52 protein-coding genes and 2 pseudogenes are annotated in these 57,671 nt (G+C 59.8%); 19 read left to right on the top strand and 35 right to left on the bottom strand.

All coding sequences use genetic code 11. The features are described 5' to 3' along the window. Nucleotides 1–5: 5 nt before the first annotated feature. The 4 genes from IE093_RS13795 to IE093_RS13780 form a co-directional block, all read right to left on the bottom strand. Nucleotides 6–974 (bottom strand): magnesium transporter CorA family protein, encoded by a 969-nt coding sequence (locus IE093_RS13795; RefSeq protein ID WP_189470153.1) that lies wholly within the window; start codon nt 972–974, stop codon nt 6–8. 186 nt (nt 975–1,160) lie between these two features. Further along, nucleotides 1,161–2,393: a DUF3422 domain-containing protein gene (locus IE093_RS13790; RefSeq protein WP_189470151.1), complete on the bottom strand. Its 1,233-nt coding sequence runs from the start codon at nt 2,391–2,393 to the stop codon at nt 1,161–1,163. 107 nt (nt 2,394–2,500) lie between these two features. Then, nucleotides 2,501–2,662, bottom strand: a complete 162-nt coding sequence (locus IE093_RS13785; protein WP_189470149.1) for a hypothetical protein — start codon at nt 2,660–2,662, stop codon at nt 2,501–2,503. Between the two features lie 75 nt (nt 2,663–2,737). Beyond that, on the bottom strand, nt 2,738–3,232 hold the full coding sequence (locus IE093_RS13780) for a 2-thiouracil desulfurase family protein (protein ID WP_189470147.1): 495 nt from the start codon (nt 3,230–3,232) through the stop codon (nt 2,738–2,740). Nucleotides 3,233–3,663: 431 nt separating this feature from the next. On the opposite strand from IE093_RS13780, the gene IE093_RS13775 reads away from it, so the two are divergent. Beyond that, nucleotides 3,664–4,872: an EAL domain-containing response regulator gene (locus tag IE093_RS13775; protein ID WP_189470145.1), complete on the top strand. Its 1,209-nt coding sequence runs from the start codon at nt 3,664–3,666 to the stop codon at nt 4,870–4,872. Here IE093_RS13775 and IE093_RS13770 read toward each other — a convergent pair. The 3 genes from IE093_RS13770 to dkgB form a co-directional block, all read right to left on the bottom strand. Continuing rightward, the gene (locus IE093_RS13770) at nt 4,858–7,143 is read right to left on the bottom strand and encodes an ATP-binding protein (RefSeq protein ID WP_189470144.1); all 2,286 of its coding nucleotides are present in this window, start codon (nt 7,141–7,143) and stop codon (nt 4,858–4,860) included. The two genes, IE093_RS13775 and IE093_RS13770, sit on opposite strands and share 15 nt — an antisense overlap. A 26-nt stretch (nt 7,144–7,169) precedes the next feature. Beyond that, nucleotides 7,170–7,673, bottom strand: a complete 504-nt coding sequence (locus IE093_RS13765) for a putative pterin-binding protein (protein WP_189470142.1) — start codon at nt 7,671–7,673, stop codon at nt 7,170–7,172. Nucleotides 7,674–8,035: 362 nt separating this feature from the next. Continuing rightward, nucleotides 8,036–8,851, bottom strand: a complete 816-nt coding sequence (gene dkgB / locus IE093_RS13760) for a 2,5-didehydrogluconate reductase DkgB (protein WP_189470139.1) — start codon at nt 8,849–8,851, stop codon at nt 8,036–8,038. 186 nt (nt 8,852–9,037) lie between these two features. Between dkgB and IE093_RS13755 the strand changes: the two genes are divergently transcribed. Both IE093_RS13755 and IE093_RS13750 read left to right on the top strand, forming a co-directional pair. After that, entirely contained in the window at nt 9,038–9,484 is a 447-nt protein-coding gene (locus IE093_RS13755) for a YybH family protein (RefSeq protein ID WP_229803578.1), read from the top strand. Nucleotides 9,485–9,496: 12 nt separating this feature from the next. After that, nucleotides 9,497–9,877, top strand: coding sequence for a YciI family protein (locus tag IE093_RS13750; protein WP_189470137.1), 381 nt, complete (start codon nt 9,497–9,499; stop codon nt 9,875–9,877). A 35-nt stretch (nt 9,878–9,912) separates the two neighbouring features. Here the strand turns inward: IE093_RS13750 and IE093_RS13745 are convergent, their stop codons facing one another. After that, nucleotides 9,913–10,386, bottom strand: coding sequence for a hypothetical protein (locus tag IE093_RS13745; protein WP_229803576.1), 474 nt, complete (start codon nt 10,384–10,386; stop codon nt 9,913–9,915). A 214-nt stretch (nt 10,387–10,600) separates the two neighbouring features. Here IE093_RS13745 and IE093_RS13740 point away from each other — a divergent pair, with 214 nt between their 5' ends. Both IE093_RS13740 and IE093_RS13735 read left to right on the top strand, forming a co-directional pair. Then, on the top strand, nt 10,601–11,845 hold the full coding sequence (locus tag IE093_RS13740; protein ID WP_189470135.1) for an RNA polymerase sigma factor: 1,245 nt from the start codon (nt 10,601–10,603) through the stop codon (nt 11,843–11,845). Nucleotides 11,846–11,920: 75 nt separating this feature from the next. Further along, a complete protein-coding gene (locus IE093_RS13735; RefSeq protein WP_189470133.1) occupies nt 11,921–12,826 on the top strand; it encodes a universal stress protein in 906 nt (301 codons plus the stop codon). Nucleotides 12,827–12,834: 8 nt separating this feature from the next. On the opposite strand, the gene IE093_RS13730 is transcribed toward IE093_RS13735, so the two are convergent. Both IE093_RS13730 and IE093_RS13725 read right to left on the bottom strand, forming a co-directional pair. Continuing rightward, on the bottom strand, nt 12,835–14,553 hold the full coding sequence (locus tag IE093_RS13730; protein ID WP_189470132.1) for a formate--tetrahydrofolate ligase: 1,719 nt from the start codon (nt 14,551–14,553) through the stop codon (nt 12,835–12,837). Nucleotides 14,554–14,691: 138 nt separating this feature from the next. Next, nucleotides 14,692–15,411 (bottom strand): DUF3581 domain-containing protein, encoded by a 720-nt coding sequence (locus IE093_RS13725; protein ID WP_189470130.1) that lies wholly within the window; start codon nt 15,409–15,411, stop codon nt 14,692–14,694. Between the two features lie 241 nt (nt 15,412–15,652). On the opposite strand from IE093_RS13725, the gene nhaD reads away from it, so the two are divergent. Then, on the top strand, nt 15,653–17,113 hold the full coding sequence (gene nhaD / locus IE093_RS13720) for a sodium:proton antiporter NhaD (protein WP_189470128.1): 1,461 nt from the start codon (nt 15,653–15,655) through the stop codon (nt 17,111–17,113). A 45-nt stretch (nt 17,114–17,158) separates the two neighbouring features. Here nhaD and IE093_RS13715 read toward each other — a convergent pair. Continuing rightward, a pseudogene (locus tag IE093_RS13715) lies at nt 17,159–18,208 on the bottom strand (DUF3541 domain-containing protein); the annotation flags it as partial. 340 nt (nt 18,209–18,548) lie between these two features. Between IE093_RS13715 and IE093_RS13710 the strand changes: the two are divergent. The 4 genes from IE093_RS13710 to IE093_RS13695 are packed head-to-tail and all read left to right on the top strand — an operon-like array spanning nt 18,549 to nt 23,892. Beyond that, the gene (locus IE093_RS13710) at nt 18,549–18,998 is read left to right on the top strand and encodes a type 2 periplasmic-binding domain-containing protein (protein WP_229803574.1); all 450 of its coding nucleotides are present in this window, start codon (nt 18,549–18,551) and stop codon (nt 18,996–18,998) included. Beyond that, nucleotides 18,967–20,187, top strand: coding sequence for a hypothetical protein (locus tag IE093_RS13705; RefSeq protein WP_308427205.1), 1,221 nt, complete (start codon nt 18,967–18,969; stop codon nt 20,185–20,187). Before IE093_RS13710 ends, IE093_RS13705 begins: the two co-directional genes overlap by 32 nt. Before the next feature lie 26 nt (nt 20,188–20,213). Continuing rightward, the gene (locus IE093_RS13700) at nt 20,214–23,033 is read left to right on the top strand and encodes a bifunctional diguanylate cyclase/phosphodiesterase (RefSeq protein WP_189470126.1); all 2,820 of its coding nucleotides are present in this window, start codon (nt 20,214–20,216) and stop codon (nt 23,031–23,033) included. A 22-nt stretch (nt 23,034–23,055) separates the two neighbouring features. Continuing rightward, nucleotides 23,056–23,892: a PEP-CTERM/exosortase system-associated acyltransferase gene (locus IE093_RS13695; RefSeq protein ID WP_189470124.1), complete on the top strand. Its 837-nt coding sequence runs from the start codon at nt 23,056–23,058 to the stop codon at nt 23,890–23,892. Nucleotides 23,893–23,910: 18 nt separating this feature from the next. Here the strand turns inward: IE093_RS13695 and nanR are convergent, their stop codons facing one another. Further along, the gene (gene nanR / locus IE093_RS13690) at nt 23,911–24,618 is read right to left on the bottom strand and encodes a transcriptional regulator NanR (RefSeq protein WP_189470122.1); all 708 of its coding nucleotides are present in this window, start codon (nt 24,616–24,618) and stop codon (nt 23,911–23,913) included. A 172-nt stretch (nt 24,619–24,790) separates the two neighbouring features. Here nanR and IE093_RS13685 point away from each other — a divergent pair, with 172 nt between their 5' ends. Together IE093_RS13685 and IE093_RS13680 are read left to right on the top strand one after the other, a co-directional pair. Then, nucleotides 24,791–25,618: a phosphogluconate dehydrogenase C-terminal domain-containing protein gene (locus IE093_RS13685; protein ID WP_189470120.1), complete on the top strand. Its 828-nt coding sequence runs from the start codon at nt 24,791–24,793 to the stop codon at nt 25,616–25,618. Between the two features lie 9 nt (nt 25,619–25,627). After that, nucleotides 25,628–26,893 (top strand): ribulose-bisphosphate carboxylase large subunit family protein, encoded by a 1,266-nt coding sequence (locus tag IE093_RS13680; RefSeq protein WP_189470118.1) that lies wholly within the window; start codon nt 25,628–25,630, stop codon nt 26,891–26,893. A 122-nt stretch (nt 26,894–27,015) separates the two neighbouring features. Here IE093_RS13680 and IE093_RS13675 read toward each other — a convergent pair whose 3' ends face one another. The 11 genes from IE093_RS13675 to ltnD form a co-directional block, all read right to left on the bottom strand. Next, the gene (locus tag IE093_RS13675; RefSeq protein ID WP_189470116.1) at nt 27,016–27,897 is read right to left on the bottom strand and encodes an NAD(P)-dependent oxidoreductase; all 882 of its coding nucleotides are present in this window, start codon (nt 27,895–27,897) and stop codon (nt 27,016–27,018) included. 29 nt (nt 27,898–27,926) lie between these two features. Further along, nucleotides 27,927–29,003, bottom strand: coding sequence for a tartrate dehydrogenase (locus tag IE093_RS13670; protein WP_189470114.1), 1,077 nt, complete (start codon nt 29,001–29,003; stop codon nt 27,927–27,929). 116 nt (nt 29,004–29,119) lie between these two features. Next, on the bottom strand, nt 29,120–30,580 hold the full coding sequence (locus IE093_RS13665) for an aldehyde dehydrogenase family protein (RefSeq protein ID WP_189470113.1): 1,461 nt from the start codon (nt 30,578–30,580) through the stop codon (nt 29,120–29,122). A gap of 10 nt (nt 30,581–30,590) precedes the next feature. Then, on the bottom strand, nt 30,591–31,865 hold the full coding sequence (locus tag IE093_RS13660) for a TRAP transporter large permease (protein ID WP_189470111.1): 1,275 nt from the start codon (nt 31,863–31,865) through the stop codon (nt 30,591–30,593). Next, a complete protein-coding gene (locus tag IE093_RS13655; protein WP_422730983.1) occupies nt 31,862–32,407 on the bottom strand; it encodes a TRAP transporter small permease in 546 nt (181 codons plus the stop codon). The genes IE093_RS13660 and IE093_RS13655 overlap by 4 nt, the downstream gene beginning before the upstream one ends. 147 nt (nt 32,408–32,554) lie before the next feature. Then, a complete protein-coding gene (locus IE093_RS13650; RefSeq protein ID WP_189470108.1) occupies nt 32,555–33,556 on the bottom strand; it encodes a TRAP transporter substrate-binding protein in 1,002 nt (333 codons plus the stop codon). A gap of 97 nt (nt 33,557–33,653) precedes the next feature. Further along, entirely contained in the window at nt 33,654–34,625 is a 972-nt protein-coding gene (gene denD / locus IE093_RS13645) for a D-erythronate dehydrogenase (RefSeq protein WP_189470106.1), read from the bottom strand. A 28-nt stretch (nt 34,626–34,653) separates the two neighbouring features. After that, complete coding sequence (gene otnI, locus IE093_RS13640; RefSeq protein WP_189470104.1) at nt 34,654–35,448, bottom strand: 2-oxo-tetronate isomerase; 795 nt, start codon at nt 35,446–35,448, stop codon at nt 34,654–34,656. A gap of 39 nt (nt 35,449–35,487) precedes the next feature. Then, nucleotides 35,488–36,135 (bottom strand): 3-oxo-tetronate 4-phosphate decarboxylase, encoded by a 648-nt coding sequence (otnC, locus tag IE093_RS13635; protein ID WP_189470102.1) that lies wholly within the window; start codon nt 36,133–36,135, stop codon nt 35,488–35,490. Continuing rightward, on the bottom strand, nt 36,132–37,439 hold the full coding sequence (otnK, locus tag IE093_RS13630; protein WP_189470100.1) for a 3-oxo-tetronate kinase: 1,308 nt from the start codon (nt 37,437–37,439) through the stop codon (nt 36,132–36,134). The genes otnC and otnK overlap by 4 nt, the downstream gene beginning before the upstream one ends. Then, complete coding sequence (ltnD, locus tag IE093_RS13625) at nt 37,436–38,407, bottom strand: L-threonate dehydrogenase (protein ID WP_340163150.1); 972 nt, start codon at nt 38,405–38,407, stop codon at nt 37,436–37,438. Before ltnD ends, otnK begins: the two co-directional genes overlap by 4 nt. A gap of 81 nt (nt 38,408–38,488) precedes the next feature. On the opposite strand from ltnD, the gene IE093_RS13620 reads away from it, so the two are divergent. Further along, a complete protein-coding gene (locus IE093_RS13620; protein WP_189470096.1) occupies nt 38,489–39,523 on the top strand; it encodes a LacI family DNA-binding transcriptional regulator in 1,035 nt (344 codons plus the stop codon). A 54-nt stretch (nt 39,524–39,577) separates the two neighbouring features. On the opposite strand, the gene IE093_RS13615 is transcribed toward IE093_RS13620, so the two are convergent. Beyond that, on the bottom strand, nt 39,578–40,555 hold the full coding sequence (locus tag IE093_RS13615; protein WP_189470095.1) for a sugar-binding transcriptional regulator: 978 nt from the start codon (nt 40,553–40,555) through the stop codon (nt 39,578–39,580). A gap of 631 nt (nt 40,556–41,186) precedes the next feature. Between IE093_RS13615 and IE093_RS13610 the strand changes: the two genes are divergently transcribed. Genes IE093_RS13610 through IE093_RS13595 form a run of 4 tightly spaced genes read left to right on the top strand, consistent with a single transcriptional unit; the run spans nt 41,187 to nt 45,558 of the window. Further along, the gene (locus IE093_RS13610) at nt 41,187–42,671 is read left to right on the top strand and encodes a sugar ABC transporter ATP-binding protein (protein ID WP_189470093.1); all 1,485 of its coding nucleotides are present in this window, start codon (nt 41,187–41,189) and stop codon (nt 42,669–42,671) included. A gap of 55 nt (nt 42,672–42,726) precedes the next feature. Continuing rightward, nucleotides 42,727–43,722 (top strand): ABC transporter permease, encoded by a 996-nt coding sequence (locus IE093_RS13605; protein WP_189470091.1) that lies wholly within the window; start codon nt 42,727–42,729, stop codon nt 43,720–43,722. 38 nt (nt 43,723–43,760) lie between these two features. Next, nucleotides 43,761–44,756, top strand: a complete 996-nt coding sequence (locus tag IE093_RS13600) for a substrate-binding domain-containing protein (RefSeq protein WP_189470089.1) — start codon at nt 43,761–43,763, stop codon at nt 44,754–44,756. A gap of 31 nt (nt 44,757–44,787) precedes the next feature. Then, the gene (locus tag IE093_RS13595) at nt 44,788–45,558 is read left to right on the top strand and encodes a GolD/DthD family dehydrogenase (protein ID WP_189470087.1); all 771 of its coding nucleotides are present in this window, start codon (nt 44,788–44,790) and stop codon (nt 45,556–45,558) included. A 69-nt stretch (nt 45,559–45,627) separates the two neighbouring features. On the opposite strand, the gene IE093_RS13590 is transcribed toward IE093_RS13595, so the two are convergent. The 11 genes from IE093_RS13590 to rpiB form a co-directional block, all read right to left on the bottom strand. After that, entirely contained in the window at nt 45,628–46,344 is a 717-nt protein-coding gene (locus tag IE093_RS13590; RefSeq protein WP_268247403.1) for a FadR/GntR family transcriptional regulator, read from the bottom strand. A 76-nt stretch (nt 46,345–46,420) separates the two neighbouring features. After that, nucleotides 46,421–47,179: an SDR family NAD(P)-dependent oxidoreductase gene (locus IE093_RS13585; RefSeq protein WP_189470085.1), complete on the bottom strand. Its 759-nt coding sequence runs from the start codon at nt 47,177–47,179 to the stop codon at nt 46,421–46,423. Nucleotides 47,180–47,184: 5 nt separating this feature from the next. Next, nucleotides 47,185–48,039 carry a sugar phosphate isomerase/epimerase family protein gene (locus tag IE093_RS13580; protein ID WP_189470083.1) on the bottom strand — a complete coding sequence of 285 codons (855 nt, stop codon included), beginning with the start codon at nt 48,037–48,039 and terminating at the stop codon, nt 47,185–47,187. 12 nt (nt 48,040–48,051) lie between these two features. Next, a complete protein-coding gene (locus IE093_RS13575; RefSeq protein WP_229803572.1) occupies nt 48,052–48,201 on the bottom strand; it encodes a hypothetical protein in 150 nt (49 codons plus the stop codon). 10 nt (nt 48,202–48,211) lie between these two features. Further along, on the bottom strand, nt 48,212–49,471 hold the full coding sequence (locus IE093_RS13570) for a TRAP transporter large permease (protein WP_189470081.1): 1,260 nt from the start codon (nt 49,469–49,471) through the stop codon (nt 48,212–48,214). Then, nucleotides 49,468–50,031 carry a TRAP transporter small permease gene (locus IE093_RS13565; protein ID WP_229803590.1) on the bottom strand — a complete coding sequence of 188 codons (564 nt, stop codon included), beginning with the start codon at nt 50,029–50,031 and terminating at the stop codon, nt 49,468–49,470. Before IE093_RS13565 ends, IE093_RS13570 begins: the two co-directional genes overlap by 4 nt. 16 nt (nt 50,032–50,047) lie before the next feature. After that, nucleotides 50,048–51,028: a TRAP transporter substrate-binding protein gene (locus IE093_RS13560; protein WP_189470078.1), complete on the bottom strand. Its 981-nt coding sequence runs from the start codon at nt 51,026–51,028 to the stop codon at nt 50,048–50,050. 49 nt (nt 51,029–51,077) lie between these two features. Then, nucleotides 51,078–52,073: a transketolase family protein gene (locus IE093_RS13555; protein ID WP_189470076.1), complete on the bottom strand. Its 996-nt coding sequence runs from the start codon at nt 52,071–52,073 to the stop codon at nt 51,078–51,080. An 11-nt stretch (nt 52,074–52,084) separates the two neighbouring features. Continuing rightward, nucleotides 52,085–52,945: a transketolase gene (locus IE093_RS13550; protein WP_189470074.1), complete on the bottom strand. Its 861-nt coding sequence runs from the start codon at nt 52,943–52,945 to the stop codon at nt 52,085–52,087. Nucleotides 52,946–53,432: 487 nt separating this feature from the next. Beyond that, a complete protein-coding gene (locus IE093_RS13545) occupies nt 53,433–55,157 on the bottom strand; it encodes a dihydroxyacetone kinase family protein (protein WP_189470072.1) in 1,725 nt (574 codons plus the stop codon). An 86-nt stretch (nt 55,158–55,243) separates the two neighbouring features. Beyond that, a complete protein-coding gene (gene rpiB / locus IE093_RS13540; protein WP_189470070.1) occupies nt 55,244–55,723 on the bottom strand; it encodes a ribose 5-phosphate isomerase B in 480 nt (159 codons plus the stop codon). A gap of 353 nt (nt 55,724–56,076) precedes the next feature. Between rpiB and tal the strand changes: the two genes are divergently transcribed. Next, nucleotides 56,077–57,036 carry a transaldolase gene (gene tal / locus IE093_RS13535; RefSeq protein ID WP_189470069.1) on the top strand — a complete coding sequence of 320 codons (960 nt, stop codon included), beginning with the start codon at nt 56,077–56,079 and terminating at the stop codon, nt 57,034–57,036. 193 nt (nt 57,037–57,229) lie between these two features. Continuing rightward, a pseudogene (locus IE093_RS13530) lies at nt 57,230–57,671 on the top strand (transketolase); the annotation flags it as partial.

Below are 57,671 nucleotides of genomic sequence, written 5' to 3'. Positions count from 1 at the left end.
TCTTCTCAGATCCATCCCTTGCGGCGGAATATCCACGTGAGGCCAATACCGATGCCTAACATGAAAGCCAGCACCACGAAATAGGCGTATTTGAAACCGAGCTCCGGCATATTCTCGAAGTTCATACCATAGATACCGACTATAAAGGTCAGCGGCACGAAGATGGCAGTAATGACCGTCAGGATACGCATGGTGTTATTGAGCTGGTGCGATGAGATCGAGAGGTAACCGTCGACCAGATCGCCGCAAATGTCATAGTACATCTGCGTCAGGCTATAAAGTCGCTCGAAGCGTTCGAAGACGTCATTGATGGCGTGCAGGGTTTCGGCATTCTCACGCGAAAGATGCCGGTAGTCGTAGGCGATCAGCTCGCGCGTGATGCCCTGGTGATAATTGAAGACACGGCGCATCTTCACCAGTCGTGACCGGAAACTGATGATCCGTCTCATCAGCTTGTCGGTACCGGCTGCCTGCAACTCGTCTTCCAGATCGCTGAGCTGGGTCTCGAATTCCAGCAGGCTGTCCAGATAAAAGCCGGCAGAGATATACATGATCTTCAAGGCGACATGCTCGGGCGATATCCGCAACAACGCCTTGCCCTCATTCTCGTACAAGCGATCGATGCTCAAGGCCAGGCCAGGGTGAAGGCTGATCAGGTAACGATCGCTGACAAAGAAGGAAATCTGCTGGGGCTGATAATTCAGCTCGGCATCGAAAGAAGAGATACCTCGGTAGATGATCAGGGTATGGGTCTCGAACTCCTCGATCTTGGGCGGGTGGCGCTCGCGATGCGCATCGTTGATCGCCATGGGATGGCAACCAAACTCCTCGAGCAGCGTTCGCTCGCGTGCCATCGCCTCGCCTTGCAGGTCGATCCAGATGTAGCTTTCTGGGTCCTGTTCCCAACGCGCGATGAGTTCCTCTCCACCGGTTTGTGATAGGCCATCGGCGCTGACCAGCAGGGTGCGTAGCATGGTGTCTCCAGCAGTCCGTTAGGGAAGCACTGAATAAATGCCTACGCGAGCAAATCGCTGCGTTGCGCGGTACGCGGAATCCTTACCTATACCCCATAGGCTCCGGTTCCTGTGTTCCGTGCGCCTTGCGCTTTACTCCGCTCGTCGATTTATTCAGTACTTCCTTTATATAAGGCACAACATGCCTCAATGCCGCCTGACCTTCCAGATCCGCCATGCGAGAAGGCCGATGATCAGGATTCCCAAGGGCCCGAAAATGGCGGCAGCAAGACGCGGCTCGATACCCATGCCCAAGGCGTCGAGCCCCTCAAGTGAAAGCTTGAACAGGCTGAAGATATAGTAGCTGATGACGATAATCGAGAGCCCTTCTACTGCTTTCTGGATCTTGAGCTGGCTGCTGGTGCGCTCGTTCAGGCTCTGCAGCATTTCCGAGTTCTGCTCTTCGATCTCGACCTGGGCACGCGTCCGCAGCAGATCGTTGAGTCGGGCAACGCTCTGGGCCAAGCTCACTTGGCGCTTGTCAATCGCCGCACAATAACGCACCGTCGGCTGGAAGCGCCGCAGGATGAAGGTCCCCAGCCGTTGGCAGTCCGCCACCCGAGTCTCACGCAGTTCCTCGATGCGGGTAAAGACGATCCTGGCGTAGGCCTCGGTGGCGCTGAAACGCTGCCGCGAGCGGGCACTACTGTGCTCCAGCCGCGCCGAAAGCGAGGAAATGGCATAGAGCAGCGGACGCGAACTCTCATGATGGTTCGCAGCGTTGCGGTCCGACAGTTCGCCGAGTTCGCGCTCGTATTGCCTGAGCTCCACGCTGAGCTCCTTGGCCAGCGGAAGCGACAGCGAGGCCATCATGCGATAAGTCTCGATCTCCAACAGCCGACGCGTCATCCTTCCCAGTCGATAGTCGTTGAGCTTGCGGTTGACGATCAGAATCCGATTGACGCCCTCCGGGGATAAGCGGAAATCGCTCCATACGGTCGCATCTCCACCGCCGACATTCGAGCCCGCCGGATCCTTGAATCCGTAATCATCGGTCTTTCCCGCCCAGCTCGCTTCCGATTCGACCAGTACCAGGCTGGCATTGATCAGCGCCTCGCGTTGGCCCTCGACGATTTGTGCCAGCACGGCGGGGGGTGCGGGCCAATACTCGCCGCCCTCACCTTTGGGCACCAGCATGGTGAGTGTGAAGAACTCGGTATGCCGCTCCCACTTCATGGTCAGGCCATCGACCTTGATGATCCCCTGGGCGGCATTCGTATCCAGCGGCGTTTCGGCAGCCTCGCAAAGACGGCGCACGATAGTGTCACAGACGCCGTCGGCATCGAGAAAGGCGAAATGATGCAGGTATGCCGGATCCGAGAAATAGATCGAAGGCCGGGCATGAAGCTCGTTGTGCAGGATTTCTCTCTGGGGATGCATGGTCGGGTCTGCAAGGTGACGGAAACAGTGAGCGTAACGTCTGAGGCCGGCTAGTCAAGTCGACTTCCCGGCAGGTCCAAAAGTCGTATGCGACTTGCGCACCGGTATCACGAGTTCTCGTCGATATGCCTGATCCTGCGCCGAGCCTTGCGCCACTGTCGGCGTTCACGTTCCCGCTTGCGCTGCCTGGCCAGCGCATTGCCGTTGGCAAGCTGCGATAGATATTCGACTTCCACCTCGGACAACGGCGTCCCTTGTTCGCGCCCCATGACGATAGCCTCCGCTTGACGTCTCTTGGGACGCTAACCGGGGACTATTGCCAGTCGATGACAAGGGGCGCGGGTTTAATGCTCTTCAGCAATACGTGCGGCCAGAGCATCGAGCTCGGAATGAGCAAAGACCTCGATGCCATGACGGCGCAACAGTGCCGCCGTGGCTCCCTCGCCTGAATGGCGGAAACCGCTGAAACTACCGTCGTGAATCTCCCGGCTGCCGCAGGAGGGGCTGCCATCGGTAAGCAAGGCGAAGCGACAACCATGCTCCTGGGCAAGCCGCAGCGCCAGACCAGCCCCAGTGATAAAGGGAGCGGAAACATCGTTACCCGATGCATCGAGGATGCGCAAACGTCCTTCGAGCACATCATCGCCATTACCGCCACCTTCGATCTCGGCAGGAGGCCGTGGCGTGGGTAGACCACCGGCGACTTCCGGGCAGATAGGCACCAAAAGGCCTTCCCTTTGCCACTCGGCGAGCAGTGGGTGATCAATTCGCTTGTCCGATCCGTTGTAGCGTACCGGATCCCCCAGCAAACACGCGCTGACTAGAATCTTGGCTGGCATGGCGGAAGCCTCCCCTGCTACTAGGATAAATCATCATAGAGACATGTATGTTTCCAGAAATCTCACAATGTCAGTGCAAAGCCTTTCCTTTCTTATCTGCTAATTCGTCTCGTTTCGAGGCAGTGTCGGGGAGGGTGACACATCCGTTGATATTTTGAACCTGCGATGCACGCTGATCCCCTAACATAGCATGCACATACTCACACAATCAGGGAATTGGACAATATCATCTGGCGCGCTATTGTGTTCAAAAAGGTGCGATGGTCGAACAAGGAAATTAATGACTGGAGATGCTGGTAGCTTGCCTGCAGATCGCGGTCATTGTTGATATCGACTCCCCAAGAGAGACTCACCGATAATTCCTGTCATTCCAAGGCCAATCTTGAGCGTCACGTCACTCTTTCCCGAACAGAAAAAAGCCTGGAGCCAGCATGAAAGCACTGATCATCGACGACGATATGGAAATCCAGTCTCTGCTCGGCTCCTTACTGGTCCGGCGTGGTTTCGAGGTCGACACCGCCGATGGCCTCCAGGACCTGGCCTACCAGCCCGAGCGGTTGGATGTCGAACTTATCCTGCTGGATTTCGACTTGGGTACCTTCACGGGCCTGGATGTGATGCACTTTCTCCAGGACCTGGGCCTTCGTTCTAACGTCGCACTGTTGAGCGGCTGCGGCAAAGGTATGGTCACACATATCCTTCATACCGGCAGATCCCAAGGGCTTCGCATGCTGGGCCACCTGCCGAAACCAATCCGCATCAAGGCTCTCGATGCACTACTGGCTCGAGGCATTACTCAGCAGACTGCCTTGCCCCGAGCCGAACTGGAACGGGCTATTACCGAGCATGAGCTGGTGCTGGCCTACCAGCCCAAGCTGGAGCTGGCCACGGGACACGTAATAGGCGTCGAAGCACTGGTGCGATGGCAACATCCCACCCTTGGCATGATCTCGCCAGACCGATTCATTCCACTTGCCGAGGAGAGCGAGCTCATCTTGCCGCTGACATGGCAGGTATTCGACATGGCACTGGACCTATTGCGCCGCTGGCGCTCTCAAGGTATCGAGCTGGACATGGCGGTGAACCTGTCACCGCGACTGTTGAGGGTCCCGGATTTTCTATCGCGCATTGACCGATCCCTGGCCCACCACGGTGTCGATTGGCAAGGCTTGACCATTGAGCTGACGGAGAACGCCGGAATACAGTGCTTCAGCTACGCCCGTCATCTGCTCGGCGCTCTACGTGACCATGGCTGCCGTCTGGCATTGGACGACTTCGGCACTGGTTATTCCTCCATGACACAACTCTATCGCCTCCCTTTCGACGAGTTGAAAGTGGATCGCAGTTTCGTATCTCTTAGCGATAAGGATAAGGAAGCGCAAGCCATTACCCGAACCATCGTCGATTTGGGTAAGCGTCTGCATCTCGACGTGGTGGGTGAAGGCATCGAGACATTAGCGCATGTCCGCTTGTTGGAGGAAGCCGGATGCACCAGTGGCCAGGGCTATCTGTTTGCTCGCCCAATGCCCGAAAACGAACTGACACAATGGCTGAGTGCCTTGCGGGAAAAGAACACTCCCCTTGACAAGTTGCCGCGCTGGGAACGTCTTTTGGCCACACGTGATTCAAGAAGTCAGTAAACGCGCGGATTTCAAGGAATCGCGGGTAAGGGTCTTCAGGGTTTCCAACTCCGCCATACGGCGTTGCAATGAGGAGACATCATCGTGTAATGCCAACTGCTCGAGTGATGAGGCCGCACGTGCCATGGCGGCGCAACCCAGAGAAGACGAGGCTCCTTTGAGGGAGTGTGCCGCTTGGCGCAGGCTATCGCGATCCCCCTGTTCGAGCATGACTTGCATATTGGCCTGGCGAGCACCCAATCGAGTGAGATAGGTGCTGAATAGTCCTTCGATGACTTCACGATCCAACGATTCCTGCAACTCAGCCACGATCTCGGGATCCAGCACATCCGATGTCGATAAGGATACTGCCGTACTATTGGATTTCGGGGCTATTCCAGGTTCAGGAAGTCTGACCACTCGCTTATCATGCGGGGTATCCAGAGGCATGGGGTCGCTCAACGACCGATCGCTACCACTTGGTGTTGCATCGCCAACAAACTCATCCATGTATTGCGTGAGAATGCGACGCAAATCCTCGCGTTTGAACGGTTTACAGATGATGTCGTCCATACCGGCCTCGAAGCAACACTCACGATCCTCCGGCATGACATTGGCCGTCATGGCAATGATCGGAAGATGCCCTTGACTCTCTTGAGCCCGCCAGCGCCGAGTTGTCTCCAGGCCATCCAGCACCGGCATCTGCATATCCATCAGCACCACGTCGCATCGCTCGGCGTTCAGGGTTTCAAGGGCTTCTTGCCCGTTGCCAGCAACGATGACCAACTGGCCAAGTTGCTCGAGCATGGCTCGCGCCAACGTCTGATTGATAGGGTTGTCCTCAACGACTAGCACGCGCCAGGGAGGCAACCGATCGCCATTCGTTATCTTGGAGACGCCCTCAGAAACCTCGTGCTCGACTCCTGGCAATGGGATCTCGAACCAGAACCGGCTCCCCAAACCCAACTGGCTTTCCATGCCAATATTGCCGCCCATCGCCGTGACCAGCCGCTGACATATCGCCAACCCGAGCCCCGTCCCTTCATGGCGTCGGGCGATGGAGGTGTCGACCTGGGAAAACGGCTCGAACAGACGGTGTTGCTGGGAAGCATCGATCCCGCAGCCCGTATCGCTGACCGTGAACTTGACTCCCCCTTCGGCTTCGGCCGCAACCTTCAGTACGATGATACCTTCGGTAGTAAACTTGAACGCATTGTTGAGCAGGTTCATCAACACTTGGCGTAACCGGTTGACGTCACCTTCGACATGGTCGGGCAGACGGCTGTCCAACTGGCAATGGAAACGGAGATCATCGTTTTCGCTACGTAACCGGTAGCCGGCACATAGCTGATCCAGAAATGCCTTCAGATCGAAAGGGCGACGGTCCAGATCGAGCGATCCGGCCTCGAGCTTGGTGTAGTCGAGTATATCGTTGATCACGGCCTGCAAGCCGCTGGCACTTTCCTTGAGGACCTGCACATACTGATGGCCCTGCTGGCTCATCGACTCATCCGACAATAGATCGGCCACACCAACTACCCCATTGAGAGGGGTACGAATCTCATGGCTCATTACCGCCATGAACTCCGATTTGGCCTGACTCGCGGCTTCGGCGTTCGCGACAGCCTGCGCGAGTTCGCGAGACTGGGCCTTCAGCATGTTCGCCTTGTCTGCCCGCTCACGGCTTTCCTTGATAAGGGCCATGACGAGGACGCTTCCCGTGCTCATGATCAGCAGAATCAGCACTAAAACCGCGGCGTAGAGGAGCAGTAACGTTTCTCGCTCGTCCACTTTCATCGAAGCCACTTGGGCGTTGCATTCCAGCAGGATGGTTTCGGTAAGCTGCTGCAGGGTTACCAACTGCTCGGCCAGGCCGGCACGCAGAGTGGTCGTCAGCAGATCCTGCCTTCCCGCCAAAGCGAGGAACTGGGAATCCAGGGCTTCGACCAATGCAATGGCCTCACGCAACTCGTCGCTAGCCACATCATACGTATTGACGAATTCCGCCACCTGCCCCCGGCGAAACAAGTGAGTACGGCTATAGAGAATCTCATAGCGCAGCAACATCGCATCCAGATCGGTCACCGAGGCATCGATCAATGCCATACGCAACTCGCGTACTTCCCGATCGAACTGGTAGGTCACCCATACCACATCCTCCATCAGCTTGTTCGCCACCATCTCCAGCTGATGGCGGTAATAGATGATGCCGCCGACAATTATGGCCGACAGGAAAAACACAACCGCCGCGCAGGAGGTGAGCTTGAAGCGCAGAGAATCGGACGATTTCATGTCACGTTGTCTTCTGGTGGAAACGACTACCGGATCTCGATCGCCTTGACCTGCCAGACCGAGCGCGTCAGGGTTTCTTCGTTGAGCAACCCGGGCTCCTCATCGAAGGGATAGATGATGAACAATGGCCCATGATCGCGAACCTTGAGTGGCTTCCCGTCCTGAGACATGGCCAGGATCACGTTATGGTCGAGGAAATCGGCTACCGGGACGGTAGCGGCATAGTCATCGAGAGCCACGACGCGCATGCTGGTGCCGCTCGCACCCACGGCTTCCAGCAGCGAACGACCCAGTGGCCCCTCGAAGCGAACCTGGCCATCATGCCAGGGGGTATGGGTGAGCGTTTTACGCTGTTCCAGAGCTAGCAGCATTTCGCGATCGAAATGCGCTTCATTGCCCATATTGAAGTGGGTGATCTTGCCGCTCACGGAGAGTATCACCGGACCGCTTGGCGACGCCAACTCCTGAGCGGCGACGTTGAAGGATGCAACCCATCCAACCAAAATGCCTAACATAATATGACGTTTCATCACCGCCCTCCCATTCCGGATACATATAGTGTATTACGCAGCGACTCGATGGTCGCCAGAGATTACGACACCTACGAAGCATCTATCCGTATGGATAACTGGAGCAAGTCCAGTAACGGGATCGGCAACGAGGGCTTAGGGTTTGTCCGAAAAGTCGCCGAGTGATGGCCAGGGCTAGGCCTGTTCCCTACGGGCCCACGCATTTCCCACATCCGTGTGGGTCACAAGGCAAAAAAACAGCGAAAAACGGATCGAGCTCGCATGCGAGTTTACGTGGGTGTAAATGAGCATTTTGATTGGACTCGCTCACGAACTGATTTTTAACGCCGTATGGACAAGCGCAGGCAGTTTTCGGATAAAGCCTAGTCATCCCACCGCGGCGCCCATTCGGGATCGGCGATGCGTTCGCCGGCATCCAGGGCATCGATCCTGGCGATCTCATTGTCGCTGAGCTCGAGCTCCATGGCCGCCAGGTTGGCATGCTGGTGTTCCGGCTTGGTGGACGAAGGAATCACTACTATATCGCGAGAGGCGATCCACGCTAGGGCGATCTGCGCCGGCGTCGCGCCATGCGCATCGGCAATTTCCTGCAGTAGCGGGTCCTTCATCACCTTACCCACTGCCAGCGGCATGTAGCCGGTGACTTGCAGCCCCTTGGCCTGACAGTGCTCGACCACCTTGCGGTTGGCGAGATAGGGGTGCACCTCGATCTGGTTGGTGACGATATGCTCACCACCCGGCACACTCAATGCCGCATCGATTTGGGCGATGGTGAAGTTGGAGACACCGATGTGCCGCGTCAGCCCCTTCCTGCGCGCCTCATCGAGCGCCCCGATGGTTTCGGCCATCGGTACCACGTCGTCCGGTGACGGCCAATGGATCAGTGCCAAGTCGAGCGTTTCCACGCCAAGCCGATCGAGGCTTTCCTCCAGGCTCCGGATCAGGTCGTCACTTCTGAGACGGTCGTACCACACCTTGCTGGTCAGGAAGATCTTGTCGCGGGCAATGCCGCTGTTGCGAATGGCCTGGCCTACCTCGACCTCGTTGTCATACATCTGAGCGGTGTCGATGTGTCGATAGCCCAGTTCCAGGGCGGAGCTCACCGAATCGATGACCTCCTGGCCCTTGAGCCGAAAGGTGCCCAGGCCGATACGCGGAATTGGATTTGCCTTAGTCATCCGGTTGCTCCTTGCGCGTTCACGACTCATACGATTGAGTGGCGTCGCCTCTCTTGCGTTTCAAGCGGAAAATTTTTTCGTCAATGTCGATTCCGCCCCCCGTCGGACGACTAGTCTGTGTCTTAGAGGGAAAGGCTGCCGTCACCATCAAGTTTTCCCCGCGTCATCTGGAAAGAGGAAACCGATATGCAAACCGCAACGACCCAAGTGTCCGCCGAAGCCGCGATCCTCGAGTTGCTGGAATCCTGGCAGGCCGCGGTGCGCGCCAAGGACATCGACGCCATCACTACCCATTATGCACCGAATATCGTCGCCTTCGACGCCATCGCGGCACTGCAGTTCAAGGGTATCGAGGCCTACCGTCAGCATTGGGAGACGTGCATGGCCATGTGCCAAGGCCCGATGACCTTCGAGCTTCATGAGGTGACGATCGAAGCCGACGGACATACCGCCTTCTGCCACGCCCTCATCAACTGTGGAGGTACCAATGACAAGGGTGAGCATGAATCCGGCTGGACGCGCATGACCGCCGGTTATCGTCGCATCGACGGTCGTTGGCTGGTGGTGCACGAGCATTTCTCGGCCCCCTTCGACATGGCCAGCGGTAAGGCCATGCTGAACCTCGAACCTTGAGTGGAGCTGGTCATGAAATATCTCTGCCTCGTCTACAGCGACGAAAGCATCCTGCACACCTTGCCCGATAGCCCCGAGGATAGCGAATGTCTGGCCTACGCCGAGCGGATCCAGGCCAGCGGTCGGATGATTGCCGCCGAGGCCTTACAGAGTGTGCATACTGCCACCACGGTACGCGTACGCAACGGCAAGACCTCGATCACCGACGGCCCCTTCGCCGAAACCAAGGAACAATTGGCGGGCTTCTACCTGGTCGATGCCGCCGACCTGAACGAGGCATTGCGGATCGCCGAGGGAATTCCAGCGGCCCGTGTGGGCAGCGTCGAGGTACGGCCGGTGCGCGAACTCGACGTATCGCCATCCACGCCCCGGGAACAGGAAGCCAGCGTCTGAACGGGGGCGCCCGAAGGCGCCCCCAGAAACACAACCTACATGGCACCGGCGAAGGTATCGCAAACATCTCCCAAGCGGCTTGGATCATGCGACTCGGTATGAGTAACGGCCTCACTGGCCATATCCAACGCTACCCGCCATTGGTGATCGTTGTTCGAAGGGTCACAACTTCCAGCGCTCCCGCCGCCGAAGTTGGAATCGATCCAGTAATGCACCTCGTAGGCAGTATCGGCCTTGAGGGCGTCGGCAAACGTGAAGGAGAAGGCCGGATCGTCGGCACCGGAAACGGTCCCGGACTCCCGGGCCACCACTTCGCCTGTATCGGTGTTGACCAGCGCCACCTGTATCGCTTGGTCGCCATGGGGCCCATTGAAGCTGGCATCCCCCTGGAATGTCAGATCGGCACCGCCATCCGCCACGGCGATAGCGCCAGAGGCGAACAGCAAAGCGAGAAAAAGTGGCAGGCGGAACGCCCGTCCATTGCCGGGGTAGGTGCGCAGGGTATTCATGATGCTCCTCCTGGAATGCGGACAAACGAGATATCCCGCATGGGAAATACGGCCGTCTGCCGGCTCGCCATCCCCATGGCTAGGTTCAAGGATAGTGCCGAGTCGCCATCTCTCCCAATGAAACACCGAATAAATGCCTGCGCAGCTCAATCACTGCGTTGCGCGGTGTAGGGAGTCCGATACTGTGAAGTGCCACCCAAGGAGCAGGATAGCGATGCATGAGACCCACTCAGCCATAGGCGAGAAGATAGCGACTCTCTACCGTGACGATTCACGGCGTGTTCTCGCCACCTTGATCCGGCTGCTTGGCGACTTCGAGCTTGCCGAGGAGGCGCTCCACGACGCTTTCGCCGCGGCCATGACGCAATGGCCCCAGGAAGGGGTGCCCACCAACCCACGTGCCTGGCTGGTGTCCACCGGACGATTCAAGGCCATCGACAGCCTACGCCGCCACACTCGCTACGATGCCTCGGTCGCCGAACTCGCCAATCAGTTGGAAGCCGAATCCGCCACACCTCCGGGCTGGGACGAATCGAGCGTGGCAGACGATCACTTGCGCCTGATTTTCACCTGCTGCCACCCCGCCCTGCCGCCGGACGCACGGGTAGCGCTCACTCTGCGCGAGGTCTGCGGCCTGACCACCGAGGAGATCGCCCACGCTTTCCTGACCCGGGCTTCCACCCTGGCCCAGCGCATCGTTCGCGCCAAGACCAAGATCCGCGACGCTCGCATTCCCTACCAATTGCCCTCGGCGGAGGAATTGCCGGAGCGATTGGACGCCGTACTGCGCGTGATCTATCTGGTCTTCAATGAAGGTTACTCAGCCTCGTCCGGTGCAAGCGTCACGCGCAGCGAACTCTCGGGCGAAGCGATCCGTCTGGGCCGCTTGTTATACGAACTGTTGCCGGAACCCGAGGCGGCGGGGCTACTGGCCCTGATGCTATTGCACGAGTCGCGACGGGCCGCACGCACTACTGTCGATGGCGAAATCATCCTGCTGGACGAACAGGATCGCAGTCAATGGAACCGCAAGCTGATCGACGAAGGTACGTCCCTGGTGGAACACGCCCTGCGCTCACGCCGTTTTGGCCCCTATACGCTACAAGCGGCGATCGCCGCCGTGCATGCCGAGGCACCCAGCGCCGCGGCAACCGACTGGGAACAGATCGTCGGCCTCTATGATGTCCTGCTGCGGGTGGACCCATCACCAGTGATCGCCCTGAACCGCGCCGTGGCCGTCGCCATGCGCGATGGTCCGCAAGCCGGACTGGAACTGATCGAAGCCATTCTCGCACGCGGAGAGTTGCACGATTACCATCCAACACACGCAGCACGCGGTGAACTCTACCGCCGGCTGGGCCGATACACAGAAGCCAGTGACGCCTTCCAGCATGCCCTGAAGCTGGCAAGACAAGCACCGCAGCGACGCTTCATCGAGCAGCGTCTGGCCAAGCTGTGACGAGCGCCTGACGTTCCGTCGATGGAACACTAAACTGTCGGTAAACGAGGGTATTTCGTCCGCGAGGTGAGACTCATGACGAAACGGACGTCATTGGTCGCAGTGCCAGTGGACGGCTCTCCTTCGGCCATTGCCGCTGCGCGTCACGCGAGCCATCTGGTCACTTGGCTCGAGGTCCCGTTGCAACTGCTGTACGTGAAACCACTCAATCCGGCGGAACTCAGCGACATTCCCGCCAACCGCCTTCACGAAGTGGATCATGACCACGGCGTGTTGCAAAGGGCCGCTGACGAGGCATTTGCCAAGGCCCGCGAGGTTCTCGCTCCCTCTTTTAACGAAACCATTCAGGAAATCACCCTCCACGAGGAGAGCTTCGTCAAGGATCCATCGCGGGTGATCGTCGACTACGCCAGCCAGCACCCCGGATGCATGATCGTGATGGGTTCTCGAGGCGTGGGCGAACTAGGCCGGTTCATGCTCGGCAGCGTGAGCAATGCTGTGGTCCACAAGTACCGTGGCGCAGTGACCATTGTGCATGACAACGACATGACCTACCGGGGCGCTCACTTGGAGTGGATTTTGCTGCCGGTCGACGGATCTCCGCACAGCGACGCCGCCGCTGAACTGGCCGCCGAGCTATCGCTTGCCACCCAGGCACCGGTGGACCTGATGTTCTGCCATGCAGCCAACCCGGCCAGCAGCCTCGCCAAATCGCAGCTCGACAACGAACGCCAGGAATCTCGATACGTCTTCAGCCGGGCCAGAAAGCATCTTGGCAAACTGAATGCTGCCATCGTCGAGCACCATATCGTCACCGGTCATCCTGCGGAGGGCATCATCACCCACGTGCGTCAGCAGACAGGGTCCGTGGTGCTGATCATGGGACATCGCGGGATGAGTCAGTGGCAGGACCATCTACTCGGCAGCGTCAGCCACCGCGTGATCGATGCCGTGCCTTGTCCTGTCACGGTGGTGACCTGAACACAGCCTCAGGCAAGACCAACGACATGCCCCTGATCGTCGAGTCCCATGCGCATGGCCGCAGGCTGTCGCGGCAATCCCGGCATGGTCATGATGTCGCCGCAGACCGCAACCACGAAGCCAGCACCCGCCGACAGGCGGACCTCGCGTACATCCAGTCGATGTCCTTCGGGGGCCCCCCGGGCTTGGGGATCACAGGAAAAGCTGTACTGGGTCTTGGCGATGCACACCGGCAAATCACCATATCCCATCTCCTCGAAGTCCTGGAGGCGACGAGCAGCAGCAGGATGCAGCGCGATATCGGCGGCACCGTAGAGTTCGGTCGCCAGCGTACGAATCTTGTCGATCAACGGCAGCATGTCAGGATACAGACATCTGACATGTGGCGCCCCGCCCGCTTCCAGTCGCTCGCTCAACGCCTTCGCCAGTTCCATGGCCCCAGCCCCACCGTGTGCCCAGTGCGACGTCTCCACCGCCTGGATACCGAGCTCGGCACACATCGACTGCAGCAGGTCGATCTCTTCCCGTGAATCCGAATCGAAGGTATTGATGGCCACGATCGGCGACAGGCCGAAGCGCTGCAGATTGTCCACATGACGGCGGAGATTGCCGAACCCTTGGCGCATGGCCTCCGGGTTTGGCATGCCCCAACTCGTCTTGTCGGCACCGCCATGGAATCGCAAGGCCCTCAGGGTACAGACCAGCACCGCGGCATCGGGGGACAAGCCCGATTGCCGACACTTGATGTCGATGAACTTCTCGGCCCCCAAGTCCGCTCCGAAACCGGCCTCGGTAACGACGACATCGCTCAGTGCCAGCGCCGCTCGGGTCGCCATCACCGAACTACAGCCATGAGCGATATTGCCGAACGGCCCACCATGGATGAAGGCCGGATTATGTTCCAGACTCTGCACCAGGTTGGGTTGCAGGGCATCCTTGAGAAGCACCGCCATGGCCCCGGCAGCCCCCAGGTCATGAGCGGTGACTGGTGAACCGTCGCGGCTGTAAGCGACGATGATCCGCCCCAAGCGGTTCTCCAGGTCCCCGAGATCCCGGGCCAGGCACAGGATCGCCATGATCTCCGAGGCCACGGTGATGTCGAAGCCATCCTCGCGCGGCAAGCCATTCGCAGCGCCGCCAAGGCCGATGGTAATGTGACGCAAGGCACGGTCGTTGATATCGATCGCCCGTTTCCAGACGATCTGATGGGGATCGATATCCAGCGCATTGCCCCAGTGGAGATGATTGTCGAGCAACGCGGCTAGGAGATTGTGCGCCGATGTGACCGCATGGAAGTCACCGTTGAAATGCAGATTGATGTCTTCCATGGGCACGACCTGTGCACGCCCACCGCCCGTTGCCCCGCCTTTCATGCCGAAGCATGGCCCCAGGGAAGGCTCTCGCAGGCAGGTCGTGGTTCGCATTCCCAGGCGATTGAAGGCATCTCCGAGCCCCACGCTAGTGGTGGTCTTGCCCTCTCCGGCCGGTGTGGGACTGATGGCCGTGACCAGCACCAGCTTGCCCTGAGGCCGATCGGCCAGCGTCGCCAGATAATCGAGTGATAGCTTTGCCTTGTAATGCCCGAAAGGAATCAATGCATGGTGGGGGATGCCAAGACGTTCCTCGGCCAAGGACATGATCGGCCGCATTGCGACGGCACGAGCGATCTCGATATCCGGAGAGCCGGGCCTCAGAGCCTCGACGAGTGGCGTGAGAGAGGTATTCATGATCCACCATCCACGGCGCTACGGTGTAACGGAATCGGCGATTCGTGCAGTAGATGGTTTCAGGATGCGTCGCCCTCTCTCGACCGGCATGCTTTTAGACGACGCTGGACATTCCAAAACCGGCATCCAGCCATCGGTTCAAGAAGCGTTGCATGCTTCATGGGCCGCCTTGAGCCGATAAAACTCCTCGACAATGGCCTCCATGGCGACAGGATCGTAGTCTCGCAGGCCACTGACCACCAGCTTCTTGGACCCGCTGCCGATGACCTCACCCCGAGATGTCAGACGAAACTCCAAAAGCACATCGCCCCTCTTGCCGGTCACCGTCAAGGAAGAGTCCGCCAGTTCGAGCCCGGGGTCGGGAGCATCCAGCCGATCCAACGCAAAACCCATGCTGTCGTAAATCACCAGTGGACGCTGGGGATTGAACATCACCCCCTGCTGTTCCATCAGCGGCTTCAGGTAATGCGGGAAATTCTTGCCGGAGAAGGCCACGTAACGTCGGGTAAAAGCTTCCACCACCGCCATGTCCTGGGTGCCCTCCCCTTCTCGTTCGACCTCGAGATAGACTTTGCCGGTGGTATCCACTACCTGGATGCCGTCATTGTCACACTCGCGAAAGTCGAGCGGCACATCGGCCCCCACCATGCTCAAAAAACGGAAGCTCATACGCTGCGACAGCCCGAAACGGGCTAGAACCAAGGCAAACAGCAAGTCGCCGGGCACACAGAAGCGCCGTGCATGAGGATTGTGAATCGGGTTGTAGTCACCAGCGATTCCTTTGGCAAAGTGGCTAGCCTGCTCCGCGGAGATACGGACCCGCCCTTCAGTAATCGAATGGAATTCATCGAGAAACATGCGTTGTCTGCCTGCGCATCAAGGTAGGGACGATCGTGGCTGTTGTCTGCCTTGTCATATTCAAGAGTAGATGATGCCACACAATGACCGGCAACCACCGCCGGAGATTATCCAATCAGCGACACCGATTACGACGCGGGGATCATATCAGGTATACCTAAGTGTCAATACGGTGCCATGGAGGTCCATGCTATTATCTCGCACCTCACCATCACCCTCGCGAAATCGGATAGACGCAATCATGGCTCTAAGGATCTCTCGCCGGCTTTTCCCCCTCTTCATCCTGCTTCCTCTCGCCCTTCTGCTCAGCTCTACCGCTCATGCCGCTACCGGGCCACTCGACCTGACCGGCTCCACGGTCGGCGTGGTCGCTCTGGTCCTTTTCGTATTCGCCTACCTGCTGGTGATGGGCGAGGAAAAGCTGAAGATGCGCAAATCCAAGCCGGTTCTGGTGGCGGCCGGCATCATCTGGGGTCTGATCGGCTGGGTCTACGTCGGCGCCGGTATGCCCGACACCGCCGAGCATGCCTTTCGCGAGACGCTACTCGAATTCACGGAGCTGATGCTGTTCCTGCTGGTGGCGATGACCTACATCAACGCCATGGACGAGCGACGGATCTTCGACGCCCTGCGTGCTTGGATGACCGAGCGCGGCTTCAGCTACCGTACCCTGTTCTGGCTCACCGGCAGCCTGGCCTTCGTGATTTCACCGGTAGCCGACAACCTGACCACGGCGTTGCTGATGTGTGCGGTGGTGACCAAGGTCGCCGAGGGCGATCACCGCTTCATCAACCTGTGCTGCGTGAACATCGTGGTCGCCGCCAACGCCGGCGGCGCCTTCAGCCCCTTCGGCGACATCACCACCCTGATGGTGTGGCAGGCCGGCCTGGTCAAGTTCTATGAGTTCTTCGATCTGCTGCTCCCCTCGCTGGTCAACTACCTGGTGCCGGCGGTGGCCATGAGCTTCTTCGTCCCGAATCGCCACCCCAAGCCCCATCAGGAACACGTGGAGCTCAAGCGTGGCGCGCGGCGCATCATCCTGTTGTTCCTGCTCACCGTGGCCAGTGCCGTGGCCTGCCACACCCTGCTGCACCTGCCGCCGGTACTGGGCATGATGACCGGCCTTGGCTACCTGCAGTTCTTCGGCTACTACCTGCGCCGTACCTTACCCCGTTCTCTGGAGCGCAAGCGCAATATCGCGGTACGCCGCGGTGACCGGCAGGCCCTGGAGCGCCTGGGCAGCGTGGTGCCCTTCGATGTCTTCAATCGTATCGCTCGTGCCGAGTGGGACACCCTGCTGTTCTTCTACGGCGTGGTGATGTGCGTGGGGGGGCTGGGTTTCATGGGCTACCTGGCGATGCTCTCGGAAGTACTGTATACGCAATGGAATGCCACCTGGGCGAATGTTTTCCTCGGCTTGATGTCGGCGGTGATCGACAACATCCCGGTAATGTTCGCGGTTCTGACCATGGAGCCCGAGATGTCACATGGCCACTGGCTGCTGATCACGCTGACCGCCGGTGTCGGCGGCAGCCTGCTGTCGGTGGGCTCCGCCGCGGGCGTGGCGGTGATGGGTCAGGCACGCGGCTCCTATACCTTCATGGGACATCTCAAGTGGTCGCCGATCATCCTGTTGGGCTATGTCGCCAGCATCCTGACTCATCTGTGGTTGAATGCCGAAAGCTTCAAGGTTTTCGGCTGATGCCGGGACCCAGCAAGTGGCCAGCCACAGCCCGGGCACCCAATCGATTACCAACTCCAGCGCCGACAGATCCGGCCCTGGGTGCAAACGATCGGGCCAGCGCAGCAGCATGATCGCCAGCACATTGCGATGCTCACCCCGATCGAGTTCGGTGCCACCGCTGGGCGAGGGAATCATGCGGGCCCGCGGATCGTAGGCTCGCGCCAGGGATGCCTTGATCCGTTCGATGGCCGGGTGATCATGCAGCCCGGCCAGCAGAAAACTGATGCCGACTTCGGTATAGATATCCTCGGTGGTCCGTTCGAGGATTTGTGGCAGGTTGTCCTCGAACTCTTTCAAAACCCAGGCAAACTCCCGAGCATCCACCGGTTGCTGATAATAACGGCTGGCGGCGATCACGAAGTGGGTCATGCCATAGACCTTGTTGCGATACTCCTCCTGCGACAGCATGGCATCACGCTCGGGAGGATATTGCGCACGGAAGGCCGCGATCACCTCGTCACGCAGGTCCTCGATACCGAGCTGATGCAGGTAATGGACGATGTTCGCTACCTGCGCGGCATAGATCGCCATCACATCCGGATCGGTAAGAAAGGTAGCGAAATCCACCGACGCCAGATAATTCAGCGCCCGCTCGCGATCGACCAACCGGTCATCATCCAGCAAACGATAGTAGTCGAGTTGCGCCAGCCTAAACAGCAGATTGCGAGCGAAGGCGATTTCGCCCCATTCACCAAGCATCCGTTTGCGAGCACGCTGCTTGGCGGTACGCGTGGGGTAGTCGGCGACCATTTCCCGACTGCGTAACGCCGCATAGCCCGGTTGTGCTAGCCCTTCGATGTCCTTGCAGATGCCGGGAACCAGATACTTGGCATAGCCTCGATTGAGTGGCAGGTATTTGTCATCTCCGGTGATGCGATAGAGCCGCTGTGCATAATGGCGCTGCTTGTTCAGGGGTAGCGAGAACAGCTCGGCCTCGTAACGTGCCTGAATGTCATCGGCGATCTCCTGCTGGGATAGCGGCGTCGATGCGCAAGCTGCCAGCCAAAGGAGAATCACTAGTACGAAACTATCCCGGATCCACCGTGGATACATCGAATCACAATGCTGTCCTCGCATGAACGTCTCCTTACGCTAAGGGCTTGTTAAGCCAGGGTAGTATAGGTTCCGTTTCACCCACGGCATTCATGGTGCCGCGAAATGCCAATGTCGGCGTTTGTCGTCGCGACGTGCACAAGGGTTGAAGACCTATGCCCGTACGGGTTGCAGGCCTTGAGTAATATGCGATGGTTAATACACTCGACGGTGTAGAATTCATACCCTGCGGCACCAACACGGTGAGTCGATGAGATGACATCTCATGGCAGACTGAGTGATCATCACTGCTGCGAGGGCCCTCGCCAGATGATGCTCCCTTGCCTGGAAGAGGATCAGCGTGACAGCTAGAGGCCATCCATGGACAGTCTTCGCCATACTCGTATCGGTATGGCTGGTCACGCTGCCCCGCCTTGCCGGTGCCAGCGAGTCGGACCTGTTGCTGGTGGTCCATCCCAGTGTCCAGACGCCATCGATCTCGCGTGATACTGCCAGAGCGATTTTCGCCATGCGCCAACGTACCTGGCCGAATGGCCAAGCCATTCATGTCGTGGTGCTGCCCAATCGATACCCCATGCACGAACGATTTACCAAGGAACTGTTGGGCGTCTACCCACACCAGCTCCAGCTTTCCTGGGACCGCTTGGTGTTCTCCGGTACTGGCCAGGCGCCGGAGCAGGTAGAGACACCCGATGACATGCTGGAACGCATTGCGACGACACCGGGAGCGGTGGGATACATTGAACGAGGTTACCTAGATGAGCGTGTCCATGTCTTGCCCATGGAATAGGGCCAGCACGAGCCTGCTGACGTTGTTGTTGATGGTTGGCCCGATGTATCCCGCCAGCGCGAACGACTCGTTGGATACGCTGGATACGTTGCAGGTGCACGGCTTTCTCAGCCAGGCGCTGGTCATTACCGACGAGAACAATTTCTTCGGCCCCAGCAGCCAGGATGGTGGCAGCCTTCAATTCACGGAGATCGGGGCCAATGTCTCGCTCCGTCCTCACCGAAATGTCCTGCTGGCCGCTCAGGTGCTCAGCCGGCGAGCCGGCGGAGAACTAAGCGACATGCGCCCCAAGCTGGACCATGGCGTGGTCGACTACCAGGCATTTGCGGATTCGACAACGCGTCTGGGGACTCAGATCGGCAGGTTCAAGAATCCCTTCGGCTTCTACAACCAGACCCGCGACATTGCCTTCACTCGTCCCAGCATCCTGCTTCCGCAATCGATCTATTTCGATCGCACCCGGTCGTTGGGGTTGGCTGCCGATGGCATGGCGATCTATGGCGAAAAACGCCTCCCGGTAGGGACCTTTCGAGCCCAAATCGGCGCCGGCAAGCCTCAGGTCGGGGACGATGTTGCCAGGGCCTTGATGCTGGACTCCCGCCCCGGCGAACTGGACAGCGATACCTCCTTCATCGGCCAACTGCTCTACGAGCATGGAGGTGGACGCTTCACCGCTGCATTGAGCGCGGCCGATGTCAATGCCACTTTCCAGTCTCATCAGGCGGCCTGGGATGGAGGAAAGCTGCGCTTTCAACCCTGGATTCTGTCGCTGCAATATGACGAGGAGCGCTGGAGTCTGACCGCGGAATATGCTCTGCGGCATATCTCGCTGAGCGATTTCGCCCTGCCGGGCGTCAACTTCGACACCACCGGTGAAAGCTGGTACCTGCAATACACGCGACGCTTTCACCGCGATTGGCAATGGCTGCTGCGCTACGATGTACTGGTCAACGACCGCGACGACCGTTCCGGTCGTCGCTTCGAAGCGTCCGGGGCAGGGCCGGCACATTCCCGCTTCGCCAGGGATCTGACGCTGGGACTGCGATGGTATGTTCATCCACGCCTGCTCCTCGCGACAGAGTATCACTATGTCGAGGGCACGGGCTGGCTACCCAGCCAGGACAATCCCGATTCGGACACGCAGAAATACTGGAACATGCTACTGTTCCAGGCTTCCTGGCGTTTCTAGATACTACGAACGCTTGGGGCCAAGCCATGATGACCTTGCTAACGAGACACCCCATACTCAGCCTGAAATGGCGAGCCTTCGCCGTCACCAGCTTGCTACTGCTGGGGCTCGCCTCGTTGCTGACGTTTCTTAGCCACCACAACTTGACACGACAGTTCGACATCAGCCGAACGCTGAACTACGAACGCCATCTCAGGGAGATCCAGCACGCCCTGCAGGATTCATCAGAGAATCTTCGCCTACTGGCGGGTGTCGTGGCATCCTCGGCCGATCTCAGTGAAGCGCTCACCTCCCGCAACGGAAAAGAGATCGCAACCGCTCTCGACACCCAATGGCCAACGTTGCAACTGGATGCCGGACTCGACGACGTCATCGTCTACAATGCCACCGACCAGGCATACACCACTTGGGGCGATAACCTGAACGACGCTCGACCACTGCTCGACGAGTGGGTCGAGACCGTGATGCAGAGTGAAATGCCACTACACGCCATGCGCTGTACCCAAACTTGCCACCAGTATGCAGCAGTGCCCATGCTCATCGAAGGAGAAAGTCTTGGCGTTGTCGTCATCTCGCGATCCCTCGCCGATGTCATACGAGACGTCCAGCATATTACCGGCACCGATCTGGCATTGTTCATATCCGGGAATGCCTCGAGGGCCGATATCGGCCCCGAGCGCCAGATCGCTGGTTGGGGTGGCTGGCTGGAGGCTATCACCCAAGTACGACAAAGCCTACCCGTCATCCAGGAAGCATCGGAAACGCTGTCGTTATCCAGTCTGGAACAAACTCCCCAGCAGATAACGTATCAAGACCAGTACTACGAAATGGCGGCCATCGATATAGAGCAGAATGACAGCCAGGCTCGACAAGCCTTTTTCCTGCTCATGACCGATATCACCGACCAGATTCAAGCCATTGCCCAGGACACGCGCACTATCCTGATGTATACCTTGGCTGGTTGGCTGGCCGCCGAGCTGTTACTGCTGGCCATTCTCTGGGGCCCCATGGCGAGACTACGCCGCCTGGCACAGGTACTTCCTGCATTGGCCAGCGGCAAATACGGCTTGGTACGCCACACCATCATTCCAGCGACAGGGCGCCTGAAAGACGAGATAGATATTCTCGATGACACGACACTAGGACTTACCAATCAGCTCCAGTCGCTTCATGAGGAGGTCGAGACCCGACAACAAGAACTGGCGACGCACCTTCAAGAATTGCAACGCGAGCGCGACTTCATCGGCAGCCTGCTGGACACTGCACAGGTCTTCATCCTGACGCAGGACGCCAGTGGTCGCATCACCATGTTCAACCGCTACACGGAATCGGTCATGGGCAAGTCGTCAAGGTCGCTACTGGGACAACGATTCGACGACATCTTCATCAAGCATGCCTCGCAAGGCTCTCTGTCACATAACGCATCGTCCCATGATGAGAGAGTGCTCCGTGTCAGCAGCGAGGAACAGCGCACCACTATCTGGTATCACACCCCCTTGCCCAACAACGATGCGCAATCCTCCGCATTCATCTCGGTAGGTCTCGACATCACCGAGCGCAAACAAGCAGAGGGACGTCTCGCCTGGCTGGCGCATCGTGACCCCTTGACCAACCTGTACAACCGGCGCTTTTTCGAGGACTCCGTAAGAGCCTCCCTGAATGCCAACGGGCATGGCGCTATCCTGTTCCTGGACCTGGATCAGTTCCGCGATGTCAACGAGCTCAGCGGTCATCACATGGGGGACCAGTTATTGCGCCTTGTCGGCGATGCACTGCACTCGGCATTCCAGGATCAGTCCATCGTCACACGCTTGGGGGGCGATGAATTTGCCTTGCTGCTGGAAGGATCTTCCGAAGCCCAAGCCATTGAAGTGGCCGATCGTATCGAGTCTCTCCTGAAAGGCATCACTCTGTCAGTCGGTAACCGCCGTCATCGTGCCATCGCCAGTATCGGCATCGCCATGTATCCCCAACATGGCGAAACGCCGGCCAAGGTGATGGCCAGTGCCGATTTCGCGATGTACCAAGCCAAGAGCAAGAACAGCCAGCGTTGGCACCTGCTATCGATCACGGCTAGCCGGAAAGAAGAGCTGAAGCAACGCGTCTACTGGGTGGAGCGACTGCGGGACGCACTCGACAATGACGGCTTCGTGCTCATGGCCCAATCCATCATGTGCCTGGCCGATAATAGCGTCAGTCACTATGAGGTCCTGGTCCGGCTCCGTGATGAAGACGGTCAACTCGTCACCCCGGGCCACTTCATTCCCGTGGCCGAGCGAAGTGGCCAGATCGTTGCACTGGACCGATGGGTATTGAAAAACAGCTTGATGGCCTTGAAACAACTGCAAGAAAGGGGCATCCATCTTGCCGTCAACTTGAGCGGCCCTTCGCTGCATGACGAAAACCTGAAAGGATTTCTCGAACAGGAGCTTGCCACCAGCGGCGCCAGAGCAGACCATCTGATTCTCGAAGTGACCGAGACCGCTGCCGTGACGGATTTCGCCATAGCGCAGCGGATACTGGAAACCCTGCGTGGACTCGGCTGTCAGGTGGCACTGGATGATTTCGGTGCGGGCTTCAGCAGTTTCCACTATCTGGCCCAGCTTCCTGCCGACTTCATCAAGATCGACGGTTCCTTCATTCGCAAGCTTCTCGACAGCCCGGAAGACCAGATGATCGTCAAGGCGATTGCCGAAATCGCCACTGGCTTCGGGAAGAAAAGCATTGCCGAGTTCGTCGAGCAGGAGGAAATCCTTGCTATGCTTCATCAATTTGGTATCGCCTATGCTCAGGGATACCACTTGGGACCTCCCATCCCGATATCAGAGCTTCTCTCCGCTTCATGAGGTTCAGGACGAATCAAGCCCTATGAACACAAGAACAATGGCTAGCCATATCCTTCGTTTACCTCTATCACTGGGTGACTTGAAGAATCACGACAAGGGAACTGTTTTGAATCTCTTCAGCCGATTTTCCCAACACTTCCGCTTCCGCCTGGCGCTATCCGAGGAAGAGAGAACCCTGGCTTTCAAGGTTCGCTACGACGTTTTTCTGCGCGAGCTCAATTATCGAGCACTTTTGGAAGAGCCCATCGAGCATCAAGAAATCGATGCCTACGACAAGAAATCGTTTCTTTGCTTGGTCGAGCATCGTCGCACTCGATTAATCGCCGGCTGTATGCGTGTGGTCATACCCCACGAAGAAGCTGTCTATCCCCTGAACGTATTACCCTTGGAATATCATTGCGGAAACAGTCTCACCCACCCGAGCCTTCACCCGAAGAAGCTACCAAGAAAGCAGATCTGTGAAGTGTCACGACTGGCAGTACCCAGTCATTTCCGGCGACGACTGGAGAAGGACGACACTCCACCTGAAGAGTGGGAAGGCATTGACTTTACAGAAGAAGAAATCAAAATCTTTCCCATCATAGGCGTCAGTCTGTTCCTCACCGCCACGGCACTGATCGGGATCCTCGACCGTCCCCATGTGTTTGCCATGATGGAGCCTCGCTTTGCGAGGTTGCTGGCGCTCTCTGGCTTGCGCTTCCAGCAAGTCGGTACGTTGATGGACTACCAGGGGCCACGCGCCGCCTACTACATCGATCAGCGCCAGGCACGTCGGGACATGTCATCTCAACTGAGAGACCTATATCACCACATTGAAAGCGAGTTGGCTGCTCAATACCGGCGGAACCAACCTTCCTGAAGCTATCCAGTGTTTCCCTCAGGTCAGATAGTAAAGACGGCGAGCCCGGTCCAGATGATCCCGCATCTCACTAATCGCCAGTGCCTCGTCATGCGCCCTGATGGCGGCGAGAATCCGCTCATGCTCCTCCAGGGTGACATGCTCATTGCCCTTCCAATGCAATAGGGAGGCATGGAAGTTCGCCAGCCAGTCAAGCATCGCTTGGCTCACCGCGGCAAAAATCGGGTTTCCGGTGATGTCCGCAATCGCGGCATGAAACGCCATATCGGCCTTGATGAATGCTCCCGCATCGCGGTTCAACTCGGCCCTCTGCTTTTCCAGCAACGCCTCCAGCCGGGCGATGTCCGCATCACTAGCAACCCTGGCGGCGCGCGCCACCATTCCCACTTCGAAGAAGGCGCGTGCCTCCTTCAGGTGTTCCAGCGACTGTGGTGAGCTGGAAAGCATGTGCATGGCGGTCAGCTCGATCTGCGACAGCATGCCCGACGCAGTGGGCATGATCACTTTGGGACGTTGCCCATGCTGTATCGACACCAGACCAAGCCGTTCCAGTGCCTGCGTTGCCTCGCGGATAGCCGGGCGCCCGACGCCGAAAAGCTCCATCAACTCACGCTCGGAAGGCAAACTCTCACCGGGCGCGTATTCACCATTGAGCAGCTTGGCATAGAGCCGATCGAAGACTTCGTCGGCCAGCTTGCGGCGGGGAATTTTCAGGGCGTCACTCATCACATGGCCTGCATCGAGAAGCATAGGGCAGGTCGCAGCATACCCACTTGGCGCTGATCGACGCCGTCACTGCGACCAAAGTCGCGTTTTATGGTCTAGTCATTATGTCATCATACCAGTTGCATGGCAATTCGTGCCGTGTCCAGTTCATGCTTCCAGGTGGAGATAACCAATGACCACAATCGCGTTGATCGGTGCCGGCGGCAAGATGGGCTATCGCCTGTCTCGCAACCTCAAGGATTCGGACTTTTCGGTGAGCCACGTCGAAGTCAGCGAACAAGGGCGAGTCCGTCTCAGGGAAGAGCTAGGGATCGAGTGCGTCGATGCCGAACATGCCGTGCCCGACGCCGATGTCGTCATTCTGGCGGTGCCGGACACCCTGGTCGGGAAAATCTCCCACCAGCTCTCGCCGATGATGGAATCCGGCACCATGGTCATCACCCTGGACGCCGCGGCGCCCTTCGCCGGTCACCTGCCCGGGCGCGACGACCTGATCTATTTCGTCACCCATCCCTGCCACCCGCCGATCTTCAACGACGAGACCGAACTGGAAGCCAAGAAGGACTATTTCGGCGGCTACAAGGCCACCCAGCATATCGTCAGCGCCCTGATGCAGGGGCCGGAAGAGAGTTTCGCACTTGGTGAGCGCATTGCGCGCACCATCTACGCCCCGGTGGGCCGTTCCCACCGGGTCAGCGTCGACGAGATGGCACTGCTCGAGCCGGGGCTTTCCGAGACAGTGTGCGCCACCCTGCTGTCGGTGATGCGCGAAGCCATGGACGAGGTCGTAAGACGTGGCGTGTCGCATGAGTGTGCCCGCGACTTCCTGCTCGGCCACATGAACATCCTCTCGGCGGTGATCTTCGACGAGCAGCCCGGCGCGTTCTCCGATGCCTGCAACAAGGCGATCGAGAATGGCAAGCCGATGCTGATGCGTGACGACTGGAAGCGCGTCTTCGAGCGTGACGAGATCGCCGACAGCATCCGCCGCATCACCTGAAGGTGCACCATGAACGAGCGTATCTACGCCACCTACTTCATCGAGACGCCTTATCCCGTCGAGCGGGCCGCCGAGGTGATGGCCGGTGAGCAATCTTCGGGTACCTTCACCCGTCTGACCAATGAAACCGACGAACTGCGTACCAACCACGGTGCCATCGTCGAGCGCATCGAGCCACTGGAGTGTGTCGATGGCCCCTCGCTGCCTGTGCGCCCCAGGGAAGGGGGCGGCGACGCACCACGCTACCATCGTGCCAACGTCACCCTCTCCTGGCCGATCGCCAACCTCGGCCCGTCGCTACCCAACCTGATGTCGACCATCGCCGGCAACCTCTTCGAGCTCAAGGAGTTCTCGGCGCTCAAGCTACTCGACCTGACGCTGCCAACGAGCTTCGCCGAGGCGTATCCGGGGCCCCAGTTCGCCATTGAAGGTACCCGGCAATTGACCGGCATTCCCAACCGTCCATTGATCGGTACCATCATCAAGCCCAGTGTCGGTCTCTCGCCGAGGCAGACCGCCGAGGTGGTCGAACAACTGGTCGAGGGCGGCATCGATTTCATCAAGGATGACGAGTTGCAGGCCAACGGGCCGCACAACCCGCTCAAGGCGCGGGTCGACGCGGTCATGCCAGTCATCGATGCCCATGCCGAACGCACCGGGCGCAAGGTGATGTATGCCTTCAACATCACCGGCGACATCGACGAAATGCGCGATCACCACGACTACGTGGCCAATGCCGGTGGCACCTGCGTGATGGTCGCCGTCAACAGCGTCGGGCTTTCCGGCGTGACGCACTTACGTCGTCACTGCCGGTTGGCTATCCATGGTCATCGTGCCGGCTGGGGACTGTACAGTCGCTCGCCGTACATCGGCATGAGCTTCATTGCCTATCAGAAACTGTGGCGCTTGGCTGGCGTTGACCACATCCATGTCAACGGCCTGCGCAACAAGTTCAGCGAACCCGACGACAGCGTGATCGCCAGCGCCCGAGGCTGCCTGACGCCGATGTTCGAGCCGCCAGCGCCGGGTTGTGAGGTGATGCCGGTATTCTCCTCGGGCCAGACCGCCCTACAGGCCGTCGATACCTACCGGGCCATTGGCAGCACCGACCTGATCTTCTGCGCCGGCGGCGGCATCATGGCCCATCCCGGCGGTATCGCAAGCGGCGTAAAAAGCTTACGCCAGGCTTGGGACGCGGCCGTTCAAGGCGTGACGCTGGAGGATTACGCCGCCGAGCATCTCGAACTCGCTCAAGCGCTGGAGGCGTTTCGCTGACGGCCAGGCCGGCTCGCCGCTATGCATGGCACACAGCGACAACCCAGCCTTCGATGGGCTCGAAATCGCCTTCAAGGGCGGACAGATCGGTACGGATGCCTATTTCGCCAATATCCGACACGCTAATCATGTTCCAGAATCTTGATCAGTTCAGGTACCAGCCGCTCGCTATGTCCCTGTTCGTTGATCTCGCGATAGAGCGCCTCGATGGACTCGGCCACGCGATGCGAGGCGCCAACGTCTCGGGCCATGGCATTGTAATAGCCGACGTCCTTGAGGGTATTGGCAAGGCTGAAGCGAAAACCCGACGGGTCCTCGGCGACGATGAACGGTCGCAGGCGTTCGAGCACCACTCCGCCACCACCGCCACTACCCAGCACTTCGAGAAAGACATCGTCGGCAATACCCGCCTTGCGAGCCGCCGCGGTCGCTTCCGATAGCACGGCGGTGAAGCCCAGCGATACGTAATTGTGCAGCAACTTCAGCTTGTGCCCGGAGCCCACCGGACCGCCATGGGTAATGTGTTCGGAGAAGCTCTCCAGCAGCGGGCGGATATCGCGAAACAGCTCATCGCTGGCGCCGACGATAAGGTTCAACCGCCCTTCGGCGGCCTCCTTGGGGGTGCGTGTCATCGCCGCATCCATGAAGCGCCCGCCAGCAGCGGCGACCTTCTCGGCGATGGTTTCGGTCGAACTGGGAATTGCCGTGGAGCAATCGACGACGATGGTACCGGGCAGCAACCCTTCGAGCACACCATCAGGCTCGAACAGTACGCTCTCCACCTGGGGCGTACCGGTCACGCACAGGATCACTACGTCGGTTGCCTCGGCGACTTCGCGGCCAGTCTGTTTGCGTACCGCCCCGACACCCAGCAGGTCGTCGACGGGCTGGTTGCCCGGGTGATCGAGAAAGCACAGTTCATGGCCGGCACGTAGCAGGCTCGAAGCGATGCCATGCCCCATCAACCCGACCCCGATCATGCCAACCTTCGTGGGATGACTCATTGATGTCCTCCTTAATGACGGATCCGTATTCAGCGCACTGCGAGTTCCTCGGCAATCGCGCGTCCCAATGTTTCGGTGGTGCCGGTACCTTTCAGATCCGGCGTGATCACGGTTGTGTCACTGCGTTCCAGCACCGCTTCGATAGCGTTGACGATTGCTGCACCGGCTTCAACCTCGCCCAGATGCTCGAGCATCATCGCCCCGCACCAGATCTGGCCGATGGGATTGGCGATGCCTTTGCCTGCGATGTCCGGGGCACTGCCGTGCACCGGCTCGAACAGGCTGGGATATTCGCGCGTGGGGTTGATGTTACCCGACGGCGCAATGCCGATGGTGCCGGTACACGCCGGTCCCAGATCGGAGAGGATGTCGCCGAACAGGTTGCTGGCCACCACCACATCGAACCAGTCGGGATGCAGTACGAAGTTCGCGGTGAGGATATCGATGTGGTACTGATCGACCTCGATGTCGGGGAAGTTGGCCTTCATCGCCTTGACCCGTTCGTTCCAGTAAGGCATCGATATCGACAGACCATTGGACTTGGTCGCCGACGTCAGCTTCTTTCTGGGGCGAGATTGGGCCAGCTCGAATGCGTATTTCAACACCCGGTCGACGCCGGTCCGGGTCATGATGGTTTCCTGCAGCACCACTTCTCGCTCGGTGCCCTCAAACACCCGTCCGCCCAAGCGCGAATACTCGCCCTCGGTATTCTCGCGCACCACCAGGAAGTCGATATCGCCCGGCACTCGCCCCTTCAGCGGGCTCTCGATACCCGGCATCAGCCGGCACGGACGCAGGTTGACGTACTGGTCGAAGGCGCGCCGGAACTTGAGCAGCGAACCCCACGCCGAGACGTGATCGGGCACGGTATCGGGCCAACCCACCGCGCCGAAGAAGATGGCGTCGAATTTCGACAGGATCCGGTGCCAGTCATCCGGCAACATGTCACCATGTTCCATGTAATAGGCACAGCTGGCGAAGTCGAAATATTCGAACTCCAGCGGCAAATCGAAGCGTTTCGCCGCCGCCTCCAGTACACGAAGCCCCTCCGGCACGACTTCGAGGCCGATTCCATCACCCGGTAACACTGCAATCTTGTAGGTCATCATCTTTCTCCGATAAGCGCCTGTCACGCGCACAACCACCTCCCCTTGCAGGATATTTTTCCTGCAAGATTCAAGTCGCTCTCGAAAGTGGAAAAGTAAGCGAGCGCAGCTACTTTTTAGCCATGGTGGATGGCGATGGTTTTCAGTTGGGTGTAGCTCTTCAAGCCCTCGAAGCCTTTTTCCCGGCCATGACCGGAGCGGCCGACGCCACCGAATGGCAACTCGATGCCACCTGCCGCACCGTAGTTGTTGACGAACACCTGACCGCTGCGAATGCGCTTGGCCAAGCGCATCTGACGCCCGCCATCGTTCGTCCAGACGCCGGCGCACAGGCCGAAATCGGTCGAGTTCGCCAGGCGCACGGCGTCTTCTTCATCCTCGAAACGCTGGACCGTCAGCACAGGGCCGAACAACTCCTCGCAGGCCACATAGTGGCCCTCGGGGATGTCGACCAGCACTTGGGGCACCACGAAGTGCCCACCGGAGGGAGCGCTATCGGCGAGGCGCCCCGCCGCCGCCACACGGATGCCATCAGCCTTGGCCGCTGTCAGCCGGTCCTCGAGCTTGGTGCGCTGGCGGGCATTGATCAGCGGCCCGCAATCCGGATCGTTCTCACCGGCGTCGCAACGCAGCTCGGAGAAGCGTTGGGTGAGGCGCGACAGCACCTCGTCGTAGCAGGACGACTCGACCAGCAGCCGACTGCCCGCCGAGCAGGTCTGGCCGGCGTTCTGAATGATGCCGCGCACTACCGCCGCCAGCGCTGCGTCGAGATCGGCGTCGGCGAACACCACCTGCGGCGACTTGCCACCCAACTCCATGGTCACGGGAACGTGATTGGCGGCAGCGGACTGGGTGACCAGCGTGCCGGTGGCCGGCGAGCCGGTGAACGATAGGTGATTAATGTGCGGATGCGCCGCCAATGCCGCGCCCGCCTCATTGCCCAGGCCGGGAATGACGTTGAGCACACCGGCCGGCAGGCCACATTGCGTGGCGATACGTGCCAGGTGCAGCACACTCAGGCAAGCGTCTTCGGCAGGCTTGAGCACCACCGTGTTGCCCGCCGCCAGCGCCGCAGCGACACAGCGGCCGAAGATCTGTGCCGGATAGTTCCAGGGAATGATCTGCGCACAAACCCCAAACGGCTCGCGTTGAGTCATCACCGAGTATCCGTCCTCGAAGGGGATCGTCTCACCGTGCAGCTTGTCGGCGGCACCGGCATAGAAGCGGAAGTAACGCGCACAAACCGCGATATCACCCTTGGCCTGACTCATCGGTTTGCCGGTATCAGCACACTCCAGGGTAGAGAGTGTCTCGGCATCGGCATCGATCGCCGCAGCGAAGGCATATAGCCATTCACCACGTCTGCGTGCCGACCAGCGGCTCCAGTCGCCAAGCTGGCCATCGAATGCCTGACGTGCTGCCATAACGGCGTTCTCGACATGCTCCGCCTGGCAACGGGCGATTTCGGCCAGAGGCTCGCCCGTGGCGGGCGCCTCGACACCCAGGGTCTGGGGTGTGGTCACCCACTCGCCACCAATCAAGGCCGCACTGGGGGGTGTGACAGGTAAGCGACTCATAGGATTCTCCTCAATACAGCAAGTCGACCAGCCCCAACGAGATCCAGGGCAGGTAGGTGATCGCGATCAAGCAGGCCAGTACCACCAGCACGAAACGCAGCAGCCAGGGAATCAACTGATCGATTGACAACTTGGCCACCGCACAGGCCGCGAAAAGATTGACGCCGAGCGGCGGAGTGAACATGCCCAGCGCCAGATTGACCACGATGATCAACCCGAAATGCACCGGATCGATACCGTACTGGATGGCGATCGGCGTGAAGATCGGCGCCAGCACCAGGATGGCGGCGGATGTCTCGACGAACATGCCGATCACCAGTAGCATGACGTTGACGGCGAGCAGGAAGGTCACCGGGCTGTCGAAGACTTGAGTGACCCAAGCCGCGACCTGGGAGGGCAATCCCGAGCGGCTGATCAGGAAGCTGAACAACGCCGCCGCCGAGATGATCAGCATCACCGTGGCGGTAGAGATCACGCTCTGTTTGAGGATCGGCCAGAGATCCTTGAGGGGCAGCTCGCGATAGATCAGACCACCGACGATCAGCGCATAAACCACCGCCACCGCCGAGGCCTCGGTGGGCGTGAATACGCCGCCGTAGATGCCGCCGATGACCACTACCGGCATCAGCAGCGCCGCCCAGGCGCGTTTGAAGGCCGAGGGGAAATCGGAGCGGTCCTCGCGGTCACGCAAGCCGTAGCCGCGCACCTTGCAGAACAGGAACAGAAACAGCAGCAGCGCAGAGCCGATCAACAGGCCGGGGCCAATTCCCGCAATGAACAGACGGCCGATTGACGTGTCGGTGCTGACGCCATACAGGATCAGCGGAATCGACGGCGGAATCAGCACGCCAAGCTCCGCCGAGGAGGCCTGAATGGAAGCCGCTAGCGGTCGCGGATAATCGTGCTTGACCATCGCCGGAATCAGGATCGAGCCGATGGCGAAGGTGGTGGCCACACTTGACCCGGAGACCGCCGCGAACATCATGCAGGTCAACACACAGGTCATGGCCAGGCCACCCTGCAACCCGCCGACGATCGATTTAGCCAGTTCCACGAGGCGGTGTGATATGCCCCCTGCCGCCATCAGGTTGCCGGCCAGGATGAAGAACGGAATCGCCATCAGCGGGAAGTTATCGATGCCGACAAACATCCGCTGGGGCACCATCAACAGCGGTAGCCGCGAGAAGAACTCGATGCCGATGATCGACGCCAGCATGATCGAGATGGCGATAGGAACACCAAGGGCGAACAGAATGATCAGCGACAAGCCGATAGCAGCATTCATGAGCGAGCCCTCCTGGCGAGTTGCGCCGGGTCGGAGACAGCGGGCGATGCGGGCTTCGAGGGGGTCACGACCGATGGTTCCGCCACCGGTTGTTGCTCTTGGGTAGACGGCATATCGGCGTCGGCGATACCGACCGGCTCACGACCGGTGGCCTGGGCCAACAAACGCGCCAACACCGCCAGTAGCGAGAAGCTGGCGCCAACGGGGATGGCCGCATAGGCCCAGGAGATGGAGATCCCCAACCCCGAGAGCACCTGCGAGCGCACCCGCCAGGTCATGGCGGTACCGAAATAGATCAGCACCACAAGAGAGATGATGCAACACAGGACGATCAGGCACTCCACCAGAATCAAGCGGCGCGCCGGCACCAGCTTGTAGATGACCTCCACAGCCATCATGTAGCCACCGCGAAAGCTCGCCGCGGCACCAAGAAAAACGCACCAGATCATCGCCGAGCGTGCCATGACCTCGGACCAGGTCGAAGGCGCATCGAAAACGAAGCGNTCGAAAACGAAGCGCGTCAGCACCTGATAGAAGCCCATGGTCACCGAGAGGACCAACATCAGGACGGCGGCAATCAACGCCACGCGGGATGTGAAGCGCTCGACACGCAAAAAGAGTTCCACCATGACATTCACCTTGCGTCGACCCGCCCCGGCAAGGACACCGGAGCGGGCAGATCGGAACGATCAGCAGTCGTTGTTACGGATACGATCCAGCATTTCGCTGCCGTACTGGTCGGTGTAGCCCTTGTAGGACGGTTCGACGGCTTCCTGGAACAGTGATTTGTCGATATCCTCGACCACCGTCATGCCCTTCTCCTTAAGTTCCGCCAGCCCTTCGGTCTCGAGCCGCGAGACCTCGGCACGGGTCGCCGCGGCTCCCGCCTGAGCCGCTTCGATGAACCAGCCCTGCTCTTCCTCGCTCAATCCCTCCCAGAGTATCGGCGAGGCCAGCATGATCGCCGGCGAGTAGACATGACCGGTCAGCGACAGGTAGTCCTGCACCTCCCACAGGTTGCTGGTCAGGATGACCGGGATCGGGTTTTCCTGACCGTCGACGGTACCCTGCTGAAGGGCGGTGAAGACCTCGGGGAACGCCATGGGAGTGGGGTGCACATCCATCTCCCGGAACGCTGCCATGTGCATCTCGTTTTCCATGGTGCGAACCTTCAATCCGGCCGCATCCTCAGGCGTCTTGATTTGACGCTGACTGTTGGTCATGTGACGGAAGCCGTTCTCGGACCAGGCCAGACCGACCAGATCGTGTTCGCCGATCTTGGCCAATAGATCCTGACCGACCTCGCCGTCCAGCACACAGCGCGCCTGATCGTAGTCCTTGAACAGGAACGGCAGATCGAGCACATAGGTTTCCGGCACGAAATTGCCCAGCGGCCCTGTGGAGGTGACCACGGCATCGAGCGTGCCGATCTGCAGGCCCTCGATCATGTCACGCTCTCCACCCAAGGCACCGGAAGGGTGTTCCTCGACGGTGAATTCTCCACCACTGAGTTCCTCGAGTTTTTCCTTGAAGGCATCGACGCCGATCGAATAGTGCGAGTTGTCGGAGGTGGTGTGCCCCACCGTGATGCTCTGGGCAGCCAGAGCATTGAAGCTGACCGCTGCCAGGGCGAGAGTGGACGCGCCGGCGATGGCGGCATTCAGGGCGTTGCGAGCGAAGCGTACTGTCATTGTTGTGTACCTCTTGCGGATTGACGCTTGTGGAGGTGGCCAGCGGCGAATACCACCGGCACCGTGCTTTCGGGCCGCGCAAGCCGCGACCCGGTGATCACCCCTGTCGTGCGGGGTCGGCGAGAAAGGCTTCGACGATCTCGCGCAAGTTTCGGTCGCCCACGAAGCCGAGTCGTTCGGCATTGCGGGTCGCAAAGCGAGCGGGCCAGCTCGCCACGATGGCCTCGATGCGTGCATCTGGCTCATGGCTAACCCGTGCCAACGCTTCCTCGCCACCCAACTCACGCAAGGTGTCGAGCATCTCGGCCACGCTCACGGTGATACCCGGTAGCATCAGGCCTCGATAGTCGCCGAACGCCTCGGCGGGCACCGTGGCACCATGCATCAGAGCCTCGACCACACGACCAGGCGACATGACGAACAACTCCAGGTCAGTGGGCACCGGACACACCGCTGCCTCACCATTTAGGGGCTCGCGCAGGATGCTGGAGGCGAAGCTCGACGCCGCGGCATTGGGTCTTCCCGGGCGCACGACGATGGTCGGCAATCGCAACACCCGGCCATCGACCAACCCACGACGGCTGTAGTCGTTGATCAGCAGTTCGCACATGGCCTTCTGGGTGCCATAGGAGCTCTGCGGAGTCAGGGCAGTCATGTCATCAAGTGTGTCGGGCAGTTGGCCGCCATAGACCGCCACGGAACTGGCCATGATCAGTCGCGTGTTCGACAGCTTACGGGCACGACAGCCCTCCAGAAGCGTTCGCGTGGCCTCGAAGTTGACCGTCATCCCCAGATCGAGATTGGATTCAGCCGCCGAACTGACCACGGCAGCGAGGTGGAAAATCGCGTCCGGATGCTCGTCCAGCAGCGTGTCCCAGGCACCGGCTACGGTAATGTCCTGCGCCCGGGCTCGAATCTCGACACCTGCACCGGAGGGCACCGCAGGCGCCGTCTGATCGACCAGCGTCAGCCGCGAAAGCGGTCGACCATCGAGTTCGCCGCTGTCGAGCAGTGCAGAGGTCAGGCGTTGTCCAAGAAAACCGGCGGCACCGGTGATCATCACATGCATGGCGTGTTCCTTGTTGTCGTCACACTATTCATGGCGTCAGCCCATAGGCGGCGGCCCAGCCCAGGCCAGCACGGGTCTCGTGGGCAGGCCGATATTCGCAGCCCACCCAACCGTCGTAACCAAGCGCCTCCAGGCGCTCGAGAAGTGCCGGGTAATTCACCTCTCCGCGATCCGGCTCATGACGCTCGGGCACTCCGGCGATCTGCACATGGCCGATATGCGGAAACTGCGTTTCCAGGTTGCGAATCAAATCGCCTTCGGTGATCTGGCAGTGGTAGATGTCGAACTGCACACGCAGGTTGTCGGCCCCCACCCATCCCAGCACTTCGCGAGCGTGATCCTGTCGCTGCAGGAAGAAACCGGGCATGTCGCGCCCATTGATTGGCTCGATCAACAGTGTCTTGCCAACCTTGGCCAGCTCACTGGCGGCAAAACGCAGGTTGGCGATATAGGTCTTGCGGTGCTCCTCCCGAGTCGCGGCATCGGCCTCTGGTGGCAGCAGGCCTGCCATGGCGTGTAAACGCGGGCAGTCCAGTGCCTCGGCATAGTGGATCGCCTCGATCACCGAGTCGCGGAATTCGCTCTCGCGTCCTGGCAAGCTGGCCAGGCCTCGTTCACCGGCTTCCCAGTCACCCGGAGGCAGGTTGAACAGCACCTGACTCAGACCGTTGTCGTCCAATGCCGTGCGTAGCTCTTGCGGTTCGAACGTATAGGGAAAGAGATACTCGACGCCACGGAATCCTGCGTCCGCCGCCGCTGCAAAGCGATCAAGGAAGTCATGCTCGGGAAACAGCATGCTCAGGTTGGCGGCCAGTCGTGTCATCTCGGTTCCTTCTTGGTCTCGTATCAACGGGGTCTTGTATCAATCGCGCGGGAACCGCGCTTCGAGTTCGGCAACCTGCTCATCGCTCAGGCAGCGGGGGTTCTGACCACGCAGCAGCAGGAACAGCTTGGCCGTCTCTTCGAGTTCCTCGGTGGCATACACCGCCGCCTCCAGCGACTTGCCGGCCACCACCGGGCCGTGATTGGCCAGCAGCACCGCGCTGTGCTTGCCCGCTAGCCCCTTGACCGCATCGCCCAAGGTGGGATCGCCGGGCATGTGGTAGGGCACCAATGGCAATTTGCCGACACGCATCACGTAATAGGCAGTCAGCGGTGGGATGCAGTCGCAGGGGTCGATCTCGGGCAGGCACGACACCGCCACCGAATGGGTGGAATGCAGGTGCACGATGGCCTCCGACTGAGGACGCTCGCTATACATTGCCATGTGCAGGAAGCTCTCCTTGGTCGGCTTGTCGCCATCGAGCAATCGCCCTTCGCGGTCGAGCCGCGAGATACGCGCCGGGTCGAGGCGTCCGAGACAGGCATTGGTCGGGGTCATCAGCCAGCCGCCATCATCGAGCCTCACGCTGATGTTGCCGCTGGAGCCCATGGTCAGCCCGCGATCGAACAGCGATTTGCCGAATATGGCGATCTGTTCACGCAAGAGATTGTCGTCACGCACGCTCATGGCAGACGTTCCTCTCGAAGGGCGTCGAAGGCTCGGGAAAAGAAATCGACACCGCCGAAATTGCCGGACTTCAGCGCCAGTGACAGTGGCGACTCGTGTCCCTTGATGTAGGTCTGGGTCCAGGGCACGCCAGGGTCGATCTGCTCGCCGATGCGCAACTCGCTGATACCCAATGCGGAAACCACGGCGCCGGAAGTCTCGCCACCAGCCACCACCAGCCGGCCGACGCCCTCCGCCACCAGCGCTTTCGCCAGCCCGGCCAGCGCACGCTCGACTAGCTCTCCAGCCGCGGCCACGCCAAGGCGCTGCTGCGCAAGCCGGACCTTGTCCGGTGCCGCCGAGGCGTAAATCAGTACCGGCGTCTCACCACCACCGGCAGCGAACAGACGCTTCCGGGCGAAGGCCAACGCCTGCTCGATCTGATCATTCCCTTCGGCAAGCGCCAGCGGATCCAGGGCGAAGCCGTCATGCGTCGCCAGGAAATGCTCAACCTGACCCAGCGTGGCCCGAGAGCAGCTCCCGGACAGTACCAATGCCGCGCCGCTGGCTGGTGCCAGACGACCGGCGTTATCGACTGCTTCCAGCCAGCCGAGGCGGCGATATTCGGCGGGCAGTGCCTGGCCGAGCCCAGAGCCGCCGGTCACCAGCGGAAACTCCACCACGGCAGCGGCGAGCACCTCGAGATCAGACTCATCCAGGGTGTCGCAGATCACATGACGTACGCCTTGTGCCGCCTGACCATCGAGATGGGTCTTCGCCGCCTCGCCCCCCTTGGCCAGGACCGGGCGTGGTAACAGGCCGACCGAATGCGGCGTCTGGCGTGACAGCACCCGCACCAGGTCGGCATCCGTCATCGGATTCAGGGGGTGGTGCTCCATACCGCTGTCGTTGAGCAGCCGATCGCCGACGAACAGGTGCCCCATATAAACGGTACGGCCATTGTCGGGGAAGGCCGGCACCATCACCGTCTGGCGTGCCCCCATCGCATCCAGCAAGGCGTCGGCTACCGGTCCGATATTGCCCTCATCGGTGGAATCGAAGGTCGAGCAATACTTGAAGAATATCTGTCGCGCCTGCTGTGCCTTCAGCCAGTGCAGTGCCTCGAGAGAATCACTGACGGCATCAGGGGCCGGACAGGCGCGGGACTTTAGCGCCACCACCACCGCATCGATATCATCGAGCGATAACTCACCTCTTGGTACGCCGATGACCTGCAAGGTGCGCATCCCGGCCCGCACCAGGTTATTGGCCAGATCGGTGGCACCGGTGAAATCGTCGGCGATGGCACCCAGAACGAGACTCATGACTCTCCCTCCCGCTGCGCGTCGTTGGCCTCCGGTAGCTCGAAAGCCGATAATCGCTGGTAGACCTTGATCACCGCGGCATCGTCTTCGCGACCGAACCCAGCCCCACTGGCGGCGGTGAACTGCTGCAGGGCACTGGCAGCGACCGGCATCGACAGACGCAGCTCGCGGCCGGTCTGATGGACGATATTGAGGTCCTTGACGAAGATGTCGACCGCCGACAGCGGGGTGTAATCGGCTTTGAGGATGTGCGGCACCCGATTCTCGAACATCCAGGAATTACCCGCCGAATGGGTGATCACCTCGTACAGCGTTTCGGGGTCGATCCCCATGCGCATGCCCAAGGCCATGGCCTCGGCGGCGGCGGCGATATGCACTCCGGCAAGATGCTGGTTGACCAGCTTGACGCTGGAACCGACGCCCGGCGTATCACCGAGGCGGTAGACCTTGGCCGCCATGGCATCCAATGCGGCCTGGCCTTTCGCGTAGGCCGCATCGCTGCCGGACGACATCACTGACAGCTCCCCGGCCCGAGCCTTGGCGGCACCGCCACTGATCGGCGCATCCAGCATGTCGAGATCCATGGCTTTCAAGCGCTCGCCAAGTGCCTCGGCATAGCTCGGCGCCACCGTGGCGCACTGCACGATCAGACTACCCGGAGCCAACTCACCGGCCAGCCCCCGTTCACCGAACAACACCGCCTCGACCTGCTCGGCATTGACCACCACCAGCAGCACGACCTCGCACTCGTGGGCCAGCTCGGCGGGGGTCGGCACACTTCGTCCTCCCTGGGCCTCGAAGGTCTCGCGGGCCGACGCCGATACGTCGCAGCCGATCACCGGCAACCCGGCCTCGAGCATGGCATTCGCGATGCCCATGCCCATCGCGCCGAGGCCGATCACGCCGACTGTATCGTTACGCGGTTGCTGTTCCATCCTGGTATGTCCTCTCTTGTTCTCCGGGGATATCCGCCGCCCAATGTTAGCGCTAACATCATATTTAGAGTATACTCCTGAGGCATGCAAGGTTTGTCGAAAGGAGTCAGACCAATGTCTAACAAGAAGAACACGGAGCGGCGGCGACGCCGTGGCGCCAACAATCCTACGCTCGACGACGTGGCCAAGGAGGCAGGCGTGTCGTCGATCACCGTATCGCGGGTGCTCAATTCACCGGACAGTGTCCGTGAGGCCACCCGACTCAAGGTCGAGGCAGCCATCGAGCGGGTCGGTTATGTGCGCAACATGGTGGCGGGCAGCCTGGCCTCGGCCAGTTCGCGGTTCATTGCGGTGATCGTGCCCTCGCTGTCCAACGTGGTATTCATCGAGGTAATCCAAGGGCTGCAAGCCACCTTCGAGAAATACGGCTATCAGATTCTGCTGGGCAATACCGACTACAACATGCAGCGCGAAACCGAATTGGTTAATACCTTTCTCGGCTGGTCGTCATCGGCGTTGGTGACCACCGGGTTACGCCACGAGGAAAGCTGCACCAGCCTGCTCAAACGCTGGCAAAAGCCAGTAGTGGAAATCATGGAACTAGGGGACGCCATCGACCTCAACGTGGGACTGTCACATTACGATGCCGGGCACTGCATGGCCCACTACCTACTCGAACAGGGGTATCGACGCATCGTCTATGCCGGTACCCAGATGGACGGAAACTATCGCGCCCGACTGCGCTACGAGGGGCATCGCGACCGGCTCGCGAAAGCCGGTGTCGAAGCCCCGCTACTGGAGTGGGCTCCTGCCAGTGATTTCGAGCTCGGCGGCCATGCCCTGGAACGAGTGCTCGAACGCTATCCCGATACCCAGGCTGTCCATTTCGCCGACGACGTCCTGGCCACGGGTGCCATTCTGCATGCCACTCGCCTCGGCATCCGGGTGCCAGGCGACATTGCCGTGTGCGGATTTACCGGTCTGCCGATCGGTCAGGCCATCTCCCCTCGCCTGACCACCATCTCTTCGCCTCGAGAGGCCATCGGCCGCATCGCCGCCGAACAGGTCATTGCACGTATCGAAGGGCGTCCTCTCGATGCCGATCAAGTTGACGTCGGTTTCGAATTGACGATCGGCGAAAGCGCCTGAGTGGCACAACGTCTACCACCTTCATCTCAATGAATGCTCCCCGCTATGGGCGGGCTAGTGCGCTGCTGCCGTGGCCTCATCCAGGCGCAGGATGGTATGCGCATTGGTGGCACTGGTGGCCAGGGTATCCACTACCCCGGTACGCAGCGCGCCGAGAATTCCCGCCGCCTTGGTGTTTTCGCTGGCGATGGCGATGACATCGGGTATGCGCGCCAGGTCGGTGAGGCCGAGCCCGATCACGCGCCCTTGCATGGGCGTGGCCGAAGGCCGGCCATGGATGTCGATGAAGTGGCAGCCCATGATATCGCCCACCGTGCCCGAGAGGCGCGCTTCGGCAATCTCCTGGGGTGAGAACCAGCCCATGCGCACCATGTTGCTGTCCTCGCTCAGGTCACCGACACCAACCAGCGCGAAGTCGGCGCGACGAGCGCGGTCCAGGGTCTGCCTGACCGTGTGGTTCTCGTAGAGCTCGTCGCGCAGCGCCGTGCTCTGCACCAACGCGGGGGCGTAGAGCGTCTCGCTATCACCACCGAACTTCATCGCCAGGCGACGGCAGATATGGTCGGGATTCATATACTCGCCGGCACGCTGGGATCCTCCAATGGCACACACGAAGGAGCATTTTCGCTCGCCCTGCGTGAACACATTGTCGGCGACCGCGCCGACGTTACGCCCCATACCCACGGTGACGATGCTGCCCTCCACCAGACTGCGCGACAGATGATCCGCCACCAGGCTGGCTACCGCCGAACGCTGGGCGTCGGCATCGCCTTGATCCAGCGCGATCAGCGCGCGCTTGATGCCGAAGCGACGCTTCAACTCTCGCTCAATCTCGGCACTGACGGCAGGGTGCTGGCGCACCCGCACATCGACGATACCCTCCGCCTGGGCCCGCTTGAGCAGGCGTCCCACTCGAACGCGGGAGATCCCCAGGCGGTTGGCGATGACTTCCTGAGTCTCACCCTCCACATAGTAGAGGGTGGCGATTTCGGTCATCAGATCGATATCGGCGTTCTCGACACGCTCATTCATGGCATGGGTCCCACAAGACTCGAGTTCTCGACAAGCGGGACACGATAGCACAACCCCACGTGTCGTGATCAGACACGTGAGTGGGGCAACCCACGCTCGTATGTTCTGGCTGGAACATCTTGATTCTACAAGAGCGAACCACTCGCATCTTCATTTTTAGTACGCCGCCGTGAATAAGGTGGGGTAAGCCCTTTCGGCAGGCTCTGGCCACCGGAACCAAGGTAACCGTGCTTTTCAAGACGCCACCCAGCAAGCAGTCGTAGATCGACGGCAAGTCGGTGAAGGTCTACCTTCTCGCCCCCACCCTCGGCTACTCCCACCGGCACTATGTCCGGACCTACCGGCATGAGCACTAATCTGCCTGATTAGCCGTCATGGGGGAGGGGGCACCTTCCCTCCAAAGGATCTCAGAGCACACTCGACGCCGATCATATGTTTCAAACACGATCAAGTGAACAAGAATACCCTTTCCAAAAATACAAACTTATCAGTAGGAAAAACTTTTATAATCAATTATTTGCATTATTATTAGACTAATGTATAACCATGAATGGCCACAACACCTTTGACGAACCACTGAAAACCCATCATACATAGGTTCATTCAATGAGCATATGAACAAAGGTGGATCATGTCCTCTCCCCTGCTGTTGCACGCCGAAAGCATCGCCAAGTCATTCTCCGGCGTCCCCGCCCTAGTAGACGGCAGCCTGGCGCTGCGCGCAGGCACGGTGCACGCCCTTTGCGGTGGCAACGGGGCCGGCAAGTCCACCCTGCTCAATGTCCTCATGGGCATCCTCAAGCGCGATGCCGGCACCATCAGGATGGAAGGGCGCGAAGTCCAGTTCGATGATCCACACGACGCCCTGAATGCAGGGGTTGCCATCATCAGCCAGGAACTCGAGCCCGTGCCGGACATGAGCGTGGCGGAGAACATCTATCTGGGCCGGGAGCCGCGTCGCCGCTTCGGCCTGATCGACCACCGCGCCATGCGCGAACAGGCCGCCGAATTGCTGGAGTCACTCGGGCTGAATCTGGCGCCGGATGCCAAACTCGGCAGCCTGAGCATCGCCGACATGCAGATGGTGGAAATCGCCCGAGCCATTTCCCGGGACGCCCGAGTCATCATCATGGACGAGCCGACCTCCGCCATCGGCGAGCGCGAAACCGAACTTTTGTTCACCGCCATCGAGCGCCTCAAGGCCCGGGGCACCGGCATCATCTATGTCTCCCACCGTATGAACGAGTTGTATCGAATCGCCGATGACTACACCATCATGCGCGATGGCGCCTATATCGAATCCGGCGCCATGGCCGACATCGATCGCCGTCGTCTGATTACCACGGTGCTCGGCAAGGAACTGGATGAGGAATTCGCCAAGTTCAACGCCCCGGGCGACAACACCCTGCTCGAAGTCGATGGTTATAGCCGTGGCAGCGCCTTTCGGGACGTATCACTGCACCTGAAGTCCGGCGAGATCCTTGGCATCTTCGGCTTGATGGGCTCCGGGCGCAGCGAGTTCCTCGACGCCCTGTTCGGCGCCTCCCCGGCGGACCAGGGCGAGGCCAGACTGGATGGCAATAATTACCGGCCGTGCCGTCCCGCCGACGCCATGCGCGCGGGCTTCGCCTATGTCACCGAGGACCGCAAGGGCAGCGGCCTGGTGATGGACGCGAGCATCAAGCGCAACGTCACCCTGGCCTCCATTCCCGAAGTGGCACGCTCCGGCCTGATCAGCGAACCAAGCGAAAACCGCGCAACCCTGCCCTTCGTCGACAAGCTGCAGATCAAGGCCAGTTCCGTGGACATGCCGGTAAAGCAGATGAGCGGCGGCAACCAGCAGAAAGTGGTCCTGGCCAAATGGCTGCAGACCGACCCGCGCATCCTGATGCTCGACGAGCCCACCCGCGGTGTCGATGTGGGTGCCAAGCGCGAGATCTACGCCTTCATGTCCGAGTTCGCCCGGGATGACCGCGCCATCATCATGACGTCCTCCGAAATCCCGGAAGTGCTTGGCATGAGCGACCGCGTCATCGTTTTCCGCAAGGGCCGCGTCAGCGGCGAGTTGTCAGGCGACGAACTGACCCAGGAAAACCTGGTGCGACTGTCGTCCTGACCCTCCACCTACGACTCCCCACTCATCAAACCCCATAGAGGCGAGGAACCTTGCCATGCCACAGCCTACTTCCCTGATCTCTTCCGACCCAGCACCCAAGGACAATGCGCACCGGAGCCTGGCGACCTTCATGAGCGATTACGGCATCGTGGTTGCCTTTATCGTACTGTGCGCTGTGCTGTCGGTGGTGTCGCCGTACTTCCTCGGCGTGAACAACCTGCTCAATGTGCTGCGCCAGGTGTCCATCAACGGCGTCCTGGCCATCGGCATGACCTTCGTCATCCTGACCCGGGGTATCGACCTGTCGGTAGGCTCGGTGATGGCCTTCGCCGCCATGGTGGCTGCCAGCTTCGCTGGCACCAGTGCCGGTTACCCGCTGATCCTGCCGATCCTACTGGGCCTGGGGGCCGGCCTGGCGCTGGGTTGCGTCAACGGCGTCATGGTGGCCCGTTTCGCCATCCCACCCTTCGTCATGACGCTGGGCATGCTGAGCATGGCCCGCGGCCTGACCTACATCTACAGCGACGGCATGCCGATCTCCAGCCTGTCATCCAGCTTCCTGTGGCTTGGCCAGGGCATGGTGGCAGGCATCCCGGTGCCGGTGCTGTTGTTTGCAATGGTCTTCGCCCTGGCCTGGTTCACCCTGCGCTACACCGCCTTCGGCCGTTATGTCTACGCCGTAGGTGGCAATCCCGCCGCCTCGCGCCTGTCCGGCATCGACGTACGCCGCATCACCTTCGCCGTCTACGCCATCTCCGGCATCCTGTGCGGACTGGCTGGCCTGATGATTGCCGCCCGCACTTCCGCGGCGCTGCCCCAGGCCGGCGTCGCTTACGAGCTCGACGCCATCGCCGCGGTGGTCATCGGCGGCACCAGCCTCGCCGGCGGCAAGGGGCGCATCGTCGGCACCCTGTTCGGCGTGCTGATCATCGGGGTCATCAACAACGGCCTCGATCTACTCGGCGTGTCGTCCTTCTATCAGCAGTTGGTCAAGGGCGCCATTATCGTGGTCGCGGTCATGCTCGACCGCTCCCGGTTGTCGAATGCTTGACCCTTCCCCCCAGCAAGACTCAACAGAGGTAGATCACAATGAAAAAGGTCCTCGCAGGATTCGCCGCTTCCACCCTCGCCGCAGCCATTGCATCTCCAGCCTTCGCGGCAGACCCGGTTCGTATCGGTGCCGCCACCTACGGTCTGCAGGGGGAATTCATGCAGCTGTGGAGCAACGCCTTGGAAGATCACCCGGCGGTCAAGAGCGGCGATGTCGAAGTCACCGTCTTCGATGGCCGCTATGACGCCCTGGTCCAGTCCAACCAGTTCGACAGCATGATCACGCGCCAGTACGACGCCATCCTGTTCGTACCCATCGATGCCGACGCCTGCGTCGGCCCGGTCATCCAGGCCACTGCTGCAGGCATCCCCGTGGTCGGCTCCAACACCCGCTGCAACAGCGACCAGCTCGCCTCCTTCGTTGGCTCCGATGACGTCCTGGCTGGCCAGATGGTAGCCGAAGAAGTCATCGACAAGATCGGCGGCAACGGCAAGGTCGTGGTCATCGAAGGCCCCATCGGCCAATCTGCCCAGGTCGACCGTGCCGAAGGCATCGACAGTGTGTTGGCCGAGCATCCCGGCATCGAAGTCCTCGAGCGACGTACGGCCAACTGGTCCCGTGCCGAAGCCCTTTCCCTGATGGAGAACTGGCTCACCTCTCACCAGGATGAAATCGACGGCGTCATCGCCCAGAACGATGAAATGGCTATCGGCGCCATCCAGGCGATCCAGGCCAGCGGACGCTCCCTCGACGACATCGCCGTGGCCGGCGTGGATGGTATTACCGATGCACTGAAAGCGGTCCAACAAGGCCAGATGGCGACCATCCTGCAGGATGCCGCTGCCCAGGCGCAGGGAGCGCTGGACGTGGCCCTGGCAAGACTCGGCAAGGCCGACGCCCTGCCCCTGTCCGAAACCTGGACCACCTATCCGGACCTGGCCTGGAACGATGGCCAGGATGATACCTACAACATTCCCTGGACGGTGGTGACCAACGACAATGTCGAGTCACTGCTCGCCCAGCGCCAACAGTGACGGGCTTCGCCGTCGATCAAGGAGATCGTTCATGTCCTTTCGTTACACCCTCTCCCTCGATGGCAAGGTGGCGCTGATTACCGGCGCCGCCGCCGGCATCGGCAAAGCCATCGCCGAGGCCTATCTCGACCAGGGCGCGCGGGTCGTGCTTGTCGACCGCAACCCCGAGATTCCGACCATCGCCACGCAACTCGCCACTCAAGTCGGTCATGCGGAACACGCCGCGGGCATCATCGCCGACCTGACCGATAAGACCAGCCTCGAGACTGCGGTAACGGAGGCCATCGCAGCCTTTGGTGGGGTCGATATTCTGGTCAACTCCGCCGGCGTGGTGGAGCTGGAGCCGGCAGAGGAATTGTCCGAAGCCAACTGGGACAAGACCCTGTCGGTCAACCTCAAGAGCGTGTTCATGATGTGCCAGGCGGCAGGGCGTCACATGCTCGAACGCGGCGAAGGGCGCATCATCAACCTGGCCTCTCAGGCCGGGCTAGTGGCCCTGGATCAGCACCTGGCCTATTGCGCGAGCAAGGCCGGGGTGATTTCCCTAACCCAGGTGCTGGCGCTGGAATGGTCGCCGCGCGGGGTCAATGTCAATGCCATCTCCCCCACCGTGGTGCTCACCGAACTGGGCCGCAAGGCCTGGGCAGGAGAGGTCGGCGAAGCGATGAAGCAGAAGATCCCCACCCGGCGCTTCGCCGAACCCGAAGAAATCGCTATGGCGGCACTGTACCTGGCTGGCCCCGGCTCCGGCATGATCAGCGGTGAAAATCTGGTCATCGACGGCGGCTATACCGCCCAGTAAGGTAGTCGAGCCGCCCAGACGGGCGGCTCGACTGGTATTTATTGTAACACCAATCAATCTGCGCCGAGCCTATTCCCCAGCCACGATATCCGCTTCCTGGCGATAGCTGCGCATGGTCTGCTGGTTCCAGGTCTCGAAATGCTGGTCCATGGCCTGGCGTGCCAGTTCGCGACGGCGGGTCTTCACAGCGGCGACGATGGCGATATGGGTCTCGTTGGTCTTTTCCTGGGCCACCGGCGACTGCCGCGCCAGCACACGACGCTGATGGAGCACCTTCTTCAACACCGACGACAGGCCCTGGAAGATGATCAGAATGGCGGGATTCTTGGCCATGATGGCCAGCTGCTCATGGAAGTCGTAGTCGGCCTGAAGGCCTTCCATCACATCCGTGGAATTGACGATCTTGTCGCAAAGCGCTTGCAGCCTTTCCAGTTCCGGCTCGAGATGGTTGACCGCCGCTGCCTGAACGATTTCTCGCTCGAACATTTCACGGGCGGTTTCCAGATGATCGACGGAAATGTAATTCAGCCTGAGCGCCAGCTCGAAATATAACTGAATGAAGATTGGCTCCGGCATCTTGAGAAAGGTGCCACTGCCCTGCTTCCGCTCGATAAACCCAAGGCTTTGCAACACCGAAAGAACATTTCTCACCGACGTTCGGTGCATGCCGAAATGCTCGCAAAGGGCCCTTTCAGGAGGCAGCTTCAAGCGACCATCCTTGGACAAATCGGAGATGGAAACGAATTCTTTAAGCCTATCAAGAAGACTCGGATCAATAGCACTCATAAGATTACCCAATGCAGCCCCTGGCAAGGTCACCTACTCCTTTATACAGCGCCTGCCAAGGGCAGCATAGCATCACTTAGTGGATATGCATGCCACCATTAACGTCGATCGTGGCACCCGTAATATAATCGGAAAGATCGGAGGCCAGGAACAGGAAAGCCTTGGCAACGTCTTCCGGCGTCCCCAGGCGGTTCAGGGGAATACCTTCGAGAATTTTCGCTTTCATGGCGTCGTCCAGCTTGCCGCCAGTGATATCGGTGGCGATCAAGCCGGGAGTGACGGCGTTGACACGCACCCCGAAGGCGCCGAGCTCCCGCGCCATGGCCTTGCCAAGCCCAAGCATGCCGGCCTTGGCCGCACTGTAATGGGGGCCGCCGAAGATACCGCCACCGCGCTGGGCGGAAACGGATGAGGTATTGACGATGGACCCCGAACCCTGCTGCTTCATCTGCGGGGTCACTGCCTGGGACATGTACAGCATGCCACGCAGGTTGACGTCGAGGATTCTATCATAGTCATCCGGCTGAATCTCATCGAACTTCACCGGCTGAGTAATGCCGGCATTATTCACCAAAACGTCGATACGACCGAACTTCTCCAGCACCGCACTGGCGACCCGCTCACAGTCATCCTTGCTGACCACGTTGGCGACCAGCACCAGTGAGCGGTCCTCATCAAACATAGCGCGAACTTCATTGCAGGCCTGTTCGTTCACATCGGTGATAACAATGGAAGCACCATGCTCATAGAACAGCTTGGCGGTACGCAGGCCGATGCCATTGATGCCGGCTGCGCCGGTGACGATGCAGACTTTGTTTTCAAGCAACTTGGTCATGACGATTACATCTCCGATTTGATGTCATTTATCCAACGAATCGAGCGAATAATGTTTTCCTCGATCTCTTTCATCGGTACTGCTGAATCCAGCCGCCAGGGCTGAGCGTCGCGATCACGACACAGACGGAAAGGAAGCTCCAGGGAAAAGGGGATGCCCTCTTTCATCAGCTCCCTGAGCAGAGGCGCTTCATCGATATCGCCCCTACCCAGAGGGGTGAAGACGATACCTTCAGCCACTTTGGAACAGGACTTGATATGGAAGTGATCCCCCCAGGAAACTGCTGCCAAGGCATCGGCCAGAGGGTCAATATCCGGACAATGTGACAGCAGATTACCCACATCGAAGTTGATCCCGAATTCTGGAGTCTCCAGCTTTCTAAGCATCGGGGCGATATGCGCCGAGTGGTCGAACAGGTTAGCCACGCGGTTGCCCGGGTTCTCCAGCAGGATACGCATGCCGTAGTGCCTGGCGATGGCGGCCAGCTCATCGGCCTGGGCCAGGAAAATCTCGCTGGAGGCAAGGCTCGCCGCATTGGTGATCACAAAGGAAGCACCCAGAGCGGAGGCGAAGCGGCAGCGCGCCTCCAGCCGCTGACAGGCGTTCGATTCCCCCAGGTCGATATGGCCGGAGAAATAACGGCACTCCTGGTCGTTACGGCGCATCTCCTCCTGCAGCTCTCGGCCGTAGGCGGTGGTCAAGTCGTCGTCGGAGAAGGCCTCGACATACCCCTCGATAAAGGCCACCTCGACCTGCTTTACCCCGCAGCGGGCAAGCGAGGGAAAGATCTCAGGAAAGCCATAACCATCATAGGCTGCGGTACTTACGGACATATAGCTGGCCGTCGTTTCACTGCTCATGACTGTCTCCGCTTATCCCGTCCCATTCAACAGCCGGTAAGTACGTATCACCTGGCTGTCGTCGAGCTTTCCCTCGCCGCGTTCCGAGGAAGCGACGAACAGTTGGTTGCTGGCCATGGGCCAGCCCATGGAACCGAGTCCCGCGAATATCACCTTCTTCATGATAACTTCCTTAGTAGACGATCAGCGCAGGCACGAAGGACACCAACAGCAGCACCACCAGCGCCACCAGATAGAAGGGCAGCAGTTCCTTGACTACCGAGCCGATCTTCTCTTTGGCGATAGCCGAGGAGACGAACAGGGTGGTACCGATGGGCGGCGTGAACAGACCGATACTCAGGTTGACGCACATCATGATGCCGAGCTGAACCAGATCCAGGCCGATGGCATTGGCGATGGACACTAGGGTCGGGCCCAACAGCAGAATGGCCGCAGGCAGATCCAGAAACATCCCGATCACCAACAGCAACAGGTTGATAGCGAGAATTATCAACAGAGGATGTTGGAGATATTCTAAAGCCCAATTGGCAACAGTCTGAGGGACGCCGCCTGACGTCAGGATATAGCCGATGATGTTAGCCGCCGCGATGATCAACATCACCACGCCGGTGGTGATCACGGTACTGGTTAGGGCCGCCATGACCCTTGTGCCATTCAGGTCGCGGTAGATCAGGGCGCTGACCATCAGGGCGTAGGCTACAGCGATGATGCTGACCTCGGTCGGGGTGGCGATACCAGCACGCAGCAGCACCAGAATGAACACCGGCATCATCAGGGCGGGCAGCGCACTGAGAAGCGTCGACCTCATCTCGGCCCGGGTATGCTTCATCTTGAGACGGGGGAAACCACGGCGCTTGCCGATGATGTAGCAAGCAACCATCATGCCGACGGCCAGCAGCAAGGCCGGTATCACGGCGGCGATGAACAGGGAGGCGATGGAAGTGTTGGACACCACCGCGAACAGGATCAGCGGAATGGAGGGCGGCATCAGACCGGCGATGACGGAAGACGAGGCGGTAACCGCCGCACCGAAGGCGCCTGGATAGCCTTCCTTCTTTTGCCAAGGAATCAGCATGGAACCCAGCGCCGAGGCCTCGGCCACCGAGGAACCTGATACCCCCCCGAAAACGGTGGAGCCAACGACGGTCACCTGACCAAGGCCACCGTGGTACTTACCAACCAGCATGGAGGCCAGCCCGACAAGTTTCTGGCCAAGCTTACCGGACATCATCAGGCTGCCCGACAGAATGAAGAACGGGATGGCGAGCAGCGGGAAGCTCTGGGTCGGCTGGAAGATCTTCATTACTACCATGCTCGACGGCACGGAACCGAATACCGAGAGCGCCGCCCAGCCGCTGATGACCAGAGAATAACCCACCGGCATAGCCAGCAGCATGAAGATGATGAAGCCCAGCAACATATGAACAGTCATAGCTCTTCCTCCCCGTGGGAGACCTGGGATGCGGTATTTTCCTCACGACCGGTCAGCAACAGACCGACGTTTATCAAGGAGACGACCGCCAAAGCGGCGAATCCGGCCACAACCGACCAGTAGGCCCAGGACATGGCTATCCCGGTGATGGGTAGCCGTTGCCCACCGGCGATCTCAATGACATTCAGGCCGCGGTAGGCGATCATCCCGAAAGCGATCACGGCCAGGGCGTTGGTGGCGAAGATCACGGGACGCCGGGCGATCACCGGCAGATGGTCGACGATCAGGTCGATGCCGATGTGCTCATTCCTGGCCGCCGCGGCGACGATGGCGCTCATGGTAAGCCAGGGAAAGAACAGGTTAGGAACTTCCGCGATCCAGCCCAGGTTGGTGGACAGGACGTAGCGGACGATTACCCCTGTCATCAAGGACAGGAACATGACCACGATAGACAGGATGGCGATCCACTTGGCTAGCTGGTAGATCGCTGCCTTGGAGCTCAGCATCAGTGAAGTGGCCGAAGCCACTTCACCAACACGGCTCCCCTCGGAGAGCTTCATCACGGCGTCCTCCTGCTCACTGAGCGTCGCCCTGGGCTGCCTCAACGACCATATCCACCAGTTCGGGATACTCTTCGCGCCAAGCGTCATAAACCGAGGCGGTGGCTTCGATGAAGGGCTGCTTGTCGACCTCGTTGAACTCGACTCCGGCCTCAATCATTTTCCCCTTCAACTCCTCGTCGGCTTCAAGTGATGCCTGTCGTTGAAATTCACCGGCCTCCAGTGCCGCTTCCTGAATGGCCTCCTGATGATCAGGAGCCAGAGAGTCCCAAACCATTTTGCTTATAAAAACAGGTGTCGATTCGTACTTGTGAGCAGTCAACGAGATATAGTCCTGCACCTCATAAAGCTTGGATGAGTAGATATTCATCAGCGGATTTTCTTGCCCATCCACAACACCTTGCTGAAGAGCAATGTAAAGCTCGGAGAAGTTCATTGGTGTTGGATTGGCACCCAGGGCCTCGAAGATATCAACCGTCATTTCATCCGGTGGAGTACGAATCTTCATGCCCTCGAGGTCTTCCGGTGACTCGATCTGCTGCACGCTATTGCTGACATGGCGAATGCCGTTATCCCACAGAGTGAGCAGTACTAAGCCCTTTTCATTGGCGACCTTCTTGAGTTCGTCACCCACTTCCCCATCCATGACCCGCCACGCGGTCGGAAGTGAATCGAACAGGAACGGCAGGCCCAGCAAGTTGAATTCAGGCACTACAGATGCAGTTGCACCCTGAGAGTTAGCACTCATCGCCAAGGTGCCAAGACGCATCTGGGAAATAGCTTCCATGTCATCGCCGTACTGAGCATTGCCACCCACATCGATCTTGATCTCACCATCGGTGGACTCTTCGACCAGCTGGGCGAAGAGCTCAGAAGCCTCCCACCTTGGATTGCCCTCTGCTGCACCGTGGGCAAACTTCAAGGTCTGCTCAGCTAACGCCGAAGAAGTGACGACCATTGAGCCAGCTACAAATACACTACCAATCAGTTTTTTCATGAGTAGTTGCTCCAAGTTATCCGTTGTTTTATCAATGTATAAATGCGCATTATGCAAGGGAGCTGTTTACTTTTTTCACCACCTCCTGAGTTGATATCCCATAGCGATCATGCAATGTCGGCAATGCGCCGGCATCCAGGAATTCGTCTGGCAGGCCGATCTGCTGGAACTGTGCCTGAACATCGTTTCGCATCAGCAGTGAAGCAATGCTTTCTCCCAGGCCGCCGACCACAGAATGGTTTTCAGCGACGAATACCGGCTTGCCCGTATGGCGACGCACTTCGGCGAGGATGGTTTCCTCGTCCAGTGGCTTGATGGTCGGGCAGTGGACCACAGTTACCGCAACACCTTTCTCTTTCAGCTCATCGGCGGCTTCCACGGCACGCATGGTCATCAGGCCGGAGGAAATGATCAGTGCATCGCCACCCTCGATCAAACGCTTGGCCTTGCCGATCTCGAAGCGGTAATCGTCGAAGCGATCCAGCACATTGGGCACCTTGCCACGCAGCAGGCGCATATAAACGGGGCCATCATAGTCAACCATGGCCTGGACGGACTGCTGGATATCAATGGCATCACAGGGATCGATGATGGTGAGATTCGGCATGCCACGGAATATAGCGACATCTTCGGTGGCCTGGTGGCTTGGGCCATAACCGGTAGTCAAACCTGGCAGGGCACAGACGATCTTGACGTTCAGCTTTTCCTCGGCGATGGCCATGGCGATGAAGTCATAGGCCCGGCGCGAGGCGAATACGCTGTAGGTGGTGACGAAAGGAATGAAGCCCTCGCGGGCCATGCCGGCACCGGCGCTCATCAGCAGCTGTTCGGCCATGCCCATCTGGTAGAAACGATCGGGGTACTCGTTACCGAAGATATGCAGGTCGGTATATTTCGCAAGGTCCGCCGACATGCCCACGATCTTGTCATTCGACGCCGCGGCTTCCACCAGGGCGTGTCCGAAGGGAGCCGCCGTCGTCGGCTGCCCTTCCGCCGCGATGGAGGCAATCATTGCCGAGGTCTTCAACTTCTTCTTGGCCGTCATTGCACGTCTCCTCACTTGATCCCGTAAACGTCGTCCAGCTGCGCCAGCGCGAGACTCCACTCGTTTTCATCCACACGGATGAAGTGGGTCTTGTCACGGGCTTCCAGCAGCGGGACACCACGGCCCATCAGGGTGTCGCAGATGATCACGCGAGGCTTGTCAGACTCACTGCTGACCGCCGCGTCAAAGGCCTGAACCAGTTCCTCCAGATCATTGCCGTTGACCCGCCAGGTCTCCCACCCAAATGCCGTCCACTTGTCCGCGATCGGCTCGTAGGCGAGCACCGTCGAAGACTTGTCGTCAGCCTGCTGGTCATTGACGTCGACGATGGCGATCAGGTTGTTCAGCTTCCAGTGCGAGGCCGATGCCGCCGCCTCCCAGGTGGAGCCTTCGTTCAGCTCACCATCGGAAAGCAGGTTATAGATGAAGGAGTCGCTGCTCTTGCGCTTTAGACCCAGGGCCATGCCGACGCCAATACCCAGGCCATGACCCAAGGAGCCGCCAGTGATTTCCATTCCCGGCGTATAGGCCGCCATTCCGGACATGGGCAGGATGCTGTTATCGCTGCCGTAGTTCTCGATCTCGTCTTCCGAGACGATGCCCGCCTCGATCAGCGCGGCATAGAGCGCGATAGCGTAATGGCCGATGGATAGCAGGAAACGGTCACGCCCTTCCCATTCGGGGTCATCCGCGCGGAACTTGAGATGGCGGAAATAGGCCACCGCCAGTACATCGGCCACTCCCAGGGCCTGACCGACATAACCCTGGCCCTGAACCTCCCCCATCAGCAGAGCGTTGCGGCGGATGCGATATGCATGCCGCTTCAGCTTTTCCAAATCCCCAGGCTCTACTCTCGATAACGAAGCACTCATTGGTCACCCTCATAATTGGTTGACCAATTCAATGTACTCCTATCTCAACCAATGCAAAATGCGACTTTTGTCTACCAAAGAAAATCACATAACTTGATGTTTATATTGATTATTTATAAATGTTGCGCAGACACAGGCGTTGTAAATAAACATTTGCGCGAAATACCACAAATGTTGACCAATATATTCGACCACAAGGCGAGAACGATCAGGCTGGTCCTGAAGCGCGAGCGCAACGGGAGACACGAGTGAGAGATCAGCGACTGAGGCCGTCAGTGACAGAGAGGGCCTATACGAAAGACGGTCGCTGAAAGACAGGGGTACGCAGACCACCTAGCGAATGGGCCTGGCAGACGGTGAGGGTTCGTAGAGGGCGAGCACCCTAACATACCGAAATACGCGAGATTCCCACTTAGGGTGGGAATCTCGACCGAAGCGTAATGGTGGTGGAAGTGCTGACAGCAACGGCGCCACCTTCCTCGGCGTTTTACTCGCAGCGCTCAAGCACCGGCACCAACGCGCTGGTAATCATGGCCAGGGACATAGCGCCCGCATCCGGCGTACCCAGACTCTTCTCAGCCAGTGGGCGAGCCCGCCCCATCCTGGGCAGCAGGTTGGCGGTGTCCTGCGCGGCTTGCTGAGCCTTTTCGGAGGCCTGCACCCAGGCTTCTACCACGCCCTGACCCGATGCCACCGCCTCGGACAGGGTCTCGGCAAAGGGCACCAATACGTCCACCAGCGTCTTGTCACCGGGCTTAGCCTTACCGAAGCTCATGACATTATCACTAGCGGCGGATACCCCAGAGGCCAGACGCTCGGCGGCCAGTGGCTGTTCGTCACCCAAGGCCTCGCCAATGGAGGTCAGGATCACTCCCCAGATCGCCCCAGAGGTACCACCGGCCTTGTCGGCCCAGCGCTCGGCGGCCCAGCGCAGTACCGTTTCGGCACCCGCGCCACCGTCCAAGGCCTCCCTGGCTGCTTCCAGGCAGGCCTTGCTGCCCCGCTGCATCCCGATGCCGTGATCGCCGTCACCAGCCACCGCATCGATGCGCCCCAGCTCCTCAGCCTTGTCGTCGATGATGGCGGCCAGCGCTTCCAGAGCCGCCACCGCACCGCCGGCGAGCTGCTTCGAATCTTCGCTGGCCGGCGGAATCTCGGGCGCTGTGGCGCCTTCCATTTCGGCCGGGTCCAGCGCCTCGGCGGGCGCCATGCTGCCCTTGCGATAGGCAGGTGTATCCGCCGGCGCCTTCCACAGACGCTCCATCTCATCGTCCAACCAGAACAGCGTCAGGGATACCCCCGCCATATCGAGGCTAGTGACCAGCTCCCCCACGTCGGGCTCGACGATTTCAACACCCGCCTCACGCAGCAGTTCATCTACCCGACGATAGACCACGAACAGCTCTTCGTACTTGACGGTTCCGAGACCATTGAGCACCGGCACGACTCGCGCGCCCTTGAGCTCGACGCCTTCCGGCACTTCCTCGAGCAGGCGCTTGACCAGCATCTCGGCGAGGTCATCGGCGGTGGGCACATCCTGCTCGCTGATGCCGGGTTCCCCATGAATCCCGAGGCCAATCGCCATCTTGCCGGCAGGCACATGGAAGAGTGCATCCTCGGCGCCGGGCAGAGTGCAGCCATCGAAGGCTACGCCAAAGGAACGCGTGCGCCGATTGACCTCCTTGGCCACCGCCACCACCTCGTCGAGGCTGGCCCCGGACTCCGCGGCGGCAGCCGCCGTTTTGAACACCGTCAGGTCACCGGCGATGCCGCGGCGCTTGCCGAACTCGTCCAGTGAAGCACTGGCAACGTCATCAGTGATAGTGACGATCTCGCAGGGAATGCCTTCGGCGATCAGCCGCTCCCGGACCTGGCCGAAATGCAGCACATCACCGGCATAGTTACCAAAGGTCAACAGTACGCCGCCGCCATTGTCGGCCGCCTTGGCCACCGAATAGACCTGCTGCGCCGACGGCGAGGTAAACAGATTGCCCATGACGGCACCATGGGCCAGCCCCTGGCCTACCAGGCCAGCGAAGGCCGGATAGTGGCCGCTACCGCCGCCGATGACTACCGCCACGCTACCGGGCTTGCTGCGGGTACTGCGCACCACGCCACCGGACACCGCCATCAGCTTGTCACGATGGGCGGCCACCAGCCCCAGGCGGGCCTCTTCGGGAAAGTCACTGGGATCATTGAACAAGCGTGTCATGGAAAAATGCCCCCTAGGGTGAAAGGCAGGCCGGTCCGAAAAAGGGTCTCCACCGGCACAGCAGAATTATTCTTTATTGATAAGACTCAGACCTCACCGCCACTGAGGCGCGCCTCATACTCGCTGATCTTGGCCACCTTCTGGGCGGAAGGTCCACCGGGGAAAGACTTGCCCAGAAAAGTAGACACGATGTCCTTGGCGAGTTCCGACCCCACCACGCGTGCGCCCAGGGTCACGATCTGCGCATTGTTGCTGGTCCTGGCCTTGCCGGCGGAATAGGTGTCATGAGCCTGGGCGGCACGAATGCCCGGCACCTTGTTGGCGGCGATCGCCACCCCGATGCCGGTGCCGCAGACAAGGATCCCGCGATCGAAGCGGCCCTCGGCGATTGACTCCGCCACCGTCACCGCCACATCGGGATAGAGGATCGGTTCGGCATTGTAGGTACCGAAGTCCTCTACCTCGTGCCCCAACGAGCGTACGTGCTCGATCAACACTTCCTTGAGCTGGAAGGCGGCCTCGTCTCCACCGATGGCCACTCGCAGCGGCTTGGCTTGACTGGACATGACTGTCACCTCTCTGTGTGAAGGGGGATCGACCTGACCAGAGGGCCATCCTCGACCAGATCCTATGATCAAAATAACACCAGCATTTCATTTGTAAAGCCATTGATCATAAGAACACCCCTTCTTTCCAGCATCGGTCTTGAGAAAAACATTCTCAGAAACCAGAAATAATTATTTAACATCAACTATTTATATGCATTGCGCTTATTCACTTTCTGTCAGAAGGCACCATCAAGACAGCATAATTCGCCCCTATGACGACTTGACACACTGAACACATGCATCGATCATTTGAACAACATAGGTTCAAATATAATGCAGATATTGAACGTCATACTGTCAGGAGCCATGTCATGCCCACCCAACTCGACGCCCTCAAGCAACTCTCCCTGGTAGTCGCCGATACCGGCGATCTCGACGCCATCCGCCGCTACCAGCCCCAGGACGCCACCACCAATCCTTCGCTGATCCTCAAGGCCTTCGAATTGCCCGGCTATCAGACGCTGATCGATGAGGTACTCGCTTCAGTCAAAGTGATGGGAAGCGAGCGCCAGATACAGGTCGAGCAGGCCGTCGATGAACTCGCCGTGGCCATGGGCACGGAGATCGCTCGCGTAGTACCGGGCCGCGTCTCCACCGAGGTTGCCGCCAAACTGTCCTTCGACACCCAGGCCAGCATTCGCAAGGCCCAGGAACTGATCGAGCGCTACCAACGCCACGGCATCTCGAAGGACCGGGTGCTGATCAAGCTGGCCTCGACTTGGGAAGGCATTCGCGCTGCCGAAGTGCTGGAGAAAGCCGGCATTCAGTGCAACCTGACGCTGCTGTTCAGCGACGCCCAGGCCCAGGCCTGCTTCGATGCCGGGGTATTCCTGGTCTCGCCCTTCGTTGGCCGGGTCACCGACTGGTACAAGCAGGCGACCGGCCAGGACTTCACTGCCGAAAATGACCCCGGCGTGCAGTTCGTGCGTGGCGTCTGCCAGCGCGTCAGGCAGGGCGGCTACGACACCGTGGTGATGGGCGCCAGCTTCCGCAATACCGGCCAGGTACTGGCGCTGGCTGGCTGCCCGCGACTGACCATCTCGCCGGCCCTGCTCGAGGAGCTAGACGCCACCCAAGGCGAGGTGGCGCGCGGGATCGTAATGGAAGGCGATAGCAGTCAACAGCCGGCACCACTCACCGAACCCAAGTTCCGCTGGGGCCACAATCAGGACGCCATGGCCAATGACAAGCTCGCCGAAGGCATCCGTCGTTTCGCCGAGGACCAGGAACGTCTAGAGGCTCTGATCGCGGATCGACTGGCAACTCTCTGATCCGTAAAGGAAGCGCTGAATAAATCGGCGAGCATGCTCAAGCGCAAGGCGCCCGGAGCACAGGAACCGGAGCCTATGGGGTATAGGTGAGGATTCCGCGCACCGCGCAACGCAGCGATTGAGTAGCGTAGACATTTATGCAGTGTTTCCTTAACCGTCTGACCCGACAATGACCAACCAATGGGGAAGTCCCATGCCGACTCGCTTTCAACTGGCCAACGCCATTCGCGCCCTGTCCATGGATGCCGTGCAGAAGGCCAACTCCGGCCACCCCGGTGCCCCCATGGGCATGGCCGACATCGCCGAAGTGCTGTGGAACGATTACCTCTCCCACAACCCGGCCAACCCCCACTGGGCTGACCGCGACCGCTTCGTGCTTTCCAACGGTCACGGCTCGATGCTGCTCTACTCGCTGCTGCACCTGACCGGCTACGACCTTGGCCTCGAGGACCTGCAGCACTTCCGCCAGCTGCATTCGCGCACTCCCGGCCACCCGGAGCTGGGCTATACCCCGGGCGTCGAGACCACCACCGGCCCGCTCGGCCAGGGCCTGGCCAACGCGGTGGGCATGGCCATCGCCGAGCGCGCCCTGGCGACCCAGTTCAACCGCCCCGGTCACGGGATCATCGATCATT

This window comes from Litchfieldella qijiaojingensis, from assembly GCF_014651875.1.
Classification (GTDB): domain Bacteria; phylum Pseudomonadota; class Gammaproteobacteria; order Pseudomonadales; family Halomonadaceae; genus Litchfieldella; species Litchfieldella qijiaojingensis.
This window is presented reverse-complemented; position numbering and strand designations above follow the sequence as displayed.

Bases quoted from the DNA above. Each gene is read 5' to 3' on its own strand.
- IE093_RS13565 (WP_229803590.1), bottom strand. From the start codon at position 50,031: ATGAAGCTCTCCGAGGGGAGCCGTGTTGGTGAAGTGGCTTCGGCCACT.
- IE093_RS13745 (WP_229803576.1), bottom strand. From the start codon at position 10,386: ATGAATACCCTGCGCACCTACCCCGGCAATGGACGGGCGTTCCGCCTG.
- IE093_RS13620 (WP_189470096.1), top strand. From the start codon at position 38,489: ATGTCTAACAAGAAGAACACGGAGCGGCGGCGACGCCGTGGCGCCAAC.
- IE093_RS13590 (WP_268247403.1), bottom strand. From the start codon at position 46,344: ATGAGTGCTATTGATCCGAGTCTTCTTGATAGGCTTAAAGAATTCGTT.
- nanR (WP_189470122.1), bottom strand. From the start codon at position 24,618: ATGAGTGACGCCCTGAAAATTCCCCGCCGCAAGCTGGCCGACGAAGTC.
- IE093_RS13615 (WP_189470095.1), bottom strand. From the start codon at position 40,555: ATGAATGAGCGTGTCGAGAACGCCGATATCGATCTGATGACCGAAATC.
- IE093_RS13775 (WP_189470145.1), top strand. From the start codon at position 3,664: ATGAAAGCACTGATCATCGACGACGATATGGAAATCCAGTCTCTGCTC.
- IE093_RS13545 (WP_189470072.1), bottom strand. From the start codon at position 55,157: ATGACACGCTTGTTCAATGATCCCAGTGACTTTCCCGAAGAGGCCCGC.
- IE093_RS13770 (WP_189470144.1), bottom strand. From the start codon at position 7,143: ATGAAATCGTCCGATTCTCTGCGCTTCAAGCTCACCTCCTGCGCGGCG.
- IE093_RS13670 (WP_189470114.1), bottom strand. From the start codon at position 29,003: ATGACCTACAAGATTGCAGTGTTACCGGGTGATGGAATCGGCCTCGAA.
- IE093_RS13600 (WP_189470089.1), top strand. From the start codon at position 43,761: ATGAAAAAGGTCCTCGCAGGATTCGCCGCTTCCACCCTCGCCGCAGCC.
- IE093_RS13595 (WP_189470087.1), top strand. From the start codon at position 44,788: ATGTCCTTTCGTTACACCCTCTCCCTCGATGGCAAGGTGGCGCTGATT.
- otnC (WP_189470102.1), bottom strand. From the start codon at position 36,135: ATGAGCGTGCGTGACGACAATCTCTTGCGTGAACAGATCGCCATATTC.
- denD (WP_189470106.1), bottom strand. From the start codon at position 34,625: ATGCATGTGATGATCACCGGTGCCGCCGGTTTTCTTGGACAACGCCTG.
- otnK (WP_189470100.1), bottom strand. From the start codon at position 37,439: ATGAGTCTCGTTCTGGGTGCCATCGCCGACGATTTCACCGGTGCCACC.
- IE093_RS13555 (WP_189470076.1), bottom strand. From the start codon at position 52,073: ATGACGGCCAAGAAGAAGTTGAAGACCTCGGCAATGATTGCCTCCATC.
- IE093_RS13750 (WP_189470137.1), top strand. From the start codon at position 9,497: ATGAAATATCTCTGCCTCGTCTACAGCGACGAAAGCATCCTGCACACC.
- IE093_RS13785 (WP_189470149.1), bottom strand. From the start codon at position 2,662: ATGGGGCGCGAACAAGGGACGCCGTTGTCCGAGGTGGAAGTCGAATAT.
- IE093_RS13790 (WP_189470151.1), bottom strand. From the start codon at position 2,393: ATGCATCCCCAGAGAGAAATCCTGCACAACGAGCTTCATGCCCGGCCT.
- IE093_RS13700 (WP_189470126.1), top strand. From the start codon at position 20,214: ATGATGACCTTGCTAACGAGACACCCCATACTCAGCCTGAAATGGCGA.
- IE093_RS13550 (WP_189470074.1), bottom strand. From the start codon at position 52,945: ATGAGTGCTTCGTTATCGAGAGTAGAGCCTGGGGATTTGGAAAAGCTG.
- IE093_RS13580 (WP_189470083.1), bottom strand. From the start codon at position 48,039: ATGAGCAGTGAAACGACGGCCAGCTATATGTCCGTAAGTACCGCAGCC.
- IE093_RS13570 (WP_189470081.1), bottom strand. From the start codon at position 49,471: ATGACTGTTCATATGTTGCTGGGCTTCATCATCTTCATGCTGCTGGCT.
- IE093_RS13680 (WP_189470118.1), top strand. From the start codon at position 25,628: ATGAACGAGCGTATCTACGCCACCTACTTCATCGAGACGCCTTATCCC.
- IE093_RS13730 (WP_189470132.1), bottom strand. From the start codon at position 14,553: ATGAATACCTCTCTCACGCCACTCGTCGAGGCTCTGAGGCCCGGCTCT.
- rpiB (WP_189470070.1), bottom strand. From the start codon at position 55,723: ATGTCCAGTCAAGCCAAGCCGCTGCGAGTGGCCATCGGTGGAGACGAG.
- dkgB (WP_189470139.1), bottom strand. From the start codon at position 8,851: ATGACTAAGGCAAATCCAATTCCGCGTATCGGCCTGGGCACCTTTCGG.
- IE093_RS13780 (WP_189470147.1), bottom strand. From the start codon at position 3,232: ATGCCAGCCAAGATTCTAGTCAGCGCGTGTTTGCTGGGGGATCCGGTA.
- IE093_RS13605 (WP_189470091.1), top strand. From the start codon at position 42,727: ATGCCACAGCCTACTTCCCTGATCTCTTCCGACCCAGCACCCAAGGAC.
- IE093_RS13755 (WP_229803578.1), top strand. From the start codon at position 9,038: ATGCAAACCGCAACGACCCAAGTGTCCGCCGAAGCCGCGATCCTCGAG.
- otnI (WP_189470104.1), bottom strand. From the start codon at position 35,448: ATGACACGACTGGCCGCCAACCTGAGCATGCTGTTTCCCGAGCATGAC.
- IE093_RS13685 (WP_189470120.1), top strand. From the start codon at position 24,791: ATGACCACAATCGCGTTGATCGGTGCCGGCGGCAAGATGGGCTATCGC.
- IE093_RS13650 (WP_189470108.1), bottom strand. From the start codon at position 33,556: ATGACAGTACGCTTCGCTCGCAACGCCCTGAATGCCGCCATCGCCGGC.
- IE093_RS13765 (WP_189470142.1), bottom strand. From the start codon at position 7,673: ATGAAACGTCATATTATGTTAGGCATTTTGGTTGGATGGGTTGCATCC.
- IE093_RS13610 (WP_189470093.1), top strand. From the start codon at position 41,187: ATGTCCTCTCCCCTGCTGTTGCACGCCGAAAGCATCGCCAAGTCATTC.
- IE093_RS13675 (WP_189470116.1), bottom strand. From the start codon at position 27,897: ATGAGTCATCCCACGAAGGTTGGCATGATCGGGGTCGGGTTGATGGGG.
- IE093_RS13560 (WP_189470078.1), bottom strand. From the start codon at position 51,028: ATGAAAAAACTGATTGGTAGTGTATTTGTAGCTGGCTCAATGGTCGTC.
- IE093_RS13665 (WP_189470113.1), bottom strand. From the start codon at position 30,580: ATGAGTCGCTTACCTGTCACACCCCCCAGTGCGGCCTTGATTGGTGGC.
- IE093_RS13695 (WP_189470124.1), top strand. From the start codon at position 23,056: ATGAACACAAGAACAATGGCTAGCCATATCCTTCGTTTACCTCTATCA.
- IE093_RS13735 (WP_189470133.1), top strand. From the start codon at position 11,921: ATGACGAAACGGACGTCATTGGTCGCAGTGCCAGTGGACGGCTCTCCT.
- IE093_RS13585 (WP_189470085.1), bottom strand. From the start codon at position 47,179: ATGACCAAGTTGCTTGAAAACAAAGTCTGCATCGTCACCGGCGCAGCC.
- IE093_RS13660 (WP_189470111.1), bottom strand. From the start codon at position 31,865: ATGAATGCTGCTATCGGCTTGTCGCTGATCATTCTGTTCGCCCTTGGT.
- IE093_RS13725 (WP_189470130.1), bottom strand. From the start codon at position 15,411: ATGTTTCTCGATGAATTCCATTCGATTACTGAAGGGCGGGTCCGTATC.
- IE093_RS13575 (WP_229803572.1), bottom strand. From the start codon at position 48,201: ATGAAGAAGGTGATATTCGCGGGACTCGGTTCCATGGGCTGGCCCATG.
- IE093_RS13705 (WP_308427205.1), top strand. From the start codon at position 18,967: ATGAGCGTGTCCATGTCTTGCCCATGGAATAGGGCCAGCACGAGCCTG.
- IE093_RS13795 (WP_189470153.1), bottom strand. From the start codon at position 974: ATGCTACGCACCCTGCTGGTCAGCGCCGATGGCCTATCACAAACCGGT.
- tal (WP_189470069.1), top strand. From the start codon at position 56,077: ATGCCCACCCAACTCGACGCCCTCAAGCAACTCTCCCTGGTAGTCGCC.
- IE093_RS13740 (WP_189470135.1), top strand. From the start codon at position 10,601: ATGCATGAGACCCACTCAGCCATAGGCGAGAAGATAGCGACTCTCTAC.
- nhaD (WP_189470128.1), top strand. From the start codon at position 15,653: ATGGCTCTAAGGATCTCTCGCCGGCTTTTCCCCCTCTTCATCCTGCTT.